The sequence below is a fragment of the Mesorhizobium sp. BR1-1-2 genome, assembly GCF_020165435.1.
Lineage (GTDB): Bacteria > Pseudomonadota > Alphaproteobacteria > Rhizobiales > Rhizobiaceae > Mesorhizobium.
This window is the reverse complement of record NZ_JAIUID010000001.1, coordinates 506681-563459: the sequence shown is the minus strand read 5'-3', so window position 1 is coordinate 563459 and position 56779 is coordinate 506681. Positions and strand designations below refer to the sequence as shown.

At 64.5% G+C, this 56779-nt stretch carries 54 protein-coding genes and 1 pseudogene (2 of these 55 cut by a window edge); 15 read left to right on the top strand and 40 right to left on the bottom strand.

Going from position 1 to position 56779, the window contains the following annotated elements:
- From LB551_RS02765 to LB551_RS02730, 8 genes are all read right to left on the bottom strand, one after another.
- Positions 1-2061, bottom strand: partial view of a YadA-like family protein gene (locus LB551_RS02765; protein ID WP_224658115.1) — the beginning only. 2619 nt of this gene lie to the left of the window's left edge; only the first 2061 of its 4680 coding nucleotides appear in the window; it begins with the start codon at positions 2059-2061; its stop codon lies beyond the left edge, outside the window.
- Positions 2062-2255: 194 nt separating this feature from the next.
- On the bottom strand, positions 2256-2774 hold the full coding sequence (locus tag LB551_RS02760) for an AraC family transcriptional regulator (protein ID WP_224658114.1): 519 nt from the start codon (positions 2772-2774) through the stop codon (positions 2256-2258).
- 193 nt (positions 2775-2967) lie between these two features.
- On the bottom strand, positions 2968-3891 hold the full coding sequence (locus LB551_RS02755; RefSeq protein WP_224658113.1) for a helix-turn-helix transcriptional regulator: 924 nt from the start codon (positions 3889-3891) through the stop codon (positions 2968-2970).
- 356 nt (positions 3892-4247) lie between these two features.
- Positions 4248-4448, bottom strand: coding sequence for a hypothetical protein (locus LB551_RS02750; RefSeq protein ID WP_140500096.1), 201 nt, complete (start codon positions 4446-4448; stop codon positions 4248-4250).
- A gap of 188 nt (positions 4449-4636) precedes the next feature.
- Positions 4637-5728 carry a BsuBI/PstI family type II restriction endonuclease gene (locus LB551_RS02745; protein ID WP_224658112.1) on the bottom strand — a complete coding sequence of 364 codons (1092 nt, stop codon included), beginning with the start codon at positions 5726-5728 and terminating at the stop codon, positions 4637-4639.
- Positions 5725-7497 carry a class I SAM-dependent DNA methyltransferase gene (locus LB551_RS02740; protein WP_224658111.1) on the bottom strand — a complete coding sequence of 591 codons (1773 nt, stop codon included), beginning with the start codon at positions 7495-7497 and terminating at the stop codon, positions 5725-5727. The genes LB551_RS02745 and LB551_RS02740 overlap by 4 nt, the downstream gene beginning before the upstream one ends.
- 136 nt (positions 7498-7633) lie before the next feature.
- Positions 7634-9157, bottom strand: a complete 1524-nt coding sequence (locus tag LB551_RS02735; protein ID WP_224658110.1) for an ATP-binding protein — start codon at positions 9155-9157, stop codon at positions 7634-7636.
- Between the two features lie 254 nt (positions 9158-9411).
- On the bottom strand, positions 9412-10053 hold the full coding sequence (locus tag LB551_RS02730; RefSeq protein WP_224658191.1) for a glutathione S-transferase family protein: 642 nt from the start codon (positions 10051-10053) through the stop codon (positions 9412-9414).
- Positions 10054-10273: 220 nt separating this feature from the next.
- On the opposite strand from LB551_RS02730, the gene LB551_RS02725 reads away from it, so the two are divergent.
- Positions 10274-10579 carry a hypothetical protein gene (locus tag LB551_RS02725; protein WP_140500102.1) on the top strand — a complete coding sequence of 102 codons (306 nt, stop codon included), beginning with the start codon at positions 10274-10276 and terminating at the stop codon, positions 10577-10579.
- Positions 10580-10827: 248 nt separating this feature from the next.
- Positions 10828-11195 (top strand): annotated as a pseudogene (locus LB551_RS02720) (endonuclease domain-containing protein).
- A 199-nt stretch (positions 11196-11394) separates the two neighbouring features.
- Here the strand turns inward: LB551_RS02720 and LB551_RS02715 are convergent.
- The 3 genes from LB551_RS02715 to LB551_RS02705 all read right to left on the bottom strand — a co-directional run bounded on the left by LB551_RS02715 (position 11395) and on the right by LB551_RS02705 (position 14274).
- Positions 11395-12225 carry an aldo/keto reductase gene (locus LB551_RS02715; protein ID WP_224658109.1) on the bottom strand — a complete coding sequence of 277 codons (831 nt, stop codon included), beginning with the start codon at positions 12223-12225 and terminating at the stop codon, positions 11395-11397.
- Between the two features lie 159 nt (positions 12226-12384).
- On the bottom strand, positions 12385-13017 hold the full coding sequence (locus LB551_RS02710) for a PQQ-binding-like beta-propeller repeat protein (RefSeq protein ID WP_224658108.1): 633 nt from the start codon (positions 13015-13017) through the stop codon (positions 12385-12387).
- Between the two features lie 36 nt (positions 13018-13053).
- A complete protein-coding gene (locus LB551_RS02705) occupies positions 13054-14274 on the bottom strand; it encodes a helix-turn-helix domain-containing protein (protein WP_224658107.1) in 1221 nt (406 codons plus the stop codon).
- 107 nt (positions 14275-14381) lie between these two features.
- Here LB551_RS02705 and LB551_RS02700 point away from each other — a divergent pair, with 107 nt between their 5' ends.
- From LB551_RS02700 to LB551_RS29885, 3 genes are all read left to right on the top strand, one after another.
- Complete coding sequence (locus LB551_RS02700; RefSeq protein ID WP_224658106.1) at positions 14382-15134, top strand: DUF899 domain-containing protein; 753 nt, start codon at positions 14382-14384, stop codon at positions 15132-15134.
- A 120-nt stretch (positions 15135-15254) separates the two neighbouring features.
- Entirely contained in the window at positions 15255-15575 is a 321-nt protein-coding gene (locus LB551_RS02695; protein ID WP_224658105.1) for a hypothetical protein, read from the top strand.
- A gap of 32 nt (positions 15576-15607) precedes the next feature.
- A complete protein-coding gene (locus LB551_RS29885) occupies positions 15608-15736 on the top strand; it encodes a hypothetical protein (protein WP_263495665.1) in 129 nt (42 codons plus the stop codon).
- An 85-nt stretch (positions 15737-15821) separates the two neighbouring features.
- Here LB551_RS29885 and LB551_RS02690 read toward each other — a convergent pair whose 3' ends face one another.
- Both LB551_RS02690 and LB551_RS02685 read right to left on the bottom strand, forming a co-directional pair.
- The gene (locus LB551_RS02690) at positions 15822-16820 is read right to left on the bottom strand and encodes a bestrophin family protein (protein ID WP_224658104.1); all 999 of its coding nucleotides are present in this window, start codon (positions 16818-16820) and stop codon (positions 15822-15824) included.
- Between the two features lie 57 nt (positions 16821-16877).
- Entirely contained in the window at positions 16878-17492 is a 615-nt protein-coding gene (locus tag LB551_RS02685; protein WP_140552265.1) for a TetR/AcrR family transcriptional regulator, read from the bottom strand.
- Positions 17493-17797: 305 nt separating this feature from the next.
- On the opposite strand from LB551_RS02685, the gene LB551_RS02680 reads away from it, so the two are divergent.
- From LB551_RS02680 to LB551_RS02670, 3 genes are read left to right on the top strand one after another with little or no spacing between them, the layout of a single operon-like run.
- Positions 17798-18277, top strand: a complete 480-nt coding sequence (locus LB551_RS02680; RefSeq protein WP_140552266.1) for a (2Fe-2S)-binding protein — start codon at positions 17798-17800, stop codon at positions 18275-18277.
- Positions 18274-19257, top strand: coding sequence for an FAD binding domain-containing protein (locus LB551_RS02675; RefSeq protein ID WP_224658103.1), 984 nt, complete (start codon positions 18274-18276; stop codon positions 19255-19257). Before LB551_RS02680 ends, LB551_RS02675 begins: the two co-directional genes overlap by 4 nt.
- Positions 19254-21551: a xanthine dehydrogenase family protein molybdopterin-binding subunit gene (locus LB551_RS02670; protein ID WP_224658102.1), complete on the top strand. Its 2298-nt coding sequence runs from the start codon at positions 19254-19256 to the stop codon at positions 21549-21551. The genes LB551_RS02675 and LB551_RS02670 overlap by 4 nt, the downstream gene beginning before the upstream one ends.
- A gap of 421 nt (positions 21552-21972) precedes the next feature.
- On the opposite strand, the gene LB551_RS02665 is transcribed toward LB551_RS02670, so the two are convergent.
- Together LB551_RS02665 and LB551_RS02660 are read right to left on the bottom strand one after the other, a co-directional pair.
- Complete coding sequence (locus tag LB551_RS02665; RefSeq protein ID WP_224658101.1) at positions 21973-22818, bottom strand: membrane-anchored protein; 846 nt, start codon at positions 22816-22818, stop codon at positions 21973-21975.
- 388 nt (positions 22819-23206) lie between these two features.
- A complete protein-coding gene (locus LB551_RS02660; protein ID WP_224624337.1) occupies positions 23207-24256 on the bottom strand; it encodes a helix-turn-helix transcriptional regulator in 1050 nt (349 codons plus the stop codon).
- A gap of 472 nt (positions 24257-24728) precedes the next feature.
- Here LB551_RS02660 and LB551_RS02655 point away from each other — a divergent pair, with 472 nt between their 5' ends.
- Positions 24729-25502 (top strand): helix-turn-helix transcriptional regulator, encoded by a 774-nt coding sequence (locus LB551_RS02655; protein WP_411970924.1) that lies wholly within the window; start codon positions 24729-24731, stop codon positions 25500-25502.
- A 221-nt stretch (positions 25503-25723) separates the two neighbouring features.
- Positions 25724-30286: an autotransporter outer membrane beta-barrel domain-containing protein gene (locus tag LB551_RS02650; protein ID WP_224658099.1), complete on the top strand. Its 4563-nt coding sequence runs from the start codon at positions 25724-25726 to the stop codon at positions 30284-30286.
- Between the two features lie 52 nt (positions 30287-30338).
- Here the strand turns inward: LB551_RS02650 and LB551_RS02645 are convergent, their stop codons facing one another.
- The 4 genes from LB551_RS02645 to LB551_RS02630 form a co-directional block, all read right to left on the bottom strand.
- On the bottom strand, positions 30339-31220 hold the full coding sequence (locus tag LB551_RS02645; protein WP_224658098.1) for an EamA family transporter: 882 nt from the start codon (positions 31218-31220) through the stop codon (positions 30339-30341).
- Positions 31221-31350: 130 nt separating this feature from the next.
- Positions 31351-32589 (bottom strand): arsenite efflux MFS transporter ArsK, encoded by a 1239-nt coding sequence (arsK, locus tag LB551_RS02640; protein WP_224658097.1) that lies wholly within the window; start codon positions 32587-32589, stop codon positions 31351-31353.
- 10 nt (positions 32590-32599) lie between these two features.
- Positions 32600-32983 carry an arsenate reductase (glutaredoxin) gene (gene arsC, locus LB551_RS02635; protein WP_224658096.1) on the bottom strand — a complete coding sequence of 128 codons (384 nt, stop codon included), beginning with the start codon at positions 32981-32983 and terminating at the stop codon, positions 32600-32602.
- An 82-nt stretch (positions 32984-33065) separates the two neighbouring features.
- Positions 33066-33419, bottom strand: a complete 354-nt coding sequence (locus tag LB551_RS02630; RefSeq protein WP_224658095.1) for an ArsR/SmtB family transcription factor — start codon at positions 33417-33419, stop codon at positions 33066-33068.
- A 42-nt stretch (positions 33420-33461) separates the two neighbouring features.
- Here LB551_RS02630 and LB551_RS02625 point away from each other — a divergent pair, with 42 nt between their 5' ends.
- A complete protein-coding gene (locus tag LB551_RS02625) occupies positions 33462-33998 on the top strand; it encodes a DUF6428 family protein (protein WP_224624332.1) in 537 nt (178 codons plus the stop codon).
- A gap of 369 nt (positions 33999-34367) precedes the next feature.
- Here the strand turns inward: LB551_RS02625 and LB551_RS02620 are convergent, their stop codons facing one another.
- The 4 genes from LB551_RS02620 to minC all read right to left on the bottom strand — a co-directional run bounded on the left by LB551_RS02620 (position 34368) and on the right by minC (position 38281).
- The gene (locus tag LB551_RS02620) at positions 34368-35834 is read right to left on the bottom strand and encodes a hypothetical protein (protein ID WP_224658094.1); all 1467 of its coding nucleotides are present in this window, start codon (positions 35832-35834) and stop codon (positions 34368-34370) included.
- A 340-nt stretch (positions 35835-36174) separates the two neighbouring features.
- Positions 36175-36447, bottom strand: coding sequence for a cell division topological specificity factor MinE (minE, locus tag LB551_RS02615; RefSeq protein WP_140500137.1), 273 nt, complete (start codon positions 36445-36447; stop codon positions 36175-36177).
- Positions 36444-37259 (bottom strand): septum site-determining protein MinD, encoded by an 816-nt coding sequence (gene minD, locus LB551_RS02610; protein ID WP_140500139.1) that lies wholly within the window; start codon positions 37257-37259, stop codon positions 36444-36446. The genes minE and minD overlap by 4 nt, the downstream gene beginning before the upstream one ends.
- Before the next feature lie 176 nt (positions 37260-37435).
- Complete coding sequence (gene minC, locus LB551_RS02605; RefSeq protein WP_224658093.1) at positions 37436-38281, bottom strand: septum site-determining protein MinC; 846 nt, start codon at positions 38279-38281, stop codon at positions 37436-37438.
- Between the two features lie 339 nt (positions 38282-38620).
- Here minC and LB551_RS02600 point away from each other — a divergent pair, with 339 nt between their 5' ends.
- Together LB551_RS02600 and LB551_RS02595 are read left to right on the top strand one after the other, a co-directional pair.
- Entirely contained in the window at positions 38621-39610 is a 990-nt protein-coding gene (locus tag LB551_RS02600; RefSeq protein WP_140552280.1) for a TAXI family TRAP transporter solute-binding subunit, read from the top strand.
- An 86-nt stretch (positions 39611-39696) separates the two neighbouring features.
- Positions 39697-41754: a TRAP transporter permease gene (locus LB551_RS02595; protein WP_224658092.1), complete on the top strand. Its 2058-nt coding sequence runs from the start codon at positions 39697-39699 to the stop codon at positions 41752-41754.
- Positions 41755-41935: 181 nt separating this feature from the next.
- On the opposite strand, the gene LB551_RS02590 is transcribed toward LB551_RS02595, so the two are convergent.
- From LB551_RS02590 to LB551_RS02525, 14 genes are all read right to left on the bottom strand, one after another.
- Positions 41936-42283: a hypothetical protein gene (locus LB551_RS02590; protein WP_224658091.1), complete on the bottom strand. Its 348-nt coding sequence runs from the start codon at positions 42281-42283 to the stop codon at positions 41936-41938.
- 453 nt (positions 42284-42736) lie between these two features.
- Positions 42737-43894 carry a sulfite oxidase gene (locus LB551_RS02585; protein WP_224658090.1) on the bottom strand — a complete coding sequence of 386 codons (1158 nt, stop codon included), beginning with the start codon at positions 43892-43894 and terminating at the stop codon, positions 42737-42739.
- A 360-nt stretch (positions 43895-44254) separates the two neighbouring features.
- Positions 44255-44404 carry a hypothetical protein gene (locus tag LB551_RS02580; RefSeq protein WP_023677295.1) on the bottom strand — a complete coding sequence of 50 codons (150 nt, stop codon included), beginning with the start codon at positions 44402-44404 and terminating at the stop codon, positions 44255-44257.
- Complete coding sequence (locus tag LB551_RS02575) at positions 44401-44730, bottom strand: DUF2934 domain-containing protein (protein WP_224658089.1); 330 nt, start codon at positions 44728-44730, stop codon at positions 44401-44403. The genes LB551_RS02580 and LB551_RS02575 overlap by 4 nt, the downstream gene beginning before the upstream one ends.
- Before the next feature lie 189 nt (positions 44731-44919).
- Entirely contained in the window at positions 44920-45171 is a 252-nt protein-coding gene (locus LB551_RS02570; protein ID WP_224658088.1) for a DUF680 domain-containing protein, read from the bottom strand.
- Positions 45172-45448: 277 nt separating this feature from the next.
- Positions 45449-46045, bottom strand: a complete 597-nt coding sequence (locus LB551_RS02565; RefSeq protein WP_224624322.1) for a BA14K family protein — start codon at positions 46043-46045, stop codon at positions 45449-45451.
- A 111-nt stretch (positions 46046-46156) separates the two neighbouring features.
- Positions 46157-46678 carry a DoxX family protein gene (locus tag LB551_RS02560; RefSeq protein WP_224658087.1) on the bottom strand — a complete coding sequence of 174 codons (522 nt, stop codon included), beginning with the start codon at positions 46676-46678 and terminating at the stop codon, positions 46157-46159.
- Between the two features lie 216 nt (positions 46679-46894).
- Positions 46895-47344 (bottom strand): tetratricopeptide repeat protein, encoded by a 450-nt coding sequence (locus tag LB551_RS02555; RefSeq protein ID WP_224658190.1) that lies wholly within the window; start codon positions 47342-47344, stop codon positions 46895-46897.
- Between the two features lie 79 nt (positions 47345-47423).
- Positions 47424-48395: an MBL fold metallo-hydrolase gene (locus LB551_RS02550; protein ID WP_140552288.1), complete on the bottom strand. Its 972-nt coding sequence runs from the start codon at positions 48393-48395 to the stop codon at positions 47424-47426.
- 105 nt (positions 48396-48500) lie between these two features.
- The gene (locus LB551_RS02545) at positions 48501-48746 is read right to left on the bottom strand and encodes a DUF680 domain-containing protein (protein ID WP_140552289.1); all 246 of its coding nucleotides are present in this window, start codon (positions 48744-48746) and stop codon (positions 48501-48503) included.
- A 287-nt stretch (positions 48747-49033) separates the two neighbouring features.
- Positions 49034-49339, bottom strand: coding sequence for a hypothetical protein (locus tag LB551_RS02540; RefSeq protein WP_140556412.1), 306 nt, complete (start codon positions 49337-49339; stop codon positions 49034-49036).
- A 202-nt stretch (positions 49340-49541) separates the two neighbouring features.
- On the bottom strand, positions 49542-50504 hold the full coding sequence (locus LB551_RS02535; protein WP_224658086.1) for a helix-turn-helix transcriptional regulator: 963 nt from the start codon (positions 50502-50504) through the stop codon (positions 49542-49544).
- A 243-nt stretch (positions 50505-50747) separates the two neighbouring features.
- The gene (locus tag LB551_RS02530) at positions 50748-51815 is read right to left on the bottom strand and encodes a helix-turn-helix domain-containing protein (protein WP_224658085.1); all 1068 of its coding nucleotides are present in this window, start codon (positions 51813-51815) and stop codon (positions 50748-50750) included.
- A 97-nt stretch (positions 51816-51912) separates the two neighbouring features.
- A complete protein-coding gene (locus tag LB551_RS02525) occupies positions 51913-53040 on the bottom strand; it encodes a KamA family radical SAM protein (protein ID WP_224658084.1) in 1128 nt (375 codons plus the stop codon).
- 172 nt (positions 53041-53212) lie between these two features.
- On the opposite strand from LB551_RS02525, the gene LB551_RS02520 reads away from it, so the two are divergent.
- Positions 53213-53743 (top strand): imm11 family protein, encoded by a 531-nt coding sequence (locus tag LB551_RS02520; protein WP_224658083.1) that lies wholly within the window; start codon positions 53213-53215, stop codon positions 53741-53743.
- A gap of 24 nt (positions 53744-53767) precedes the next feature.
- On the opposite strand, the gene LB551_RS02515 is transcribed toward LB551_RS02520, so the two are convergent.
- Both LB551_RS02515 and LB551_RS02510 read right to left on the bottom strand, forming a co-directional pair.
- The gene (locus LB551_RS02515; RefSeq protein ID WP_140552295.1) at positions 53768-54499 is read right to left on the bottom strand and encodes an SDR family oxidoreductase; all 732 of its coding nucleotides are present in this window, start codon (positions 54497-54499) and stop codon (positions 53768-53770) included.
- A gap of 32 nt (positions 54500-54531) precedes the next feature.
- A complete protein-coding gene (locus LB551_RS02510) occupies positions 54532-55017 on the bottom strand; it encodes a VOC family protein (RefSeq protein WP_224658082.1) in 486 nt (161 codons plus the stop codon).
- Between the two features lie 111 nt (positions 55018-55128).
- On the opposite strand from LB551_RS02510, the gene gcvA reads away from it, so the two are divergent.
- Complete coding sequence (gene gcvA, locus LB551_RS02505) at positions 55129-56040, top strand: transcriptional regulator GcvA (RefSeq protein WP_224658081.1); 912 nt, start codon at positions 55129-55131, stop codon at positions 56038-56040.
- 8 nt (positions 56041-56048) lie between these two features.
- Here gcvA and LB551_RS02500 read toward each other — a convergent pair whose 3' ends face one another.
- A protein-coding gene (locus LB551_RS02500; RefSeq protein WP_224658080.1) for an ABC-F family ATP-binding cassette domain-containing protein crosses the window boundary here: on the bottom strand, positions 56049-56779 show its 3' portion. The gene runs 892 nt beyond the window's last position; 731 of the gene's 1623 nt are visible here — the last part of the coding sequence; its start codon lies off the right edge, out of view; it ends in the stop codon at positions 56049-56051.

The window sequence follows — 56779 nt, the reverse complement described above, 5'->3', positions numbered from 1 at the left end:
GAAGACGTAGGTCGTGCCGTTGACCACCCCGCTCGCCGTGCCGACGGCCGTCGTGGTCACCGAGCCCGAGCCGAGCGCCACGTCGCCGGAGCTCGCCGCCGCCGTCGCGCCATTGCCCAGCGCGACATTGCCGGCGAGGCCGGCAGCACCTGCCGTCGAGCCGTTGCCGAGCGCCACCGAGCCCTGCCCGATCGCCTTGTTGCTGTTGCCGATGGCGACGGCGCCGTTGGCCATATTGGCCGCGGTGGCGGTCGCCGTGCCGTCGCTGTTTGCGATGTTGTTGGCGCCGCCCGTGAAGGCGCCGGTGCCGCTGGCATAGCTCGGATCGCCGATGGAAACCGCGCCGTCGCCATAGGCGGTGTTGCCGGACCCGATGGAGACGGCCTTGCCGCCGGTCGCCACCGCATTGGTGCCCATCGCGACCGCTCCGGCGGAATCGGCGGTGGCAGCCGGGCCGACAGCAATGGCGTTATCCGCTGACGCATTGGCCTGGAAACCCGCGGCGAACGAGTTGACGCCGGTGGCATTGGCATTTGCGCCAACTGCCGCAGCGCCGCTGGCAGTGGCGTTCGCGCCCCCACCGACAGCCGTCGAGGTCTCGCCGGAAGCCACGGAGAAGACGCCAACCGCCAGGCTGTTGGTTGCGCTAGCGCTTGCGCCGCCGCCGAGCGCCGTCGAACCACTGGTCCCCGACGCAACGGAGCCTACGCCGATGGCAACGGACTGGGCGGCCGAAGCCGCCGCCGTATCGCCTAGCGCCACGGACTGGTTTCCGCTCGCGGCGGCTTGGTATGCCCCGGCGAACGAATTGGTGCCGGTGGCCTGGGCCACCGTTCCGATCGCAATTGCGTTCTCGGCTCCTCCGTTCGCGTTGATGCCCAAAGAGACCGCCTGAATCCCGCTGGAGACCGCGCCACCGCCGATCGCTGTGCTGTTCACACCGCTGGCAGTGGTGGACTCGCCTAAAGCCAGGGTGTTTGCCTGGCTCGCGGCCGCGCCAGCGCCTAAGGCGACGGCATTGATGGCTGTGGCTTTTGCGAGAGACCCCATGGATACGCCGCCCGTCGCCGAGGAGGTCGCTCCGTTGCCTATCGCGACGGTCAGATTGCTCGAAGCAACGGCTGTGGCGCCCATCGCGATGGCGGCCGTTCCCGTTGCCTTGCTTGAGCGTCCGATCGCGGTGGCATCAACCTGAGACGCCGTCACATCCGTGCCGATGGCGATTGCGCTCTCTGCCAACGCTCCCGTTCCGGCGGCGGTGCGTGAGCCGAGATAGACGGCGTTTATCGCGGTTGCGGTCGACTGGAAGCCGACAGCAACGGCATTCTGCTGGCTGGCAACAGTGCTGGTGCCTTGGGCAACCGCATCCAATCCGGACGCCCCTGCAAACTGTCCAAGCGCAATGCTGCGCAGTCCGCCGGCTACGGATCCGTAGCCTCCGGCGAACCCATAATTGCCGCTGGACGTGGCGCCGACACCGACTGCGGTGGAGTTCCCTCCCAAGGCCTGGGCGTTGGTGCCCAGCGCACTGGACCCGGCCGCAGCGGCATTGGCGGCGACGCCGATCGCTACCGAATTGACGTTGCTCGAGGTCGCGCCGGAGCCGATCGCCACCGCACCGCCGGTGCCCGTGGCCTGCGCGTTGAGGCCGATGGCGACGCCGTATTGCGTCGTCGATTTGGCTTGGAAGCCGAGCGCGATGGCCCAGTTCAGGCTGGCGGTTGAGCCGTTTCCGATCGCTATGGCCTCTGGAGCGGTCGCGGACCCGCCACCGGCCTGATATTGCGCCTGGGCCGGCGTCGCGGCCATGCCGATCACCAAGGCGCCCAGCATCGCGGCCGCCGCCGGCATCGCGCCGACGCCCAGCGTCCCAAGCCCCAGGCGCTTGCGCCGCATGCCGAGCACGCTATGAGCCAGACGCAGCACCGCCATCAGGCGGCGCCGGGTCGAACGGGAGCGAGGATCGGCATTTGCGATCCAGTGAGTGGCGAAATGCGCCGCACGACGCTGAACAAAAGAGCCGCTCGAAATGTGGCCGCCCGAAATCTGATTGTCGGTCATGGTTCCCTCTCCGCTGGCCGGCACGAAATGTGACAATTCCGCTCGGCAGCAGAAAGACATGATTCCCGCTCGCGGTATTTCACGAAATTGCTGTGTTGCGAGAAAATATCCGAGCATATAGGCGGAGGTTAACGGCTCGTTACCTTAGCAACTGCTTTAAAACCAAGTAATCAAATAATGCCGAGGGCGCGACTTCATCTAACCTTGGCCTTAAACTTGGCCACCCGCGCCTGCATCGGCGTCATCTGCCGGTATTTCTTCATCATCGTAGTGAAATGGCTCTGGCTCGAAAAACCGCTGACATGGGCGATGTCGGCGATGGTCATGCGGCTGTCGGCAAGCAGTTTTTCCGCGAAGTCCAGTCGGAGATCGAGGACATACTGATGCGGCGGCATGCCGAACGTCTTCGAGAAGGCGCGCACGAAGTGATAGGAGGAAAACCCGCAAACCTCTGCCATTTCGGCAAGCGCCAGCTTGCGCGAGAAGTTCTCGTTCAGGAACTCCTGCACCTTGCGCGCGCTGCGGACGGAAAGCCCGCCCTTCACGTTGAGCAGCGGCTGCCGGGCCGAAGTGGCTCCGGAAACCGATCCGGGGGGACCATCATCGCCCGGCATTTTTCGGCCTCCCGATATTTCCCAGATGAACTTCAACCTGAGGCCTCCCTCCCCGTTCCCCTGAAAAACAATTCGTGATTGATCGAAGCGGGCCCGCATCGCCAGCCCCGCATGTGATCGATCCGGCCGGATGGCAAACAATGCACGAACTGAATGGCATTCCAATGACTCCAGCAAAGCTTGGGGCACAGGTGGTGACGGATGTATTTTGAAAAACTCCGGAAGCCTTGTAGGAAATTCCGGTCCTGGATGGTCGGCCAGCAGGTGTTGCTACTTTGCCATAGTCGGGCCTTCAGGTCTTGAGCGAAGCATTCCCGGCCTCGCCCGGCGTTCTTCCCCTGTATTTCTTCATGGTCGCGGCCAGATGACTCTGATCCGAGAATCCGGCGAGGTAGGCGATTTCGGCGATCGGAAACTCGCCGCCGGCCAGCAGCTTTTCCGCGAGGTCCAGGCGCAGGTTGATCAGATACCGATGCGGCGGCATGCCGAACGTCCTGGCGAACCTTGCGATAAAATGATTTGGTGACACCCCCGCGACCGATGCGAGCTCGGCGACCATGACTTTTCGCACGAAGTTCTGGTCGAGATACTCTCGCACGCGTCGGGCGCCAACGGCCGAGAGCCCGCCTTTGGACGACACGGCCTGCCTGTTGCGGCCCGTGTAGGTGCGCAGCAGATGAACCCCGAACACTGTCAGCAGCGAGTCCAGGTAAAGCTCGTTGGGCGGCAGCCTGCCGGTCAGTTCGGCAGTGATCATTTGCGCTATGTTGAGCGCCCTCAGGTCAACCGTGCCGAACGCGGGCGGCTCGAGCTCCACGCCCGGGAGGTCGAGTTCATGGGCCGCCAACTCGGACAGCGCTTCGGGAGAGATGGAAACGACGGCGTTCTCCCTGGTCTGCGACCAGGCCAGCCTGCTGTCGACGCCCGCTGGGTTGATGACGAGACAGCCGACCGGCGCATCGTACTGCGTGGTCCTGTCGCTGCCGAGCGAGGCTCTCAGTTTGCGTGCCGGCCTCAGCACGATCCCCGTCGAATGCTCCCTGGCCAGGAATTTCTGCGATCCAGGGCTGCGGACGGAATAGATGACGCTGCCGCGCGCAGTGGCTCTTCTGGGACCAGCACTTTCCGGAATGATATCCAGGACGTATCGAGCTGTCCGCTCTTGATCGACACCCCGGGAAGCGCCGCTTTCCCGAGCCCCGCCCGCATGTTTCATACGTGTCGCCTCAGCCGGCTCACCGCCGCTTGGTATCCCCTTCCCCTAACCCGGAATCAACGTAACGCACACACCTCGGATTGGAAAGAACTTCCACGCGCAAAGAAAATTCTTTATTCGAGATAAGAAAGAAGAATTGACCGTCGAAGGAAGTTCAGCAGCATTTCTACCGTCAATAGCGAAGAGCCTTGACGGTTCTTCGCTTACGGATTCGTCGGCCCGGGCGGAAGCCGGCAACGCATCGGTCACGAAGGAAGAGTTCACATGCACGGCTGTGTCGGCCCCGTGTTCCGACAGCGTTGTTCGGTATCAGTGGCACGCAACGGCGCGGCGTGGAGCCAGTCGTTCATGGCCGTCTATTGCGGGTCCCCGCGACCTTTCTCGTAAAGATCCCACGCGAGTTCCACAAAAGCCAGAAGCACATCATCCTTGTCCCAGCCGGCCGCGACCGCCGCCTCGACGATTTCGCCCACGAGAGGCAACAATTGGCGCTGGCAGGCGAGCGGGATGTCGGCCTCGGACTCATCCACTGGAGGTCCATCGAAGTTGAACTTCATCGTTTGGCGCTCCCCTCGCCATCAAACGAAATGCTACTCGTTCCCAACAAACGAAGTGCTATTCGCCAGACCTTATTCCTATACAATAAGTCCAACATTAAACATAGCAGGCTAGGCCGCCAAGGGCGCGCAAAACAGGATAATCCGTGGATCGACCGGCTGTCCTAGTGACGCTGGGGAAAGCGTTATTACATCACTGTCCAAGGCAAGCTGCCGAATGGACGCCCGTCGGCCGCGCCGTCATGAAGCACGAGGAGTTGGCCGGGTTCCGAGACGAACCAGGCGAAGGAGCCCCAGGCGAGCTGCGCGACGGTCTTCTTGAAGCCGGCTGACTGGCGGTCCTGGTAGGCGGTCAGGAACGCGATCTGCTTTCGGTCGAAACCGGCCGCGTCCGTGACGGCATGGAGGGCATCGCGCCGGCGATCCGTGATGGCGCCATCGGTCGCCACCACTTCCACGAATAGGATCAACGGCTCCTTGCGGCCGAGATCGGCGAGGATGATGTCGGGCAGGTTCCTGTCGGCCTCGATCTTGAGGCCGATCGCACTGGCGATGGCGTCGTCGCGAAGGACCACCTTGTTGCCGCTCTCGCTCAGCCACAACATGGCAGGCGCGGCGAGAAACCGTTTGGCGAACACCTCGATGACGGCTTGCGCGATGACCGAACTCGGTCCCGGCGCCAAAAGCCGCGTGTCGCCGTTGGGAAAGGTGACGCGGATGCCGGCGGTGTTGGCGACGGCGCCGGCGCGCATGATGGTCACGCGGGCCAGCGCGCCCTTGCTGAGATGCGTTTCCTGGAAATCCGCGATGGCCGTCTCCAGCGCCTCGCCTTCCAGCGCCGGATTGAACAGGGCGGCAAACGCCGCTCTCAACGCATAGCGGGGCTGGCCCGAAGTCGTCGGCAGATCCTCGCGACGCAGCACCGCGCCGATCGCCACCAGCCCGTCGCGCAGCGTCTCGTCGCGGATGGGCTCGCGCGTATTGTCCGCGTACCAGCGCGATCCCGCGACGGCGCCGTTCTTGCGCAGGACGGTTGCGGCATAGGCATCGCGATCCGCATCGTCCGCCAGCGCCGCCTGCTCGCGGGTCATGCGGTAGACATGGACGGGGCCCAGGAATCGTCCCGAACCCTCGACGGCGCCGATGTAAAGAGCGGCAAACACGGTGCTGGCGGCAAGTTCGCGGATGCAATAGATGCGGTTCGGCGTGCCCTCCGGAAAGATCAGCGGCAGGCGCCCGGCGACAAGATCGCGCGTCGCATAGGGCGGCCGTGCCGTCATGCAGGCTCACCGTAGAGGCGGCTGCATTCCGCCTCGATTTTTTCGCGCGTCGCACCGGCTGCGACGAGCTTCGCCAACGTGCTGGTGCTCTTGGGCGGCGGCAGCGGCAGCGCTTCCAGCTCGAAGGCGGAAACGGCGACGCTGCCGCTGATGCAGCGGAAAAGATCATCGACGACGCGGCTGTTCAAAAGCGCCGCCACGACCGCTGCCGGCACCTTCGCGCTGCCGGTCGCGCGGACCATGTTGAGATGGTTTTCGACGACGACGCCGCCATGCGAATCGATGAATTCCTGGTGAAGTTCGGCGGCGATCAGGCGCCGGGCCTGTTCCTTGGCGGTGGTGCGCTGGACGAGGATGCAGGGTTCCTCGACAAGCAGCCAGCCGTCGCCGGTCTCCAGCTTGAAGTAGGGAGCGTGGTTCTTCTTGCGCGCGCGATAGGCGAACCGGCCGTCGGAGGTCACGGCTTCGGCCCAGATCAACGGATGCACGCCCTTGCCGCCGGCGCGATCGCGCAATTGACCCTTGAAGCGGTTCCAGACCAGCGGGCCGGTCGAGACCCCATAGCCCCAGTCGGCAAGCCGATGCGTCATCGTCTCGGCCCGGGCGATGAGCCGGCTGTGCTCCGGCGTGCGCGGCGCAAGCCAGGGCATGGCGCGGTCGGATGGCAAGCCTATCGTGCCGTTGCGGGCAATCCCGGCCTCGGTCTCGGAGGCGACGGTCAGGTAGTGGATCTGCGCGCGCCGCGGCTCCGCGCCGTTGACGTAGACGGCAAGCAGCGTCTCCTGCAGCACATCCTCGAAAACGCCGCGCCGCGCATGCACGAAGTCGATCGCGACGGGCGGCGCCTCCTTGGCGAGAAGGCTGCGCAGCGCCGAGTAATACTGGCCGCCGAGAAAGCTTGTCGGCGTCAGGAAGGCGATGAGGCCGCCAGGCTTGGTCCAGCGCAGCGCGGCATCGGTGAAAACGCCGTAGAGATTGGCGTGCCCGTAGAGGCCGCGCGCATAGCGCTCGCGCAATTGCGACGGCAGCGAGACCCGCCCATAGGGCGGATTGCCGACGACGAGGTCGAAGACGGGTTCCGGATCGGCTTCAAGCGTGTCGCAGGCCATCACCATGGCGGGGGCGGCCCGCCCGGCCCTGGTCGCGATATCGGCGAGCGCGATCTCCAGGGCGCCTTGCGCCAGCCGCGCCGCGAGAGGGTCGATCTCGAAACCGGCAAGCCTGGTGCCGACATGGCTGAGCGCGAAGGTGGGCTCGCAATCGCCGAGCGCCGCGATCATGCGGTGCGCGGCATGAAACAGAAACGTCCCACCGCCGGCGGCGGGATCGAGAACCCGGGCGCTGCGCCAGTCGAGGCCCTCTTCCTCGGCCTGGTCGAGCAGGCGGTTGACCAGCGCCGGCGGCGTGTAGAAGGCACCGCGCTCACCCCGCTCCCTGGCCGGAAGCAGGACCGGATAGAGGCTGGTGACGAGATGCAGCGCTTCGAGGACCGGCAGCCGCGCGGCGGTCTCCCCGATGCTGTGGGCAAGTGCGGAGGCCGGCTCGTCCAGCGCCTCCGTATCGAAGGCGAGCGAGGGGCAGATCGCCGGGGAAATGCCGAGCGCCGCCGACAAGGCCTCCAGCGCGCGCCGGGTCAGCGAAACCGCATAGGTTTCGCGATCGCATTCGTCGATCGTCTCGCACCATGCGCGCGCCAGAACGCGAGCCTTCGACAGCTCCGCGCGCGCCGCTGCCAATGCATCGGCCGCCGAGCGCAAAACGGCAGCCAATTTCGACCCGCGAATCTGTGAAATTTTTCCCATCGCCCTCGACCGTACCGCGCAAGACTCACCGATGCGATAGAGTATCATATGTTCTCGTTATGTTCCAGTGGAAAACCGCAACCATGCCGCGCGCATGCATCGTTCACAGCGCCAGGCTGCCCTGCTCCGTCTCCTGCGCGTTGGGCTCGCCCGGCGCCGCATTGGGGTCGCCCGGCGCTGTCGCCCAGGCGAGTTCCACCAGCGTCACGGTGCGCCGGCCGGTGCCGTCGAGCTGGCACACGATCAGGCCCTGCTCCTCGATATAGGTGAGCAGGCGCCGGGCGCGGCGCATGGAGTGCGAGCCATAGGCGCGGGCGATCGCGGCGTCGCTCGGGCAGGGCCAGCCTTCCTTGGCCGCGCGGGCGATCATCATGAACACGCCCTGCATGTCCTCGGGCAGCAGCGAGGCACGCACGGAAACGTCGCGCCACGCATCGTCCTGCGCCATATCGGAGCCGACGCCGGCGCGGGCGCGTGTCAGCATGCGGCGGAACTCCTGCAGATCGGGCACGACCGACGCCAGCCCCTCGATGCGGCAGCGCACCACGAACTCCTGGTAGAGCACGCCGATGACGCGGAAGCCCGCATCGGGTTCGGCCAGGATGGCGCGCAGGATGCGGTCCATCCGCTCGCGCCGCTCGGCCAGGTGCTCGGCGCTGGGCGCCGGCTCCGCCGGTTCGGGGCGGATCTCCAGCGCCGCCGACTTCGCCGCCATCAACTGGTCGAGCAGGTCCGGCGACGTCACCCGCCGCTGCGGCCGCACGGTCTCCGGCGGAGGTGCGGCCAGGATGATCGCGCGGGCATCCTCCAACGCCGCTTCCGGCAACGGCATCAACCGCGGCGTGCCGTTGCGCGGGCTGGTATCCGTCGGGCCGATGCGCAGGCCGAGCGGACGGCGCGACAGCGCCGGGCCCAGCGCCATGAAATGCCCGCGCTCCAGGTCGCGAAAAGCCTCCGCCTGCCGTCGCTCCATGCCAAGCAGGTCGGCCGCGCGCGCCATGTCGATGTCGAGGAAGGTGCGGCCCATGAGGAAATTGGAAGCCTCCGCCGCGACGTTCTTGGCAAGCTTGGCCAGGCGCTGCGTGGCGATGATGCCGGCAAGCCCGCGCTTGCGCCCACGGCACATCAGATTGGTCATGGCGCCGAGCGAAAGCTTTCGCGCTTCGTCGGAAACCTCGCCGGCCACCGCCGGCGCGAAAAGCTGCGCCTCGTCCACCACCACCAGCATCGGATACCAATGGTCGCGCGCGACCTCGAACAGCCCGCCGAGGAAGGCGGCGGCGCGCCGCATCTGGTTCTCGGCGTCGAGTCCTTCGAGGTTGAGCACCGTGGAGACGCGGTGGATGCGCGCCCGCTCGCCGGCGCTCTGCAACCCGCGCTCGGTATGCTCCTCGGCATCGATCACCAGATGGCCGAAGCGTTCGCCGAGCGACACGAAGTCGCCTTCGGGGTCGATGATGGTCTGCTGCACCCAGGGCGCGCTCTGCTCCAGCAGCCGGCGCAACAAATGAGATTTGCCGGAGCCCGAATTGCCCTGCACCAAAAGCCGGGTCGCCAGCAGTTCCTCAAGGTCCAGCGCCGCCGGCGCGCCCGCGGTCGTCTGTCCCATCTCGATCGCAACGGTCATGTCAGACTCAGCCGCTCCTTCGCAGAGGGACTTATCAACCCGATTGCAACGCGTCGAGCGCCGATGGCCGGCAGTTGGGCGTTGCGCACAGTTGTGCGAATGCTGCCTGCCTGATGCGAACATCCGGCGGGCTGAACGATTGCATGACAAGCGCGCAATCGTTTCGGATGCACATGAAAACAACCAGTTGAAGAGGAATCGCGATTCAAACCCTGAAGCCTGGTCGACCGCTCCCGCGTCGTCTCACGCGGGCATCACAGTCCGGGGACCGGCGCCAATGCGGGCGCGTCCAGTCCCTGGAACGGATCGCGCCAGGCATCGATCTCTTCGAGCCGGCAATACCAGCGCTCGATCCCGGGATAATCGCCGAGCGGCAAGCGGGCGGCGTCGTTGAAGGGCAGGAACGTCGCCATGCGGAAATCGGCATAGGAAACCGAAGTCCCTGCCAGCCATGGCCGCCGGCCAAGTGCCGCCTCCAGGATCGGCGCGGTCCTGTGGAACTGCTCCAGTCCTTCCGCGACCTTTTCCGCGTCGATCGGACCGATGCCGTAGCGCTGCTTGGTGCCGCGCTCGAAATGAACGATGTCGCAGGCCCTGACGAACTCCTCCTTGCCCCAGCTCAGCCAACGGATCATCTCGGGTTCGTCATCGCCCGCGCGCCAGAAATCCGAACCCATGTCGCGCGAAAGCCGGCAGGCTATGGCGTCCGCTTCCCAGAGGCTCCCACCAGGCCAGGTCAGCAAGGGCAGGGAAAGATTGGGATTGAGCGGACGGAACCGCTCCGCCTGCCCCGGCGCCATGGGCGACGCGAATTCGAACGCGACCTTCGCCCCGAGGTGACGGGCCACCGCGACTCCCAGGCGCGGATTGGGGTTGCGGCTGAAGAACAGTTTCATCCCCGCGTCCGCCCCGTGCGGTTCCGGCCCGATCTTGTCACTCGCCATCGCCTCGCTCCTTTGTTGCGGCATGCACGCCAAGGACGGATAGAGCCGATCGAATCCGACAATGCGGTCGACCGCAACGACGGGTTTTGCGAAAAGTCCGGGTTGACCGCTTCCGGACGCGAGGCGACTATCCCTCTCGAAGCACGGCAATGTATCTCGAGGAGGATGAGCGATGGATGAGCCCGACCGCTGGCGCCACATGTCGAGCGCGCCCAAGGACGGCAGCCGGATCCTCGTCACGGTCCGCCCGTCCGAACAGGGACCGGCGGAAGTCGACCTCGCCTATTGGTCGGATGGCGACCAGTTCGGCGAAGAAGGCTGGCGCGCCTCGGACTCCTCGCCCGGCCGCATCGTCGAATATGCCGAGCCCGAGCTGAAATGCTGGATGCCCATGCCCTCGGCCAACCTCGCCCGCGCCTCCATGCCCTCGCCCTGGGAAGGCGACGACGCCCAGCAGCTGGATGGCTCCGGGATTTGAGGCACTGAAGCTGCTGATCTCCTGAGACGCCGGCGGGACAGCCCCCCTCTGCCCTGCCGGGCATCTCCCCACAAGGGGGAGATCGGCTGTCGCGAATGCTTTCGCCAATCTTCAACGTTGAAGAATGTGGCGCTGAAGTCAAAGCTGCCAATCTCCCCCCTCGTGGGGGAGATGTCCGGCAGGACAGAGGGGGGCGCCGTAGAGTAAAAACGTTGTCGTCATAACCTCAGCTCAAGCAACCTCACACCATGCCACACACACCCTTGCCGCCAAGACACCGCGCTAACGCGAAATCGATGCGCAGGATCATGACCGATGCCGAACTAAAGCTCTGGAATGAGCTTCGTGCGCATAGGCTGATGGGCCTGGGCTTTCGCAGGCAATTCCCCATCGCCGGCTACATCGTAGACTTCGCCCGGAGAAAAAGTTGATTGCAGAGGTCGATGGCTCGCAGCACGGCGACGCCGGTCGTGCAAATGCTGACGAGGCCAGAACCAAACGCTTGGAACAGGATGGCTGGATCGTCTTGCGTTTCTGGAATGACGATGTCATCCGCGACATAGACAATGTCTGCCAGCATATCGTTATCGCGGCAGGTCTGGGCGGGCCACCCTGAGACGCCGGCGGGACAGCGCCCCCTCTGCCCTGCCGGGCATCTCCCCCACAAGGGGGGAGATCGGTAGCTTTGGCTCCAGCGCCACATTTTTCAAAGTTGAAAATTGGCGAAAGCATTCACGACAGCCAATCTTCCCCCTCGTGGGGGAGATGCCCGGCAGGACAGAGGGGGGCGCCGTAGAGTAAAAACCTTGGTGACCTCAGAACAAGAACGCCGCCGTCGCAGGGTTTGGCCCGACGCGGCCGTCGGCTGAATCCATGCCGCGGATGGCTTTCAGGTCCTGCGCGTCCAGTTCGAAATCGAAGACGTCGAAATTGGCTGATATGCGGTCCTGGTGGACCGATTTCGGGATGACGATCAGCCCTTCCTGGAGATGCCAGCGGATCATCGTCTGCGCCGCGGACTTGCCGTGCTTTGCGGCGATGCCTGCTATGGTCGCGTCGCCGAGCAGCCTGCCGCTGCCGAGCGGGCTCCAGCTTTCGGTATGGATGTTGTGCCTGGCATGGAACTCCCTGATCTCGCGCTGCTGGAAGCGCGGATGCAGCTCGATCTGGTTGACGGCGGGCGTGACGCCGGTTTCGCCGATGATGCGCTCCAGGTGATCCCGGTTGAAATTCGACACGCCGACCGACTTGATCCGGCCAGCCTTCTGCAGCTCGACCAATGTCTGCCAGGCCTCGACATATTTGTCCTGGCTGGGCACCGGCCAGTGGATGAGGAACAGGTCGATCTGGTCGATGCCGAGCTTGTCCATCGTATCCTCGAAGGCGCGCAATGCGGCATCGCGCTGGTGCGCGCCGTTGCGCAGCTTCGAGGTGATGAACAGCTCGCCTCTCGGCACGCCCGCGCTCCGGATCGCCTCCCCCGCGCCCTTCTCGTTCTGGTAGCCTTCGGCGGTGTCGATCAGCCTGTAGCCGGCCTTGATCCCCCAGCCCACCACCTTGGCGGTGATAGCGGGATCGACCTGCCACACGCCAAGGCCGAGCCGGGGAATGGTCGAGCCGTCGTTCAACGAAATCTGTTCAGGCATGGTCTGGTCCTTTGTAAAGCTGGTCCAGCCTATCTAGGCCCGGCATCGGACGACGGCCAGCCGGCGGCGGACAAATTGCCGAATGTGTGATCGACACAGGCGATGCTCCTGTCGCTTGTCCGCAGGCGCCGGCACGTGAGTTCACCGGAAGATCAGCTTTCATTTCGGCCGGCGCACGGTCCTCACCATGCCGCCCGGGCCACCGCCGCAGAAGAAGCGGTCGCCGCCGTCGGATTCGAGCCCCGATACGCCTTTGCCGGGCGGCATGTCCAGCCGTTCCAGCACGTCTCCGGTCTCCGGGTCGACGCGCCGCACGTCGCTCTGGTCGCCTTCCCAGGTGCCGTGCCATAGCTCGCCATCGACCCAGGTCACGCCGGTGACGAAGCGGTTGGATTCGATGGTGCGCAGGACCGCCCCGGTCTCGGGATCGATCTGGTGGATCTTGCGCTGGCGGTTCTGCCCCACCCACAACGTGCCCTCGGCCCAGGTGAGGCCGGAATCGCCGCCGCCGCCGGGCGCCGGAATGGTGGACAGCACCGCGCCGGTGCCGGGATCGATCTTCTGGATCCGGTCCTTGGCGAGCTGGTAGAGATACTGGCCGTCATAAGCCGTCCCGGCATGCGCGGCGACATCGATCGAGCGCACCGCCTGCCCGCTCTCAGGGTCGAAGGCGGTGAGCCCCTTGCCCGAGGCAAACCAGACGTTCTGCCCGTCGAAGCTCACGCCATGCACGCTGTCCACGCCCGCAAAGGGGCCGTATTCGCGCAGGATCTCGGCCGCTGCATGTTTCATGTCCTTCATCCTCGCCTTTGATCGAATGATCCATTCCTAGCCGTTCGGCAACGGCGCCGGGAGTAACAAGGTGGTCGTGAAACCCGCCACCGGCGGCATCATCCAGCGGCGCGCCCGGCCATGGCCGAACCATTGCACCTTGCCGGTCTCGGCAAGCTGCTCCAGCGCGCGCTGTACGCTGCGCTGGCTGGATGCGAGCGCCAGCGCCAGCGCCGAGCTCGACCAGGCTTCGCCGTCGGCGAGGAAGGCGAGCACCGCCGCATGTCGCTCCTCGATCGGCCGCGCCAGCACCACCACCTCTGCGCCCCGCTTCGGCGCCAGCGAAAAACCGCGCTTGGTCGCCTGGATGTCAGCCAGACCGCGCAGCTCGGCGCGCAGCCGGCCGATCTCGACCCGCAGCCTGGCGCGATGCGATTCGTCGGCGTGCCTCCCGCCGAACGCCCTGGCGATGAGCGCCGCGCGCGGCATGTCCCCGGGCCAGGCCTCGGCCAATGCGCGCGCCAGCGCAAACAGCACCGGGCGCGTCGCCAGCGAGGCCAGCGCCTCCTGCCTGCGCACGACATGACGAAGAGCGTCGACCACCAACGCTTCCGATGCCTGCAAGGCCTCGACCTCCTCGAGCAGCAGCGGATGCTCCTGGCCGTTCGCGATCAACCGCGCCGCCGGCGTTGCCAGTGCCCGGAACGCGCTGTCGACCTCGGCCATCAGTCCCGGAATGCCGGACCGCCATGCGGCGTGCCGTGCCCGCTCGAGTGCCGCGCGCGCGGTCTTCGTCCTGAGGCGCCGCATGGCGATGCCGGCGACGACCAGCTCGTGCGCGGCCCGCGAGGCCGGCGGAAAGGGCGTCGCATCGAGCCCGGCCAGCACCTGCTCGGCTTCGTCGAGGCGGCCGATCAGCAACAGGAACCGCACTTCCAGGTGCCGCGCATGCGCGGCGTTCAGCCGGTCGCCTTGCCTTTCCAGCGTCACCCGCGCCGCATCGAGCGCCTTGGCCGGCCAGCCGAGGTCGCGCGAAACCAGCGCGATCTCGGCTTCGGCGACGACGCACCTGGCGCGCGCCACCGCTTCCCTGGGTCCGAAGGCGCGCCCCGCCCGCCGCAGCAGCGCCCTAGCCCGGTCGAGATCGCCAAGCTGCGCCATTGCGATGCCGCGCAGCGCCAGCGCCGGCGCGTCCTCGCGCAGCGCCACGCGGTCGAGCGCGCCGAGCGGATCACCCGCCGCCAGCAACAGCCCCGCGGCCGTGATCAGCGAATCCATCAAAATCCCGCCACGGCGAATCCCGCCACACTTGTAACTCTCACCATCCCGCTGTCCGGCGCTATGTCAGTCCCGTCACATCAAACCGGAACAGCGAGGCAAAAGCCATGACCAAGCAGATGCACACACCGCCGATCGTTTCCCAGCAAGCATGGGAGGCGGCGCGCCAGCAGTTGCTCGTAAAGGAGAAGGCGACGCTCCGCGCCAAGGACGCGCTGGCCGCCGAGCGCCGCCGCATGCCGTGGATGGCCGTCGAGAAGGATTACACCTTCGAAGGACCCAACGGAAAGGCGAGCCTGCTTGACCTGTTCGAGGGCCGCCGCCAGTTGATCGTCTACCGCGCCTTCTTCGAGCCGGGTGTGTATGGCTGGCCCGATCACGCCTGCCGCGGCTGCTCGCTGGGCGCCGACCAGGTCTCCAACCTCGCCCATCTCAACGCCCGCGACACCACGCTGGCCTATGCCTCGCGCGCGCCGCAGGCTGACATTGCGCGGCTGAAGAAGCGGATGGGCTGGGCAATGCCCTGGTACACAATCACCGACAGCTTCGACAAAGATTTCGGCGTCGACGAATGGCACGGCCACAACGTCTTCATCCGCGACGGGGACCGCATCTTCCGCACCTATCTGATCAACAACCGCGGCGACGAGGCGATGGGCACCGTCTGGAGCTACCTCGACGCCACGCCGCTCGGCCGCCAGGAGGTCTGGGAGGACTCGCCCGAAGGCTATCCGCAGACCCCGACCTACAAATGGTGGAACTGGAGCGACAATTACGACGCCGACACCGCGCCGGACAAGAAATGGGACGAAGTGTCTGCTGCCGGCGAGGCGGCATTCCGCAACAAGGACGCCCAGTAGAGCCTGGCTAGAGCGCCGGCTCCGCGCAAGCGCGGCCGGACGCTCTTCGCAAGGCGGCAGCTTTCCGGGAAGGCCACAGCCTTCCAGGTCCTCGCCACTACGCGACCGAGGTAGCAAGACATGAGCGACATCCACACAGCCGACCACCCTATTCCCGATCAGGACGCGGCCCGCCTCGGCACCGCCGACTGGCTGGGCCTCGCCGCGGCGCCGACCTTTGCCCTGATGGCGCTGCTGGCCGGCATCTTCGGCGGCGATGCGGCGATGCTGTGCATGGGCACGTCCTCGCCGCTCACCGGCATGCCGGCCATGTACCTGCTGATGAGCGCCTTCCATCTGGCGCCCTGGCTGCGCATGATTTCCAACAGGCAGGCGGGCCGGGAGAAAGCAAAGCGCCTAGAGAAAACACCGCAAAAACAGAGCATTGCGCAAGCAGTTTGAATCGCCGATGCAACCCATCAAGGAGAAGGACCATGACACGGACGACCGAGACGCACTGTCCCGACACACGGGAGCCGATCGAGGCGGAGCCGACACGGCGGGGCGACGAGCCGTCGCAACCCGCCAAGGGCTGCCCCTGGTGCACGCCCGAAAAGACCTGACGCTTCGACAACGGAGCCGGCGCGCCGCCCAGGCGGAATGACGCCGGCCGTTCGCCCTGCTCATCGCCGCCAAGCGCGCTGGCTTTTACGTCGCGATGTCGTTGACAGGCAGCAATGGCGCGGGCAGGTCGACCTCGCCGAGCCCGGTCCGCATCTCGATCTCGATGTCGCGGCAGATCTGCGAGATCGGCACATCGTTGGCGTTGCCCTCGAAAGGGTTGGCGCTGCTCTCGCCGACCTGGTCGAGCGACATGTATGCCCAGCCCAGCAGCGTGCTGAACGGGATCGTCAGCCAGATCGCGATCGAGCCCAGCGCCCCGCCGAATTTGCCCATCTCGGCGAAGACCGGCACGACGCCGAACGGCAACAGCGTGCAGAAGATCATGACGAACATGGAACTGACGATGGCGTATTGGCGGGGATAGGGATTGTTCTTGATGCGGTCGCAGCGTGCCTGCTGGTCGTGGAAGTCGCGGATGAGTTTTGTCAGTTCGCCATAGATCTGCGGAGGAATCTTGGCGTCCTTGAACAAGCCATTGACCTGCACCGATTGCATTTCGAGCAAGGCGATCGCCGGGCGGGGCGATTTCAGGACGCCCCCGGTCTGCTCGGCCAGCAACGGCCGCAATTCGTCGGCAATCGAGCCCGTATCCTCCTGGACATGGTAACGCCGCCGGTATTCGATATTGGCGGCCCGCGCCATGGATTCCCATGGCATCGGCCGCCGCAGCGCGAAACGCAGCGCCGTCATCCAGGCGATGTGGCGATAGATGAGTTGCTTCGCCGTCAGGGCGTCGGTGAAGTCCCTGCAGAAATTGGACCACAACCGGCTGCTGGCCGTGATTTGCGCAAAGGCCTGCAGCGCTTCACCGCTGCGGGTAAACACCTGGGAATTCTTGAAGCCCGCAACCAGTGACACCGTGGTGCCGAGCACCAGCACGACAGACCATGGCACCGAGAACCCCGCAAGGCCGGGAAGGCGGTAGGCCGCGACAGCCAGTCCGCTCACCACCACCATGTAGATGACGCTGCGCCGCGACCAGAGCGCGAAATCCATCACCTTGTAGGAACGGCCCACATACATAAGATGCCCCCAAATCGCGGACGTGCCCGCTAGCCGCAGGCCAGTCTCCAGTCGCCCTCACCTAGCCTTGGCGGCGCCGAACCGCAATCCGTCCATCAGCAGCCGGACCAGCCGGCGCGAGCGATCGCGCCAATCCGGGGTGTCGGGCGCCGAATAGATGCCGCCCAGCGCATGCAGCACGTCGGACGCGTCGACATCGCCGCGGATGGTGCCGTCGGCCACCGCCGCCTCGACCAATTGCCGCAACGCCGCCGAGACCCGACCCGACGTGTCGGAATAGAGATTGGCATTCGCCGTCAACAGGATGCGCAGGCTGGTCGCAAGCCCTCGCTTGGTGGCGATATAGTCGACGAAGCGCCGCATCCATTCTTCCAGCGCGACGTCGGACGGATGCTTTGCCGCCAGTTCGCCGGCGGCCGCGCACAGCCCCTCCACCTCGCGGCGGTAGACCACCTCGACCAGATGCTCGCGTGTCGGGAAATGCCGGTAGAGCGTGCCGATGCCGACGCCCGCGCGGCGCGCGATCTCCTCCAGCGAGGCGTCGATCCCGCGCTCGGCGAAGACCGAGGCCGCCACCTCGACCAGCCGGTCGCGGTTGCGCTGCGCGTCGGCGCGCAGCGGCTTGGCCTCTGCGGTCTTCTGGTCGGGGATGGCGGACGGCTCTGCGGCCAATTTTTTCTCCACTGTCGAAATATGGGGCTTGAACCCCATCGGGTCAGCCCCCACGTAATAAACGGAGGCGCCTCCGCTTTAGTGGAGCACCTTTATCATATAATCAGGGGAACCGGTATGTCACGTGCTGAAAGCTTGCAAGCCAAAGCCGATATTCGCTGGAGAGTGGCCGTGACCGCAAAGCTGCCAATCTCACCTCTTGCGAGGAAGATCGCGCTCTCCGCTGCTCCGCCTCCGGCCTTGCCCTTCCCCGCCCCGACACCACTTCATTTCCCTCAGCGTCAAGCAACTGGAGCCAGACGCCCATGACGAACACCACAATCCCCGTCCATCTCGATATCAACGGCCAGCCGCATACGCTGGACCTCGAACCGCGCGTCACGCTGCTCGACGCCTTGCGCGACCGCCTCGGCCTGACAGGCACCAAGAAGGGCTGCGACCACGGCCAGTGCGGCGCCTGCACCGTGCATGTCGACGGCGAGCGCGTGCTGGCTTGCCTGACGCTGGCGGCACAGGCCGAAGGCCGCACCGTCACCACCATAGAGGGGCTTGCACGGGAGGGCGAACTGCATCCCGTGCAGGCTGCCTTCCTCGATCAGGACGCCTTCCAGTGCGGCTATTGCACATCGGGGCAGATCATGTCGGCGGTCGCCTGCATCCGCGAAGGCCATGCCGGCTCCGATGACGAGATCCGCGAATACATGGCCGGCAATCTCTGCCGCTGCGGCGCCTATCCGCACATCGTCGCCGCCGTGCGCCAGGCAGCGCTGGAGGCCGCGTCATGAGGGATTTTTCCTATCTTCGCGCCACATCGGTCGACGCCGCACGCCAGGCGGCCGCCCTGCCCGGCGCCATGCTGCTGGCCGGCGGCACGACACTGATCGACCTCGCCAAATGCGGCGTCGCCGAGCCCGATAGCCTGGTGGACATCACCCATCTCAAGGGGCTCGATACCATCGAGATCGACGAGCGCGGCGCCGTCATCGGCGCGCTCGCCAGGATGAGCCATGTCGCCGACCATGCCGGCATCAAGGGTGGCTTTCCCGCCGTCTCGGAGGCGTTGTGGCAGGCGGCTTCGGCGCAGCTCCGCAACATGGCAACCGTCGGCGGCAATCTGATGCAGCGCACACGCTGCCCCTATTTCCGCGATCCCTCGAATTTTGCCGCCTGCAACAAGCGCGAGCCCGGCAGCGGCTGTTCGGCGATCGGCGGCGTCACCAGGGGCCATGCGGTGCTCGGCACCAGCGAGGCCTGCATCGCCACGTATCCCGGCGACCTCGCCACCGCGCTGGTCGCCTTCGATGCGGTGGTCCATCTCGGCGAACGTCGCGTCTTGGTCGACGACTTTTTCCTGCTGCCCGGCACCACGCCTCAGAAGGAACACGCGATCCAACCGGGCGAGATGATCACCGCCATCGAAATCCCCGGATCCGCCGCCGCCCGCCGCTCGACCTACATGAAGGTCCGCGACCGGCAGTCTTACGAGTTCGCCGCCGCCAGTGCCGCCGTCGGCCTCGAACTTGAGGCCGACGGGCGCACCGTCCGCGACCTGCGCGTCGCGCTCGGCGGCGTTGCCACCAAGCCTTGGCGGGCGCGCGCCGTGGAAGAGGCGCTGAAAGGCAAGGTGCTGGAGCCTGAGGCTGTCCGCGCGGCCAGCCTGCTCGCCGTCGAGGGCGCCGTCGACCATGGCGCCAACTACTACAAGATCGAGCTCGCGCCGCGCGTGGTGGCCAGAGCGATCCTCAAACTGGGAGAAGCGGCATGACCGTTCACATCGCAAGACATGGCGACGCCTCCGACGGCGTGCTGGCACAAGCCGTCGGAGGCCGGCTGTCGCGCGTCGACGGCCCGGCCAAGATCACCGGCGCGGCCAAATATGCCGTCGAACAGCAGCTCGAAGACCTGGCCTATGCCGTACTGGTCGACAGCACGATCGCGTCCGGCAAGGTGCGCGCCATCGATACGGCGCAGGCTGAGGCGGCGCCCGGCGTGCTGCGAGTGCTGACGCCGGACACCATCATCGCCTTGAAAACCGCGTCGGACTGGTTCGGCACGCCCCCGCCCGACAAGCCCTATTGCCCGCTGGCGCGTGACATCACTTTTTCGGGCCAGCATGTCGCCGCCGTGGTCGCGGAAACCTTCGAGCAGGCGGTCGCGGCAGCGGCCCTGGTCAAGGTCGACTATGACGAGACGCCGGCCATCGTCGACCTCAACGATGCCAAAGCCGGCGACGGCATTCCGATCGAGGCCATGACCAAGGAATGGGGCGACGCGCAGGCTGCCTTTGCGTCCGCTCCCGTCCGGATCTGCGCCGCCTACAACACGCCGCGCGAATATCAGGCGCCGATGGAGCCGCACGGCCTGATCGCCCGCTGGGAGGGCGACCGGCTCACTGTCTGGGAGCCGAGCCAGTGGCTCGACGGAATGGCGCGCACCTATGCCGAATGGTTCGATGTGCCGTTCGAGAATGTGCGGCTGGTCTCGCCCTATATTGGCGGCGGCTTCGGCTCCAAGGCGCTGGCGCTCGGCCACGGCGCGGTTGCCGCGAGTGCCGCAAAAATGCTCGGCCGGCCGGTGCGCCTGGTGATGACGCGCCCGCAGACCTTCACCGGTTATGGCGGCCGCGCCGCGACGCGCCAGACGGTGGCGCTCGGCGCCGACGCGGAAGGAAAGATCCAGTCGATCGTGCATCGGGGCGTCAACGAGACGTCGATCGAAGGCATGTGGGTCGAGCCGTTGGCCTCGGTTACCTCGATCATGTACGCGACGCCGAACTTTTCGTCCCGGCAGAACGTCGTGCGGGTAAATTCCGTGGTGCCGGGCGCCATGCGCGCGCCGGGCGAAAACCCTTCGGCCTTCGGCATCGAAAGCGCCATCGACGAGCTCGCCTACGAAGTCGGCATCGACCCGTTGGAGATCCGGCTGCGGAACTATGCCGAGCAGGATCCGGAAGTGAAAAAAGCCTGGTCCACCAGACAGTTGCGCGAGGCTTTTGCCACAGGCGCCGAGCGCTTCGGCTGGGCCAGACGCACACCGGAGCCGCGTTCGATGCGCGACGGCAGCCAGCTGATCGGCTGGGGCGTGGCCGCCGGCACCTACCCGGTGCGGCGCGCCTATGGCGAGGCGATCGTGCGCATCCTGGCCGATGGCTCGATCGAGGTCGAAAGCTCCTCGATCGACATGGGCCAGGGCACCTACACCATCCTGGCGCAGACGGCGGCCGAGACGGTCGGCGTGCCGGCCGACGACGTCGTGGTGAAGCTGGGCGATTCCCGCTTTCCGCGCGCCGGCGTCGCAGGCGGCTCGCGCCTGGCCGGCGTCATGACCGGTGCCGTCTACAAGGCCGCCACCTCGGCGCTCGACCAGCTTGTCGGCCTGGCGATCAGCGACCCGCGCTCGCCCTTCCATGCGCTGCAGGCCAACACGCTGGTCGTCGCCAATGGCCGCATCGCCTCGCCGCGCGGCGACGGCCCCGATATGTCGATCGCCGAGCTCCTCAAAAGCGTCGGCCGCGACCGCATCGAGGCGACAGGCGATACCATGCCGGCCAACTCGAGCGCCGAGGACCGCTACAAGAACTACACCACCATCGCCATGGCGCTGCCGCACACGGAAGGCGACTATTCCCGTCACTCCTGGTGCGCGCATTTCATCGAGGTGCGCGTCGACGAGGATTTCGGCACGGTGCGCGTCTCGCGCGTCGTGTCGGCGCTGGATTCGGGACGGCTCTACAATCCGAAGCTGGCGGAAAGCCAATGGAAGGGCGGCATCATCATGGGGATCGGCCAGGCGTTGCTGGAAGAAGGCATCATCGACCGCCGCCACGGCCGCATCGTCAACAACAACCTCGCCGACTATCTGGTGCCGACCAATGCCGACATCCCGGACATCGAGGTGATTTCGGTCGGCATCCCCGACCCGCACTCCTCGGTACTCGGCGGCAAGGGCGTCGGCGAACTGCCCATCGTCGGTGTGGCGCCTGCGATCGCCAACGCGGTGTTCCACGCCACCGGCAAGCGCGTGCGCGACTTGCCGATCACGCTGGAGAAGTTGATCTGAGGTTTGGAGCTGCCAATCTCCTGCGCAGGGGATTGGCAGCTCGACCGTCTCGCCAATCTCCAGTATCAGCCCCCCCTACCGACATGACCCTCCCCCTCAAGGACGGTCACGCATGGTCGCTCGCCACGCTTTTGCGGCGCAGGCGAACCCGATGCACAACCCTCGTCGGCCACATTAACGGCACGGCAGTTGCCACACATGAACCATTCGTCTTGCCGCCAAACGCCTTGACAACGGCGAATGATTGATCGTGGCCACCATCGCTGCGATCCCAAGCAGGCGCTCAATGACTGCCGAAAGCGGCATACATCAAGTGAGCCAAATCAACATCTTGCGGGGCTTCTGGACAGTTTCGCTTTCCACCCAATCATCAGGCTTTTTGAAATAGCGTCCAACCGCCAATCGGACCGCGCCCGGCCAATTACCGCTCGGGCGTCTGCCGGCCCGTAGCCGAGATATCCGGCGTATAGGTCAGCCCGACATCCTTTCCGCCGCACATGGCGTTGCCCTGCCAGAGCGGCAGCCCGGTCGAAACCGCCACTTCAGGATCGGCCGTGAAGATTTTAGCACCACGGCTGTGAAGCTTCAGCAAGATCGAGCGGTCCATGTCGCTATGAAGCCTCCTCAAGCCGAGCTCGTTGTAGTCATGGCCGGTCGAGCTGGGATTGATGCCGGAGATGACGACAGCCGACGCGCCGCTGTTGAACGCGTAGAGTACGGCGGTGATGCCGTTCGAAAACTTTCCCGCATTGTCCAACTCGCTGTGGCGAGTGCCCATGACCGCTTCGTGCAGGGCCATGCGCTGGTACTTGTTAACCAGCCGGAGCTGGTCGTAGCGATAGTGGAATGCCGCAAGGCCATCGCGCAGGCGCTGCTCGTCCCACTGCCAGCGGAGCACATGCAGAATGCCGGTCTGTTCGCCATTGAGGAGGCGCCGTACGGCCACGGCATTCTGGTTCTTGCCTTCGACCTGGGCGAACTGAAGAAAGGTCGCATCAGGCTTGGCGATGCCCCATTTCTTCGCCACCGACTGTGAACCGTTGACGGTGAGAACCGAAAAGCTCTCGTCGAATCCCTTGGGCCGGTTCGATCCAGGGGCGGAACCGACGACGAGCACCGGGCCCACGAACTGCATTGGATGACACAGGGGCTGAGGGCGGGAAAATCTGTAGACGAGTGCTTCCTTGATCGTTCGTCTGATCGTGGAATAGCTCATCGACTCGCCAATCCCGTTGAAAATCCATGAAGCGTAGAAACCACGCTGCATCACCCTTTGCGTATGGCTTCCAATTCCCCGGAAGTCAAAAAGAAAGGCGTTCCGGCGGCCGAGAGAAATTGTAATCCGATCAGCCTGAAATCAGGAGCGGGCCAAGCGGCTTGTGCCGGGGAGATGGCGGCAAAGATCAAATTCCTGATCGATCTTGGGATGACGCAGCACGACATCGCTGCTCATTTTAAGATCAAAGACACGAGCCTCAACCCCGAGGACACCCACATCACCGATTCCCAAAAGTTGGCAAGCCTCATTGTCATCGTCATGCCCACCGTCACATGGGCCTACCGATGCGCCACCCACACGATGGGCATGAAGGCCATGCCCCGCAAAAGCCACGGCCGCCGCGAAAAATCCTGGTTCCGCATGAGCTTCGACGCGCTTAATGCGCTGCCAGGGGCGTGCCTATGTCCGAGACGAGCTTCACGAGATCGGCTTGGCGTCTCGTCCCGGTTTTGGCGAAGATTCGATTGAGGTGTGTCTTCAAGGTGTTTTCGCCGATGCCGAGCGACAAAGCGCTCTTCGACGCCGACAATCCGCTGCCGATCCGCAGCAGGACCCGCGCCTCCGCGGGCGTAAGGTCGAACAGCGTGGTCAGGACGGCCTCCGGCAGAGGAGAAGCCGACGTCGTGGTCGATATGAAGACAGCCGCGCATGCCGGCCGGAAAGCCGCGCGCGCGGTTCCTTCGGTCAGCGGCAGCACATAGGCGACGGCGGGTGGGCGGCCCGAGGCCGAGATCGGCAGTCCTATGCCGCGGGCGCCAAGCGAAGCATCCGCGCTCGCCGCACTGGCGATCGCTTCGAGCAGGGCTCGGGCCACCGCCGGATTCTGCGCCTGAAGCAGGCCATTCCTGGAAAGAATCGGACCTTGCGCCGACAACATCCGTTCGGCAGCGCCATTGGCATGGAGGATTGCTCCGTTGGCGCCGGCAAGCACGACAGGCACTGCGAGATTGTCGAGCGCCTGGCGGTAAAGGCTGGCGGTAACGCGAGCCTGGTCGAGCAGGTCTCCGATCAGGGAAGCACGGCGCAGATGCGGCGAGAGCAACGCCAGGAAATGTTGGTCTTCGGCGGATATGGTCCCCCTGTCGGCCCATGTGGTGCAACCCATGAGCCCGATCCGGTCCGATGTGTGGACGAATTTGGTGATGCAGGCTTCGCGCAATCCCTGTGGCTTGGCCCAATTCTGAAAAAATGCCGTCTGTCCGAGTTCGGCTTCGCTCATCAACGACAGCGTCGCGACGGGCGTGTCGACATCGCCGACGACCGCCGTCTTCAGACCTGGAATTGCGTCAAAGTCATAATCCTGGAGCACGCGCATTTGCACGGGATCCCAAGGCGATTGAGCGGCGAAGCGGCCATGATTGTCGGCGGTGCTGGCAAGCGCGATGGTTGTATAGGCCGCATCCATGGCGGTCGTGATCCGGGTCATGACGCCGGCCCAGCCTTCCGGGTTCAAAACGCAATCGTAAATATCGCCGATAATGGAACCAAGAACTTCGCTGCTCAGCCTCTCCACCACGCCTCCAGACACACTGCGATCTCGCCTCGGAGAATTTTGCGGCGTCATACTTTTGGATGACGCCACTCCTGGCTGATCTCGATTAAGATTCAACTCGATTGCTTGATGCCAGCCGCCACTGTTGCCGGTTATTCTGCCGATGGAAAGTATGGCGATCGGTATTTTTTAAGCGCGGATACTTTATCGAGGTTTTCCATTGTCGCGAAAGACGGTGTTTTCATCGGCTCGGTTGCCACCGCATCTTAACGAACGCGAGCGATTTTCCCTGTGGCAGGACATCCACGTCGCGGAAATATGGTCGGTGGAGTACGGCATATCGGAAAACCTGCCCTTCGAGGCCTCAATCGAAGCCACGGCTGTCGGTTCACTGGTTCTCGGACAGATGTCCGGAACGATCAAGCAGGCGACAAGGAAGGCGAGCAACATCGCCGAGGACGACAATGATGGCTATTTGCTGCTGATCAACAACGCCGACACCCTCTTGTCCGGCGCACAGGTCGGCCGCGAATATGCTGTCGGTCGGGGAGAAGCCGTCCTCGTCACGGCTTCGGAAGCGCTGAAAATGACCGGTGCCGACCGCAATATCTGGACCAATGTGGTCGTCCCCCGCGCGGTCCTCATGCGTGCCTTCCCGCAAATCGACGACAGGCTGGGGTTGAAGATCGGCGCCGACAACGAAGCCCTCGATCTTCTCAAGCGCTATTGCCAGCTTCTTGAAAGCGGCAGCCCGCTCGCCTCGGCCGATCTCATAGCCCATGCGACGGATACGATCGTGGACCTGATCGGCCTTGTGACCGGGGCGAAAGGTCGGGCTGCCGAATTGGCCGGCCTTCGCGGCCTGCGTGCCGCCAGGCTGGAGGCGATCCTGGCAAGCATCGCCGAGGATTTCGCCGACCCCGGAATTTCCGCTCAAGGTGTCGCGCAACAGCTCGGCCTGTCGGCGCGCTACGTCCACGATCTCCTTCAGGAAACGGGAGTGAGCTTCTCCGAGCGCGTTCTCGAGCTGCGGTTGCAGAGCGCCCACAGGATGCTCTCGCTGGGACACAGCGACATGCGGGTCAGCGATATCGCGATGACGAGCGGGTTCAGCGATGTATCGTATTTCAATCGCTGCTTCCGTCGCCGTTTCGGCTACACTCCGACGAGCGCCAGATAAGTTGCGGCATTTTCTGTGGCCGGCCGGCGGGAGTTCGATTCTCTCTTTGAGCGGCCGGTGGAGCGGCGCCTGCGCGATGATGGCGCAGAACTGCCACAGTGCGCGCAAAAGGCACGGCTTTTCACTCCAGTCCAATCCCAGTGCGGCCCTGCCCAAGACAAGCCCGGGCTCCAATGACATGTCAGCCTCAGGGTGAAACGACTGTCATGTCAGGGGTTTGGATGCCGCAGAATGGTTTTGGTGGCCGCAAGGCTAACGCGTGGAAATATCTGGCGCTGACGTCGACGGCGCTGGTCGGGCTCGGCCAGCCGATGGCAGCGACGGCGGCCGAGATCTGGACCGGTGCGGCCTCCACGGATTGGTTTACCGCCGGAAACTGGAACCCCGCCGCCGTTCCGACGTCGGGCGATGACGTTTATCTCGATGCGACGTTCCCGAATCCGGCCGTCGTCGATGCGGCGAATGCAGCGGCGCACACTCTGTTTGTCGGCACTATCGCAAGCTACACAGGCTCGCTGAGGATTACGAATGGCGGCATACTTGCCGGGACCGCCGGCTATCTCGGCTACGCTTCGGACGCAAGCGGCGAGGTAAGCGTGGTTGGAGCAGGCTCCGCCTGGAACAACAGTTCGGACCTTTTCCTTGCCTTGGGCACCAACAGCAGCGGCACTTTGACGATCTCGAACGGCGGCGTCGTGAGCGACACCGTGGGTCATGTGGGCTACGGCAAGGGCACCGGAACCGTGACCGTAAACGGGCCCGGTTCGACATGGACCAACAGTGGCGATCTCTATATTGCTGAGTTCGGCGACGGCACGCTGGACATCACCAATGGCGGCGCAGTCAACAATGCCATGGGCACCATAGGTTGGCATGCGGGCTCCAACGGTACGGTCACGCTCGACGGCGTGGGCTCGACCTGGACAAACGCTTCCCACCTGTTCATCGGCGATCAGGGCACCGGTACGCTGACGGTTTCGAGTGGCGGCAAAGTCAGCAACCTGAGCGGCATTTTGGGCAATCTGGCGGGCTCCACCGGCACGGCAACCATCGATGGTGCTGGCTCCACCTGGGCCAACGCCGCGCTCGCGGTCGGCAACGCGGGTTTCGGCACGCTGACGATAACGAATGGCGGCAAAGTCACCAGTTCAGTGGGATATGCGGGCTATGCCGCGGGCTCCACCGGCATGGTGGCGGTCGACGGTACCGGATCGTCCTGGACAAACACTTCCGACCTGTTCATCGGCGACCAAGGCCAGGGTGCGCTGACGGTCTTGGGCGGCGGCACGGTCAGCAGCGCGATCGGCACGATCGGCGCGCTGACGGGCTCTGTCGGCTTCGCGACGGTCACCGGTTCCGGCTCGACCTGGACCAACAGCTCGGATCTATTCGTTGGCGATAGCGGCAGCGGCACGCTCTTGGTTGGAAGCGGCGGCGTGGTCAGCAACGCCTCGGGGAATATCGGCGCGAAGGCAGGTTCGACCGGTTTCGCGTTCGTCGACGGCGCCGGCTCGACCTGGAACAACAGCTCCAACCTGGCTGTGGGCGATTTCGGCACCGGCACTCTGGCGATCTCCAGCGGCGGGGTCGTCAAGAACAGCGCGGCGGTCATTGGCGCGAAGGCAGGTTCGACCGGCAGCGTGTTCGTCGAAAATGCCGGCTCGACCTGGACCAACAGCTCCAACCTGACTGTGGGCGATTTCGGCACCGGCACTCTGGCAATCGCCAATGGCGGCGTCGTCAGCAATGCCTGGGCCTATGTTGGCAACTCTGCGGGCTCGACCGGCGCCGTGTCCGTCGATGGAACGGGCGCGGCCTGGAACAGCAGCGGAAACCTGTATCTCGGCGGGCTCGGCACGGGCACGCTGTCGATCTCGAGCGGCGGCGCAGTCAGCAGCGATGCGGGCTTTGTCGGCTACGGTGCCGCCTCGATCGGCACGGTAGCGGTCGACGGCGCAGGCTCGATTTGGACAAACAGTTCGGACCTGATCGTTGGCGATCAGGGCACAGGTATGCTGACGGTTTCGAACAAGGGCACGGTCAGCAATCAGAACGGCATTTTGGCCAACGTTGCGGGCTCCACCGGCACGGCGACGGTCGACGGTGCAGGCTCGAGCTGGGCCAGCGTAGCCCTTATCGTCGGCTTCGCCGGCACCGGCGAACTGAACATCCTCAACGGCGGCGCGGTCAGCAGTGACCTGGGCTTCGTCGGTCTCGATTCAGGTTCCGCCGGCACGGTGACGGTTGACGGCGCGGGATCGACCTGGACAAACAGTTCCAACCTGTTCGTCGGCGATCAGGGCACCGGCACGCTGAATATCTCGAACGGCGGCAAGGTCAGCGATACCACAGGCTATGTGGGCACATTGTCGGGCTCGATCGGCACGGTAACGGTCGATGGTGCGGGTTCGGCCTGGAACAACAGCTCGGACCTGTTCGTAGGCGGTTTCAGCACGGGTACTCTGACGATCTCGAACAGCGGCACGGTCAGCGATGGCTGGGGCTATATCGGCTTTGTTGCCGGTTCGACCGGCACGGCTGCGGTTGACGGCGCGGGATCGAAGTGGACGAACAGCGGGAATCTCTATGTCGGGGGCTATGGCACGGGCACGGTGACGGTTTCGAACGGCGGCGTGGTCAGCAATGGCTTGGGCTTGGTTGGCTACGCCGCAGGTTCGGTAGGCACGGTAGCGGTCGACGGTGCCGGCTCGATTTGGGCAAACAGTTCGGACCTGACCGTCGGCGAAGACGGCACCGGCACGCTGGCGATCTCAAACGGAGGTACCGTCACCAGCGCTGCTGGCTATCTGGGCTTTGACGCCGGGGCGGTGGGCACGGCAATAGTCAGCGGCACAGGCTCGACATGGGCCAGCAGCGGAGATCTCGGTGTCGGCGTTAGTGCAACAGGCACGCTGACGATTGCCAATGGCGGCGCGGTGTCGAGCGGCGGCGTGGTCAACATCGCCGCCATGGCGGGTTCCGTCGGCACGCTCAACATCGGTGCGGCGCGTGGATCGCCAGCGGTCGCCGCGGGCACGCTCAATGCGGCTAGCGTCCAGTTCGGACCGGGCGCGGGTGCGATCAACTTCAACCACACCGATACGAACTACACCTTCGCGTCGGCGATCGGTGGCGCAGGCACGATCAACCAGATCGCCGGCGCGACGAACCTTACCGCCGATTCGAGCGGCTTCACCGGCGCCACCAATGTGGATGGCGGACGGCTGGCCGTAAATGGTTCGCTGGCCAACTCGCTGGTGACGATCTTCGGCGGCATTTTGGGCGGCAACGGCACGGTGGGCGGTGTCATGGCGCGGTCGGGCGGCATCATCGCACCCGGCAATTCGATCGGCACGCTCAACGTCGCGGGCAATCTCGACCAGGCGGCGGGCTCGATCTACCAGGTCGAGCTGACCTCGACCGGCCAGGCCGATCTCATCCACGCGACGGGCACGGCGACCATCGCCGCCGGCGCGATCCTCGACGTGATCAAGACCGACGCAGCACCTTACGTGGCGGGCACGCATTACACCGTGCTGCAGGCAGATATGGGCGTCACCGGCACCTACACGATCAGCGGCCTAGGCCCGTTCACCGGCCTTTCCGCAAGTTACGACCCGACGCATGTCTATCTCGACGCGACGCAGGCAAAATCCTTCGCCGAGGTCGGCCTGACGCCAAACCAGATCGCCATCGGCGGTGGTGCCGAAAGTCTTGGCAGCGGCAATCCGCTGTTCGATGCCATATTTGCTTTGCCGAGCGAAGAAGCCGCCCAGGACGCCTTCGACCAGCTTTCCGGGGAAATCCATGCCTCGGCCAAGGGCATGCTGCTTGAAGACAGCCGCTTCGTCCGCGACGCGGCCAGCAATCGCATCGCTGCCGCCTTTGGCGATGGCGGGGCGGCGGCGCTGCCGGTGATGGCCTATGGCGAGGGTGGAGCGGAAATGGTGGCGGCCGATACCGACCGCTTCGCCGTCTGGGGCCAGGTGTTCGGTTCGTGGAGCAACACCGACAGCGACGGCAATGCCGCCGCCTTCGATCGCTCGACCGACGGTTTGCTGGCCGGCGCCGATACTTTGGTCGGCGGCTGGCGTGTCGGCCTCATCGGCGGTTACGGCCATTCCTCTTTCGATGCCGACGACCGCGATTCATCAGGCAAGGGTGACAGCTATCATCTCGGCCTCTATGGCGGCACCAACTGGGGTGCCATCGCCTTCCGCAGCGGCGCGGCCTATAGCTGGAGCAGTATCTCGACCAAGCGCTCGGTTGCTTTCAACGGCTTTGCCGATCAACTATCAGCCGACTACGATGCCGGCACCGCGCAAGTGTTCGGCGAACTCGCTTACAAGGCTGATGCCGGTCGCTTCCATTTCGAGCCCTTCGCCAACCTCGCCTATGTCAGCGTGCACACCGATGGCTTCACCGAAACGGGTGGTGCCGGGGCGTTGACCAGCGCCAGCACAAACACCGACGCCAGCTTCACCACGCTCGGCCTTCGCGGCGCGACCGACTTCGCGCTTGGCGGCATCGATGCCACCGCCCGCGGCATGCTCGGCTGGCGTCACGCCTTCGGCGATGTCACGCCGACCTCCGCCTTCGCCTTCGCCGGCGGCGATCAATTCACCATCGCCGGCGTGCCGATCGCCAGGGATACCGCGGTGATCGAGGCCGGGTTCGATATGCACCTCGCCGCCAACGCGACGCTTGGCCTGTCTTATACCGGCCAGTTCGGCAGTGGCACGGTCGACCAGGGCGCGAAGGTCGATCTGGGCGTGAAGTTCTAAACGACGGTGGCGAAACCGGCTTTGCAGCACGAACCTGTACGTTGACCAGCCCCTACTCCGGCGATGGCACGGGCGGCTTCGACGTCAGTGCGGTGCCGGCGGCCGCGACGATGACGGCGGCGATGCCGGCCAGTTGCGGCGCGGTCAGGCTCTCGTGCAGGAACAGGAAGCCGGCCAGCGCGCCGAGCCCTGGTTCCAGGCAGGTCAGCGTGCCATAGACGCGGGCCGGCATCCGGGTCAACGCCACCATCTCCAGAAAGAACGGCAGCGCGCTCGAGAACAGGCCTACGAGCAAGGCACTGACCAGGATCGACGGCGCGAGCAGGCCCGTTCCCGCCTGCGCCACGCCGAAAGGCAGCACCAGCACGGCGGCTATCGCCATGCCGTAGGCGGTGGTGCGGGTGCCGAGCTCCGCGCCCGCCTTCTGCGCCAGCACGATGTAGAGCGCCCAGAAACCGCCGGCCGCCAGGGCCAGCATCACCCCGGTCGGATCGAGCGGCTGGAGCGAACGGATGAAGGGTGACAACAGCACGATGCCGGCCACCGCCAGTGCGATCCAGGCAAAGTCGCCAGCGCGCCGCGAGGTCAGCGTCGCCACCAGCAGCGGTCCTGAAAACTCCAGCGCCACCGCGACGCCGAGCGGTATAGTGGCGAGCGCAGCGTAGAACAGGAGGTTTAGCGCGCACAGCGTTACCCCATAGGCGACCAGCCACGGCATGGTGGCGCGCGAAGGCCGCATTTGCCAGGGCCGCAGCACGGCGATCAGCATCAGCGCGCCGACGACCAGCCTCAGCGTCGTCGTGCCCTGCGCGCCGATCACCGGAAACAGCGTCTTGGCGAAGGTGGCGCCGATCTGGATCGACACCATGGCGCCCAGCAGCGCCATCACGGGCAAAGGCGCCGCTTCACGACTGGCAACCGGCGTCGATGTCACTTGATCCCGTCCTCCATGCGCCATCAGGCAAACGCTGCGTCATGGGAGATAGGGCGAACCGGCCCGCTCGTCGTGAGGCAGGGCCGGCATCTCGATGGGGCAAGAAAGGCCACGCACGAGCCGGCCGCTCTCAGACGCGGCCGTTGCGCGCGTTCGGCAGTCTCGTGATCGCTGTCAGGACCAACAGTGCGATGCCGCCCAGAAACGCCATTGCCCCCAGCGACCAGGCAATGCCGACATGGACGATGGCAAAGGCGAGCGCAAACGGCGCGACGGCCGAAACGAGCAGCCGGGCCGATGTGACGCGCCCCTGCAACCGGCCATAGTCCGCACTGCCGAACAATGTCAGCGGCAGGGCGCCGGTGACGATGCTGAAAAGCCCATTGCCCATGCCGAAGACGACGGCGAACACCATCGCGCCCGCGACGGACGGCGCCGTGCAGTCCAGCACGACGACGCCGCTCGTCATCAGGCCGGCCGAGATGATGGCGAGCGTCAACGGCGACAGGTTGATGCCGAAGACCATGTTGATGAAGCGGCTCAACACTTGCGACGGCCCGAACAGCGTTCCGACGATGGCGGCGGTCGCCCCCAGGCCCAGCCCGGAAAGCAGCGGCACCATATGCACCAGGACTGCGGCGCCAATCAGGTTCTGCAGCGAGAAGGCAATGACCATCAGCGCGAAGCCGAGCGGCCGCGCCGAAGCGGGAAGCGATCCCTGGACATGCCGTGGCGGCTCGGTCGCCATGCGCCTGCTCCTGGCCAGCCCGTGCGAGAGCCAGGCGTGCAGCGGCAGGCAGACAAGCAGGTTCAGCCCCGCGAAGACGAGATAGACACTTCGCCATGACATCTGCGCGTGCAGGGCCGAGGTGATCGGCCAGAACACGGTCGATGCGAAGCCGGCAATGAGAGTGAGATAGGTGATGCTACGTTGCGCCGCGCACGGTCTTATCTGCACAAGCAGCGCGAAAGCGGCGCCGTACTGGACCAGGTTCGATGCCACTTCCAGCACGATCAGTGCCGCCACGAAGGCCCCGGCCGCCGGCGCGTAGGCACAGGCGGCGAGCGCAGCCGCGGCAAGGATCGAGCCGGCGGTCATGATCTTGCCGGCGCCGAAGCGGTCGATCCAGTTTCCGAGCCAGGGCGCCGTCAGGCCGCCAACCAGCAGAGCCGCCGAGAGCGCGCCGAAGATCCATTCGGTCGGCCAGTCCAGATCCCTGGCCATATCGGCGGCGAGAATGCTGAAACTGTAGTACAGTGTGCCGTAGCCGATGATCTGGGTGACGCCGAGGGCGGCAATGGCGGCCAGCGGCGAGCGCTCCGGGACTTCGAGATCGGCAAGGCTTCGATCACTTGATGCCACGGTCATGGATCACCACCTAGCCGTCTTCCTTGGTGAAGCGGGCCACCGGATGGTCGAGCAGATCGAGCACGAGTTCGGACGGACGGCACAGCCGCGTCCCCTTGGGCGTCTCGACGATCGGCCGGTTGATCAGGATCGGATGCCTCAGCATGGCGTCTATCAGCTGTTCATCGGTCCATTTGGCATCACCCAGGCCGAGCTCGGCATAGGGCGTACCCTTTTCGCGCAGCAGGGCGCGCGCGGGAATTCCCATGGCGGCGATCAGCTGGCGCAAGCGGTCCCGGCTGGGCGGATGTTCCAGATACTCGATGATGTCAGGCTTCTCGCCGCTCGCCTGGATCATGGCTAGCGTGTTGCGCGAGGTGCCGCAGTCGGGATTGTGGTAGATCGTGACGGTCATGGCTTGGTCTCGACGGCAAGAAGTTGGATTTCGGACCGCCACTTCGGCAGCGGGATGATCGCCCAGGCTGTCGGCGCGACGATCACTGAACCGATCCCTTCACATCGGTGGGGCAGCAGCCTGCGGCCAACGCCGAAGCGCGGATCTCCAGCCGGCCGGCGCAGCAATCCTCCATCAGGAAACGGATGAGGCCGCTCAATGCGTCATATTGCGCGCTGTAGACCATGGAGCGCGAATCGCGCCGCACGCTGATCAGCCCTGCCCGCTCAAGCTCCTTCAGGTGGAAGCTCACATTCGAGGCCGAGACCTCGACTTTTTCGGCGATGGCGCCGGCGGCAATCCCGTCCGGACCGGCAATCACCAGATGCCGCAGGATGCGCAGGCGCGTTTCTTGCGAAAGGGCCGCAAAGGCGGAAAGGGCTTGACGTTCATTCATATTTCAACAATCCTAAAAATGTTGAAACAAGGATTATCCCACATGCTCGTTTCTGACAATCGGGAATTTGAACCCGCTGACGTCGTTGATCCCGGCGACATCACCATCGCTGGCTTGCTGGAGTTTCTGGCGGGCTACGAGGACCGGCGGCTGGTGTTCTTCTACGACGGCCGGCCGGTGCGGCCTGGCTATCACGTCACCGAAGTGAAGGCAGGCCAGTTCGCTGCGCTGGACTGCGGTGCAAACCCGGAATCCTGGGCCGAGATCTTCGTGCAACTCTGGGACGTCGAGGAGGACCGCACCCATATGCCGGCCGGGAAATTCTCGGCGATCATCCGCAAGGTGACGGAGCATGTCGGCCTCGACCATTCCGCCAAGCTCACTTTCGAAGTCAGCGACGGCGTGCGCCCGATGCAGCTCTACCGCGCCGCGCTCCCCCGGCTCGCCGGTGATGCGGTGCATGTCGAGCTTTCGCCGCGGCCGGCAAGCTGCAAGCCACGTGACCGCTGGCTGGAGGAAGAGAGGAAAGCCAAGGCCTGTTGCGGACCTTCGGCCGGACCGCAACCTTGCTGCGGCTAAAGCAATTCCAGGAAAAACGTGCACGGTTTTCCCGGGAAAAGCGCGTAGCGCTTTCCCTTGGGAATTGCGTCAAATCAAAGAGTTAGAGCGGTTCGCCGTTTCCGTGAAACGGTGAACCGCTTCAACCTTTCGCAGCCAAGCACATCGCTTGGCGCCATCCTGACGGCCAAGACGGCCTTCCGCTCTTTCAGTTCAGCGATTTGCCCCCCAGCGCGGCGCCGGGTGGCGCTGCTCGAGTTCCTCCGCTGCGGTGGCGTTCGAGGCCGAGTGATCGCGTTGAGGCTTTTGGCCGGCAGCCCGCATCGTGAAAGGCAGCGAGCGCGGAACGCCGCCAGCAGCGGAACCTGAGGCCATGCCGGGGGAAATGAGCTACGGCGTGGCGCGGAGATTCCTGCGGATGCGCCGCCTGCCCGTTCCACGGGCCTTCTCCGCCACCACGGCGGCGATGTCGACCACGTCGGCCTCGCGCGATCTGCCGTTGGTGGCCTTGTGGAGCCGCTCGTAAGGCAGCAATTCCTTGATCCGCGCATTGAGCGACAGGATTTCAGCTTTGAGGTCCTCGCATTCCTGCCTCTGGACATCCAGCTGTATCTGTTCCGATGCTTGTTGCAGCGCAAGCTGCGAAAGATTGGCGTTCGCTTTCGAAAGGCTCGTCTTGTCGTTTTCGTTCTCGTCGGTGAGCGAGGACAACTTCTGATCGGCGATTTTCTTTTCAGCCAGGGTGTCGTTCAAGTCTGTCTTGAGCTTGGCGATCTCGGCTGCGGCCTCGCTGTTCTCGTGCGAGGCCCGCTCCAGCCGTGATTGCAGGTCCTGGATCTCGGAACGCAATCCGCGCATTTCCGTCTGGCTGCGCGCGAGTTCAGCTTGCCTGTCGCCTTCCATCATGCTGGCCGCTTCGGTCATTTCCGATAGCTTTGCCTGGGCAGTCTCGAGTGATTTCTGGAGCCTTATCTCCTCCTTTTCGCTCTTGCCGAGCGCGGCCAGCAGTTCGGTAAGCCGCGCTGCTTCGCTGGCATGGATCGTCGAGAGCTCGTCGAGCCTGTGGCGCGTCTGGGTTTCCCGCTTCAGCGCCTTGTCGAGCTCGATCGACAGGCTGACATGTTTTTCCCGCAGCATCTTGCTCTCGCGCAGGCGCCTGTTGGCCTCGACCGCCCTGGCCGTCAGCCGCTTGGCGATGTCGCCGAACTCCGCGTCGCGTTTTGCGCTCGCATTGGCTGTCTCGGCAAGTTCCAGCCTGGCCGCTGCGAGCGCTGCGCGAAGCGCCTCCCTGTCCTGCACCAGGCTTGTCTCGCGCTGTTGCAGCAATTCGCAGGCGCTTTCACGCTCGCGCAGCTTTCTTCCCGTGTCGTGCAGCTTTTCCGACAGCGTTCTTTGTTCCGCGATCAGGTCGCCGTTTGCGAGCTCCAACTCGTTGGCGCGAAGAATGTCGGTGTGGAGGATGTTGAGGAATTCGCGCGTCAAATGGTGCGAGGTCGCGATCTCCGACAGTTTGCCGTTGATCTCATCGAGATAATCCCTGGCGTCATGGAACATCCCTTCGAAGGCACTCAATGCCGCCATCCGGGTCTGGGTATGGGGCGTCAGTCGTGGCGCGGTTTCGGAGGCGTCGGCGTTGCCCGCGCCGTCCGGATTATCCGCACCATCCGCCTCTGCCGCATTGGCTTCGGGTGCCGAGGCCTCGGCTCCTGGCGCGGAATCCGGGACATAGCCGCTGTCTGGCGGCGCGTCATATTCGGTATCGAGGCTGGCATCCAGAGCGTCCGCAAGATCGGCCTGCAGCTCCTGGAGTGCATCATCTACGTCTTCGGCACGCTTGATCAGACCCTTGAAATTCATAACGAATGCCCTTTACGCATACCCCATTCAGTACTTAATAATTGGCTAATATGTATGCTTACATCCACTGATTGCGCAGGGGAAGCCCCCCATTAGGGGGAGCGTAAAGTTGAACATTTGGGGTTGGGATGCGGCGGGCGACCAGTGCCGAGGCCGTCTTTTTGCAGAATTGACGCACCCAATCTCTGGGTGAAATCTGAATGCGGAAAATCCTGGGCTCCTACTTCCCCTCGTGGAAGGTAGGACCGAGGGCGCTGGCGCTGGAGGATGCTCGTCCTGGAGCGCCGCGCCAACTCCGCCCGCTGCTTGCAGCGACCCTCCCCACAAGGGGGGGTAAAAGTCAGCCCGCCATGGCCAGCGGCACGGCGCTTTTGTTGGGGATCTGGATGTCGATTTCCAGCGTCGACATGGTCTCGCCGCGGTCCATCGAGATTTGCAGATAGTCCTGGTCGATCTGCACGTGCTTGGCGATGACGGCCATGATCTCCTCGCGCAGCACCGAGACGAGGTCGGGCTGGCCACGGCTGCGGCGTTCGTAGGCGAGCAGCACCTGCAGCCGCTCACGCGCCACGGGCGCGCTGGAGCGCCGCTTGAAGAGGTCGAGAATGTTCATGCCGCCCTCCTTCCGAGCAGCCTGTCGAGGAAGCCCTTGCGCTCGAAGGGAACCACGACCGGCAGGTCTTCGCCTTCCAGCCGCCGCGCCGCTTCGATATAGGCCTTGGCGGCGGCGTTCAGCGGATCGCTCAGCGTCACCGGCGAACCGAGATTGGAGGCCCTGAGCACATCCTGGCTCTCCGGGATGATGCCGAGCAGCGGCACCGACAGGATTTCCAGCACGTCGTCGATTGACAGCATCTCGCCGCGAGCCGCGCGGCCGGCATCGTAACGCGTCACCAGCACGTGCTTGGCGATTTGCTCGCCCTGCTCGGCGCGCATGGTGCGGGCGTCGAGCAGGCCGATAATGCGGTCGGAATCGCGCACCGACGACACTTCCGGATTGGTGACGATGACTGCCTCGTCGGCGAAGCGCATGGCGAGCTGCGCGCCGCGTTCGATGCCGGCCGGACTGTCGCAGAACACATAGTCGAACACCGAGCGTAGCTTCTCGATCACCTCGCCGACGCCTTCTTCGGTCAGCGCGTCCTTGTCGCGCGTCTGCGAGGCCGGCAGCAGGAACAGCGTGTCGACGCGCTTGTCGCGGATCAGCGCCTGCGACAGCTTGGCCGTGCCCTGGATGACATTGACGAGGTCGAACACCACGCGCCGCTCGGCGCCCATGATCAGGTCGAGATTGCGCAGACCGACGTCGAAATCGACCAGCGCCACTTTCTTGCCGGTCCTGGCGACCGCGGCCCCCAATGCGGCCGTCGAGGTCGTCTTGCCGACACCTCCCTTGCCTGAGGTGACCACCACTACCTTGCCCATGAAAAAAGCCTCCGTCGCCTGATGTTGTCGTTTGTTATTGCTCCGTGCGTCGCACGGCTATTGTTGGAACCTGCCATCATCCCACGCGAAACCGGTCCCAACCTTGCGGGGCTAGGCGGCGTCCTGTCCGCGGTGGGACAAGATGAGAACTGGTTCGGCGTTTTCATCCCGGCGCCCTAGTTCAGCGGCACGACGCGCAGCACGCCGTCTTCGAGGAAGGCCTGCACCGGCTTGCCGCGCGAGGCGCCTTCCATGTCCTCCGCCGTGGTGTACCAGCCGTCGATGGCGAGCAGTTCGGCCTCGTTCCTGCGGCAGAAGATGCGCGCCGAAATATTGCCTTCCGAGCCCGCAATGGCGCGGCCGCGCAGCGTGCCGTAGACATGGATCGAGCCCGCCGCGATGATCTCGGAACCGGAAGCGACCGATCCAAGCACGATGACATCCCCATGCGGATGAGAGATCGATTGACCCGAACGGAGGGGCGACTTGACCATGAGCGTTCCGGCCGGCACCGGCTCCGCCGCACCGGCTTCCTGTTCTGTCTTGACCGGCTTGGCCGCCTTGACCTTTCCAGCCTCGGCCTTGCCCTCGTCGGGCTTGCCCGTTTCCTTGCCGCGTTCCGAAGACTCCGCTTCCGTTTTGCGGGCCTCTTCCGCCACGCCTGCCTTGCCGTTGCGGCCGGGCTGCGCCAGCAGGCCATCTGAAGTGGCCTCCTTGGCGCCGGTCAGCAGCGGCGGCAGCTCGGGCCCGAGCGAGGCCCCTTCGAGCTCGATGGCATAGACCCGGATGCCACGCGCGCCGAGCGAGGCGACCAGCGCCGCGATCTCGTCGGACCCGGGCTTCAGCGCATTGAGATCCAGCACCACCGGCCGACCGGAGAAATAACCCGGCGAATTGCCGATCCAATGATCCAGCCCCTCCAGCCAAGCACCGATGGGCGCCTCCGGCGTCAGCGTGAAAGCGACGAACGAACGGGCGCGAAAGCGGATGGATTTGGTCTCCAGGGGAGCGGCAAAGGTCACGGCTGGCGAATCCTTACTCAATGGTTAAAGGGTGCCGGCCGAATGGTTAACAAATGGTTAATAAAGACGGCTGGCACCTTGGAAGCCGCCAGAAATTGGAGGGTCGGCTAACCGCCGGTTGCGGATGCCGGCTGACAACACGCGGAATGTGCTGATAGCGCCGCATCAGCAAGCGGATTACCGCCGTTCAATCGACAAGCTAGATCTCAAAATGCACCAAGGCCGGCAACAGCGGGGGCCACCGCCAGCGACGACCTATCCCCTCCCGAAAGGCACGCGCGCAGGTTGACAATCCTTGGGTTGATGCAACATCCTGCCGACCTTTGACCGGGAGGTAGTATGACTGTTTCGATCAATCGTCGCGTCTTTTCCGTCTGCGCGGGTACTTTGGCGCTGGCCGCGGCAGGGTTTTCGCCGGCGCGCGCGCAGCAGGCTTTTTTCCGTATCGGCACCGGCGGCACGTCCGGCACCTACTATCCGGTGGGCGGGCTGATCGCCAACGCGATCTCGGCGACGGGGCCGGCCGGCGTCGAGGGCCTGGTTGCCAGCGCCACGTCCTCCAACGGTTCGGTGGCCAACATCAGCGCCATCCAGTCGGGCGCTTCCGAATCGGGCTTCACGCAATCCGACGTCGCCTACTGGGCGCATTCGGGCACCGGCCTCTACGAGGGCAAGCCCAAGGTAGAGGATCTGCGCCTCATTGCGACGCTCTATCCCGAAACCATCCATCTGGTCGCGCGCGCTGACGCCGGCATCAAGACGGTGGCGGATCTGAAGGGCAAGCGCGTCTCCCTCGACGAGCCGGGTTCCGGCACCATCGTTGATGCGCGCCTGGTGCTCGGCGCCTACGGCCTAACCGAGAAGGACGTAAAGCCCGAATATCTCAAGCCCGGCCCGGCAGGCGAGCGCCTGCAGGACGGCGCCATGGACGCCTATTTCTTCGTCGGCGGCTATCCGACCGGTGCCATCGTCGAGCTTGCCAGCACCAACAACATCACGCTGGTGCCGATCACCGGCCCCGAGGCCGACAAGCTCCTGTCCGAACAGAAGTTCTTCTCGACCGACATCGTGCCGGCGGGCACCTACAAGAATGTCGGCGAGACCAAGACCATTTCGGTCGCCGCGCAATGGGTGACCAGCGCCAAGCAGAGTGATGACCTCATCTACAAGATCGTCAAGTCGCTCTACAGCGACGAGACCCAGAAGGCGCTGCAGGCTGGTCATGCCAAGGGCAAGCTGATCACGCTCCAGAACGCGGTCACCAGCGCCGGCATTCCGTTCCATCCGGGCGCGGAGAAATTCTACAAGGAAGTTGGCGCCCTGAAATAAGCGGCCACCCGACAGACTGGCGATAACGAGGCGGAAGGCGTGCTTTCCGCCTCCTTCGTCTGGGGATTCAGGATACGGAACCGGCTATGAGCGACGACGACAAGATCAGGCTTTCCGGCATGGAGTTCGACGAGGAAAAGGCTCGCGAACTGGAGGAGAAATTCGACTCCGAGATCCGGTTCCGGCCGCTGACCCGGGCCGCCGGCTGGCTGGTCGGCTTCCTTCTGGTGGCCTTGTCGCTGTTTCACTATTACACGGCTGGCTTCGGCTTGCTGCAGGAGATGCTGCACCGGGGCATCCACCTGTCGATGGTGCTGTCGCTGATCTTCCTCGTCTTCCCTCTGGTGAAGAAGGGCTACGACCAGCCCGCCCAATCCAGCCTTCTGCGGCCGCTCGGCATACCGGTTTTCGACTGGTTGCTGGCGCTTGCCGCGGTGGTTGCGGTCCTGCACGTGCCGATGATCCCGCTCGACGATCTTGCCTTCCGCGTCGGCAACCCCACGACGACGGACGTCGTGCTCGGCCTGATTCTCATTCTGCTCCTGCTGGAGGCGACGCGCCGGTCCGTCGGCATCCCGCTGCCCATCATCGCCATCCTCTTCATGGCTTATGCGCTGTTCGGCCCCTATATGCCGAGCATCCTGGTGCATCCCGGCGCGTCCGTCTCCCAGCTCGTCGACCACCTTTACCTGACGACGCAAGGCATCTACGGCATCGCGCTCGGCGTCGTCGCCACCTACGTTTTCCACTTCGTCCTGTTTGGCGTCTTCGCCACCCGCATCGGTCTCGGCCAGCTCTTTCTCGATTGCGCGGCATGGGTCGCCGGCCGCTACGCCGGCGGTCCGGCCAAGGTATCGATCTTCGGCTCGGCCCTATTTGGCATGATTTCCGGCTCGTCGGTCGCCAACACCGTCACCGTCGGCTCGCTGACCATCCCGGCGATGATCCGGCTCGGCTACAAGAAGCATTTCGCCGCCGCGGTGGAGGCGGCCTCCTCCACCGGCGGGCAGGTGACGCCGCCGATCATGGGAGCCGCCGCCTTCCTGATGATCGAGTTCCTCGAACTGCCCTACACGACCATCATTCTGGCAGCGATAGTGCCGGCCTTCATGCACTTCTTCGGCGTGTTCATGCAGGTGCATTTCGAGGCCAAGCGCACCGGCTTGCGCGGACTGCGGCCGGACGAGATGCCGGACGTGGTCGAGGCATTGAAACGGGACTGGCCGACCATCATCCCACTCGTCGTCCTGATCGGCGTGCTTCTTGCGGGTTATACGCCCTACATGGCTGCCTTCTGGGGCATTACCCTGTGCATCCTGGTCGGCCTGTTTAACCCGCGCCGGCGCATGTCTGTCGCCGACATCGTGGTGTGCCTGCGCGACGGCGCCAAGTATGCGCTCGCCGTTGGCGCCGCCGCCGCCACGGTCGGCATCGTCGTCGGCGTCGTCACTCTGACCGGCGTCGGCTTCAAGCTGTCCTACATCGTAACATCGACGGCAGGCCATCTGTCGCTGCTGTTCGGCACCTTTGTCCCCGAGGCGATCTTCTCGACGCACGGGCTGACCCTTTTGTTCACGCTGATCATGACCGGCGTGGTCTGCATCCTGATGGGTTGCGGCATCCCGACGACAGCGAACTACATCATCATGGTGACGATTGCCGCACCGGCACTGGTGATGCTCGGCACCGAGCCGATCGTCGCCCACTTCTTCGTCTTCTATTATGGCCTGCTGGCTGACATCACGCCGCCGGTTGCGCTGGCTGCCTACGCTGCGGCCGGCATGGCGGGAGCTGATCCATTCAAGACCGGCAACACTGCCTTTCGGCTCGGGCTCGGCAAGGCGCTGGTGCCCTTTGTCTTTGTCTTCTCGCCGTCGCTTCTGCTGGTGACGAAAGATTTCACCTGGCCGAACTTCCTCCTGGCCTTCTTTGGCTGCGCGCTCGGCATCACCTGCCTGGGCGCCGCCCTCTCGCGCTACCTGCTGGTGCGCACCCGGCCATGGGAAAACGTGTTGCTGGTGTTGGCCGCCCTGCTTCTGGTGGCGCCCGAACTCTATTCGTCCCTACTCGGCCTGGTGCTTATCATTCCCGTCATCTCGCGCCATTGGAGTGCGCGCAACGTCGAAGAGGCGCGACCAGCTTGATCAGCGCCGCCCCAACGATCCCTCCCCGAGGGGGCCGGGAACGTTTGGGGGACTTCAGGAAGTCAGCTTGCTTTCAGCCTGAACCTGACGCGAACCGCCAGGATCGGTTCCGCGGGGGAAATGTTCCCCGAGAGCTGACAGACGGCTTTCAACATCAGAAGACGGTAGCCGAAGTTTCAAGTCATTGAGGGCCTGTGACGAAAGGCATGATGTCCACGCCGTCTCCCGGGAAGACGGTGAAATGCGGGTGGTTCTCGAACAGGCGGGCGGCGGCATCGATTGTATCGGCCTCGACGACGATGTAGCCGCAGAAAGGGTTTATGGCGTCCGCGATGCCATCCTTGGTAACGCGCGTCGTCCTGCCGACCATGCCGCCGCGATCGGGGAAAGATGCGGCATTTCTCTCTTCCCAGTCCGTCCACTGCTGTAGGCCGACGCTATCAATCGCATCTTGCTCGGGCTTGGGCAGGCTGCGAAAGCGGGCAAGGTCTTCGGGCTTCATGGTGTAGACGGCAAGAAAGCGGGGCATGTGACGGTCTTCGTGCTGACGGAAACGCATGCCAGCCTAGACTCCCGGTTGGCCGAAGTCACTAAGCACTACCACCCTCAGGCACGGCGAATTGCCCATGACCGGGCACTTTCGGATCATCTCACTCTCCTTTCGAAAGGGGCCACGGTCGGGCCCTTCAGTCGCGATGCTCCGGCACTCCTTTCAGCTGGTCCATTGGGTCACGGCATGGCGCCGTCCTCGTCGTGCATGAAGTCGAGCTCGGTGACGGCCACCGGGCTCGGCGAAGGGCGAGGAACGCCAGCCGTTCAAGTTTTCTCCGCATCCGCGCAGGTCGCTAAACACCGCTCTTGGCGCTGCGATAGAGTCGTCATCGCATCGTCTCTGGCCAGCTTCAGGCCGGCGGTGGGCGACCCCATGCCAAAGACATGGGGTCACATCGCTCTCAGACAGTTTGATACGACTGCCCGCCAGTCAGTGAATGTTGATACGTCGCGTCACCTGACCGTTGCTTTCCCAATAGGTATGCTTCTTGGCGATGATGGGATCGTCCATTGCAGGTTGGACCTGCCCTCCCGTATCAACCGCGCGCGAGGTGACGGTGTGCTCTCCGGCGGAAGGCTTGGGCCAGTCGACGGACCATAGTTTCCAGGCAAAGTCCGCCTTGTCGGTTTCGTCGATGGCCGCCGGCATCCATGGCCCGTCATCGATCTTCACCTCCACCCGGTCGACCGGTGCGCCCCAGGCGGCCCCGACGATCCGGTAGTCATCGCCGATATGAGTGACCCGGGCCGGTGCCGATTTCAGCCGCGCCCGCCCGACCGAAGTTTCTACCCATACTGTCTCGCCGTTATGGTCTTCCTCGCGCAGCGTGACATAATCGCGTCCCATGAACCGGTTCTCGAAGCGCTGATCGTTCACGTCTATGCGCTTGATCCATTTGACGTTCGCGATCCCGTACCATCCCGGCGCAATCAGCCGCAGCGGGAAGCCGTTGTCAGGAGGCAAGGGGGACCCATTCATCTCGTAGCAAAGGATGTTTTTGGGATCCATAGCGTCGGCAAGCGACATGCTGCGCGCAAAATTCTGCGTGAACTTGACGTCGTCGGCCCGCTTGATTTCCCCTTTATCGGTGCCCCAGAAGACGACTTCGATTCCAGTGTCGAGGACTCCGGCCTCCTTGAGGATCGGCGCGAGCGGCGTGCCCGCCCAGCGCGCATTGCCAATGCCGCCATTGAAAAACGGCAGACCGGTATTGCCCGAACATTCGACCGTGAAGGTGACTTCCTGGCGCGGTCGAGCCTTGATGTCGGCGAGCGTCAGGGTTGTCGGCTTTTTGACGGAGCCGCCGATTTCGAGTTTCCAGGTGCTCTCGTCGATCACCGGCCGGTCGAAATGCGCGATTGAAAAGAACTTGTCGTTGGGCGTCACCCAGGAATCGAGATCCTCCCACACCAGCTGATTTTTGATGACTTGCGGAACCGGGTTCGGCGGCAGCTGATCGAGCCATTTGATGACTTCCTCGCCGGCCCGGCTTGGAAAGGCAGAGGCAATCCGCGATTGAAAGGACGCCAACGCTACGAGGGCTGCCCCGCCTTGAACGATGAATTCACGTCTGGGAAGGTAATGCATGACGACTTCTCCTCCAGTGAAAAGCTCAGTTCTCCTTCAGTGATAGATGCAATAGCGACCGGGATCGCGCAAAGCAGAGGCCGGCCGCGGCGGGCAATTATGAGAGCGTGTGAACCAACCCGAGTTAGAAGCGCGCCGTAGCGACGTCTCCGCTCTCAATCGCCGGCTTGTCAGGTCCGAGCCGGCGATCTTCAACTATATGCCCTATCTGTCCTCGTGGCGAGGGCAAGAGCCGCATCTTCGCATCACGATTGGGATCTGCATCGTGTTCCAAAATCCAATGCAGCCTACAATTGGTGGGTTGGATTTTGTGAGCGGCAGGGACAACGCCGAGAATAAAGGACCAACGAGTCGATTTCCTCAATGCCGTTTAAAATACTGCACCTCCCGCTCGTGCTTCTCCGCTGCCTCACGCGTATCGAAAGTCCCCAGGTTCCGTCGCTTGCCCGTCTTCTCATCCTTCTTGCGCGAATAAAGCCGGTATTTTCCGTCCTTGAGTTTGCGGATCATTTGGCCTCTCCCTGACCGGGATTTCGCCGCCGCTTGCCCTTCAGCCCGAGTGCTGCCTGTTCGATCGCGGCGCGGTCGTTGCCCAGCCTGTCGATCAGGTCCTGTGCCTGCTTGCCTGATATGCCGGTGCGCATGGCCAGCTCCTCGACCGTGAGCACGTCGGTGCTGGCGATCTCGCGCGGCGGCGCATTGCCTGCCGCCATCGACAGCTCCCTGTCGATCTCGGCCTCGGCCCGATGCCAGTGCTGCTCGGGGTCGCCGCCGCCTTCGCGCTCCCAGATCCGGTAGGCGCGCTCCTGGATTTTTCCATGCCGTTCGTCGCCCATTCTCAAATCCTCCATTGCCTAGCCTCTGAACGCCGCGCGCGTCCGAACGATCCAAAGAATTTGCGTGATCCCGAGCTTGGGCGGTGGAGGTTGGGATGGTGCCGGGCAGAGCCCGGTCACCGTGCGAAATGATCCAGGCGGCGGGTCTGCCCGCCGTCTGGATGCCGGCCGTGGCGGCCGGTTTTGTTGTCAGCGTCCCCAGATGCCCTGGCCATAGCCCGGTGCAGGCATGTCGGAGGTCGAATTCCCCGCCATCGCGCTGTCGGTGATGCTGTTCGTCACGCTCGGGACAGCCGTCTTGGCACCGCCCGACATCATCGCGTGGGTGGTCGGATAGCTGTTTGCGGCAGGGATGAAGTCGGAGCCGAAGTGGTCGCTGCCGGCAAAAGCCATGCCGGAGGCGAACAACAACGAGGCAACGGTCAATACGATCTTCTTCATTTCGGTTTCCATCTTTTGAAGTTGACATTTGGCCCCAACGCGCCGCCCGCCCGCGTTCATGGGACCGTGTTTGTTGTTTCAGGCGAAACCGGCCAACCGCGATCCCACTGGATCTTGCAGTGACAGGTCGTTCAGCGCACGACCGTCTCGGTCCGTTGTTGCGCTGTTGGCGGCTTGATAAGGGCGTGGTGTTTGTGCGGGCGTGGTAGGCGGCGTGGTAGAAACCGCTGCCGGAGTGGAATTTTGCGTGGAATGCAGCCGGAAAGCGCAGCGCCCGCTATTGGCATTGCCGCCTCGGTCCGCCGGAATAGGGCTGGTAGCTGTTGTCTTCCGGGCGGTAGGAGCGGTAGCGGCTGAAGCAGGAGGCGACATGGTCGTCATCCCCGGCGGCCGCATAGGCGCCCCGCCCGGTGCCGTTTTCCTCGACGTAGCTGGCCTCGGCGGCGGACGGCGCGGCACGGTCGGCGTCGAGATAGGGCGAGATGCAGGGGCGCTGCTGCCCGCTATAGGACATGTAGCTGTTGTCCTGCGGCCGGTAGGAGCGGTAGCGGCTCGCGCACCAAGCGATATGCGGCTGCGGCAGTTCGGCCGTGGCGGGCGCGATGGCGCCGGTGGCGGTGGGGTCGGTCTCCCCGACCTGGCGCTTGGGCTCGATATTAGCGGGCGCGAGCTGCTCGGCCGGCAGGCGCTCGAGATTCTGCGCCGCTTTGTCCACCGGCCGCGCCGTTTTGGTCCAAAGCTCCGCCATGCTGACGGTGGCCGGTGCCTGGCCCGGCGGGCTCGCGGTAATTAGCCAGACGGCGAAGGCCAGGCCGCTACCGAACACCGCAAGGGTCAAAACGAAACCGCAGGCAAGTCCCAACAATGCTTTCACGCCGCGCTCCTTGAGCCCCTGCTAAAGCAATGCGGGGGGTCAAGGCTGGTTCCAGCAAAGCGCGGGAAATAGGCGCGGCGCTCCGCTGGGGGCGTGCGAGGGCGGCGCCGTTCAAACCGGCGGCTTCACGTCCACTGGCAATTGGTTCTCCGCTGGGGGCAGCGCCGCCGGCATGTCCTCGCCGCGCAGGCGCTGCCGCAGATGGAGCGCCAACAGCCGGTCCAGCGAGACCCTGCCGGCGCCGGCAACGGCCAGCACCAACATGCCGCCCGATATCGCCAGGTCCTTTTCGAAATGCAGCAGTTCGTTCTGGCTGCCGAAATTGGTGTGGAACAGCATGGCCGTTGCCAAACAGAACAGGCCGAGCGCGATGGCGCCAAGCCGCGTCAGCAGGCCTGACGCGATGGAGAGCCCTGCCCCCAGTTGCAACGCGACGGTGGCGACAAACAGCGGCAGGTTGACACCAAGCGCTGCCATCGCTCTGGCGGCGGCGTCGAAATGGGCGGCCAGCGTTGCGCCCTCATGCAAGAAGATGAGGGACAGAAGCAGGCGGCCGGCAAGCAGGCCCACGTCCCCGACATGGTATTTAGCGGCAAGATCCTGCAGCTTCGCGGAGCGTTCGGTCAATGTCATGGTCAGCCTCCGATCTTTTTGGCACGGGCAGGCGCCAAGCGCCTGATGTTGAAAAGGCCGGAGCCGGCGCGAGGGAGAGGATGCCGGCTCCGGCAAAGCGCGCCAGCCACGAGCGCCCAACGGTGATGGACGAAGGGGCGAGCTCGGTTGCCAATGCCCCCACTCCGTTTCGGCTTCGCCGAGCCAGCTCTCCCATCCCGTGAGAGAGGAAAGGTCCTACTTCGTCACCTTGGTGTCGATGGCCTGCCGCAGGTCGGAAAGCTCGTCGCACCCGGCCGGGCACAGCTTCCGCAGGGAGGCCAGTTGCTCCTTGGCCTTGTCCATCTCGCCGGTCTCGACATAAAGCTCGCCCAGATATTCGCGGGCGGCCCTGTGGTCGGGCTTCAGCTCCAGCGCCTTGGTGTAGTAGGTGAGCGCGGTCTCGTAATCACCGGTCTTGCGCAGGGTGAAGCCGAGCAGGTTGTAGACGTCCGCCTGCTGCGTGTCCTGCGCCAGATCGCGCAGCTCGGCCAATGCGCCGGAATAGTCCTTGGCATCGATCTTGGCCTTGATGGCGGTGAGATCCGGCGCGTCGGCGCCTTCGATGTCGTCGACCGCATAGGCTGGCATGATTGTCGCGACGGGAAGCACGGTCAGCACGGCAATGGCGCCGAGCAGGCCGAACATTGCATGTCTGCCCGACAGGGCATTTCTGCTCAAAAGGGATCGTTTCATTGTCTTTCTCGCTTGCGTTGGAAGCTCGTGCTCAGATCTGGACCGGAGTAAATCCGTATGCCTTGCCGTCCTTGACGAAGGTGCCGGTGCCCGGGAACGGGAAGTGCGACCCGGAAATGCGGATATTGTCCGATATCACCCGGTCGATGATCTTGTGGCGCGTGGCGATTGCCGTCGGTCCGTCCTGGTCGTAAGCGCCCTGCCACTCCGGATGCGGCGCCAGCAGCGCCGGCACATACATGGTGTCGGCCGAGATCATGATCTGCTCCTTGCCGGAGTTGGCCAGGTAGACAGAATGGCCTGGTGTGTGGCCGGGCGCGGCGATGATCTGGATTCCAGGCGTGACCTCGGCGCCGTCCTCGACCAGCTTCCAGTTCTTCCATTTCGGAAAGTTCTCGGCGATGCGCTTGCCCGCCGGCTTGCGGCCCTCGGGCAGCTTGGCCAGCCGGCTTGGGTCGGTCCACCACTTGTATTCGGTGGCATTGACGATGAGCTCGGCATTGGGGAACACCGGCGCGCTGGTGCCCTTTTCCATCAGGCCCCAGACATGGTCGGGGTGGAAATGCGAGATCATGACGGTGTCGATCGCCTTGTAGTCGATGCCGGCCGCGGCCATGTTGGCCGGCAGATGCGTGGCATTGGCCTGCCACTGGCCGACGCCCGAGCCGGCATCCATCATGATCAGCTTGCCGCCCATCTTGAGCACGACGACAGTGAGCGGGATGGGCATGAAGTCGGTGGTCAGCCCCGCTTTGGCGAGTGCTGCCTTGGTGTCCTCGACCGAGACATCCTTGATGAAGGCCGGGTCGTGCGGCTTGCGCCAGATGCCGTCATAGATGGCGGTGATCTCGATATCGCCGACCTTGTATCTGTAGAAGCCGACGGTGGGCTCCACCGGAGCTTGCGCGAAGGCCGGACCGATGAATTCAAGCTTGCCGGCAAGGCCGAAGGCGGCAGCAGCGGCGGCGGTGCCAAGCACTGTGCGGCGTGTCATGGTGAACATGGTGATCTCCTGTTCGAGGTGGTGGCTAAAGCCGCGAATGGCCAAAGTCCTGGAAGGAACGACGGAGAGAGGCCGGTACCCAGGGGCCGACTCCGCTCCATGACTTCAGCGACCCCAGAGGCTGTCGTTGTTGTGCCTGGTGATGATGTCCTGCACCGACCCCTGGCTCGGCCCCGTCTTTATCCTGGTGTCGACGCCATTGGGGCGTGCCGTGTAGGGGATAGAGCCGGTGGCATTGGTGTCGACCGGAGCGACCGGCTGATTGGCGTTGTTGGCGCCATGATCGCTGCCGGCGAAGGCAGCGCTCGAGGCAAGCATCATGGCAGCCACGCTGAGTGCGAGCTTGGTCATTTTGGCTAGGTCCTTGTTTCGTTTCCTCGGCGCGGGCCGTCAGATTTGGCCCCGCTACAGTGAAGACCCTGCAGCCCCGCGCTTTATTCCCGGGCGCGATGAGATTTTTTTGAGGGAGAAAATCAGGGGCTCGGCGGCCACAGGACTGGTGTTCCTCGCCCACGAATATCAGCGAGAGGAACCAGGCTGGGAATGCCGCTGCCTTCCGGCACGCCAACCGCGTGCACGCACGAAAGGCGCCGGCGCAGCGCGCCGGCGCCTCCAATGATACGCCGAGCCCGTGCTGGTTACGGACAGGTCTTCTTGCCGCAGACCGCGATGCAGATCGCCGGATTCGAACAGGTGTAGGTTTTTCTGGAGCTGGTCCCGGACGAAGACCCGCTGCTGGAAGCGGCGATCTGCCCGGCCGCCCCCTTGGACAGGTCCAGTGCCTTCATGTCGGGATCGCGCGCGGCGATCTTGCCGCATGTTTCGCTGCCGCAGACCGCCCTGCAGATTGCCGGGTTCATGCATTTGTAGGCCGCGAAGACCTCGGTCGGAAGAATTGCGCAGAAAACCGTAATGCCCAGTATCAATCTTTTCGCCGCACGCATTTTTATCTCCAGGGCCAGCTTTCCGATGTCACGGAGGCCTGGCCGCCCACCCCCGCTCCCGCGCATGCCGTTGCACCCGCGTCCGCCGGCGCGACCATGCCCGCGCCGGGACAAAGGCGTGTCGCACTGGCGGCACAGGCAAGTGGCACCGACGGAACAGGTGACCGGCTTGCCATGCGTGAGCGGCGCGGCCGCATGCGTCTCATGGCGCGCGGCCGGCGCGCACCTCCGATGGGGTCATGCGATAGCGGGACCGGAATTGCCGGTAGAAGGTCGAGGGTTCGACCAGCCCCGCCTCGAAAGCGAGGTCGGCGATCGGCCTTGCCGAAAAAAGCGGGCTGGCGAGCTGTCGGTGGACCCGCTCCAGCCGTCTTTGCATGACATAGTCGGAAAAGCCGTGCCCCTCTTCGGCGAAAAGGCGCCTGATGTAGCGCGGGCTGAGCCCCAGCCCCCGGCCCGCCGTCTCTGCTGAGAGCCGCGCTCGGTGCAGGTTCTCTTCGATGTAACGCTTGATGGCATGCATACGGGCCGCGCGAACGCCGCGACCGGCGACCACCTCGTCGACCTCGCGGTTGGCGCCGACTGCCGCGGCGAAGAGATCGGCAATGTGCTGGGCGGCCAGCGGTGCCAGACCGGGGCTGATCGCCCCACGCGCCACCGCCTCGATATAGGCCAGCAGAAGCCGCGCTTCAGGCGTGCCGGGGTTGATGGCATCCGGCCTGAGATCGCCGACATGGCGAAGGAGAGGAGTGAGCATCGATCGGGCAAATCGGGCGCAGATCGTCCAGTCGCCGTTCGGCGCCCTCGCTCGCCAGCTCCGGTCCATCGGCATGATGCAGGGCGCACCGGGCGAGGTCTCAACCGCCTCGTGCCCTGCCGTATCGAAACGCCACCCACCCGCGATCCAGGACACCACCACGTCGTCATTGGCGTCCTGCTGGAGCGCGGCCGTGCGTTCCCAGGCCATGGGCGCGACCTGCCCGTGGGCCACGCTCACCCCTGGCAGGATGGTGGTGGAGGCGCTCAGCCGCAACTCGCCGCGTTCAAGGGGCGCAAGGTCCAGCCGCATGCAGATGCGGCCATAAAACTCGCGCACGGCGGCTTCGCGGTCGCGGTCCGAAAACTCGTCTGTCGACAGGACGATGACATTGTCCTCGGTCGCCACCGGCGTTCGATCCCCCGTTTAGAACCTCACAGCGAACCGCTTTTTCGTGCGGGCAACGGCGGCATTTCAAGACTTATGTGGAAGCTCCGCGCAAATGTGGCACGAGGCGCAAGGAATGTGGCCGCTGCTGCAAAATCGACCGGTAAAATTGCGCCGGAGAGCACGGCAAGGCTCTTCACATACCTGCTGATCGAACACCGCTTTCCCATTGATTCATTTTGCCTTTCGGCTGGCACGCCGCCTCTATCGCAGTTCGCGGATCCAGTGCCACATGGTGCGGTTCTCGCCATGGCCGAGGGACTGGCTGCGCCCTTGGGCGGCATGTGCCCGCATCTCCCGCGGGGTCATGTCGAAGGAGCGGCGGAAGGCGCGCACGAAGCTCTTGCGGTGACCGAAACCATAGCGACCGGCGATCTCGGCAATGCTTTCGTGCCGGCGGCCGGGATCGGCGAGCTCGGCGCGGCAGCGGCGCAGCCTCTCCTCCTGGATATATCTGGAAAGACCGCCATGAGGCTCGAAGAGGTAATACAGCTTGCGCATGGAGATGCCGAACATGGCAGCGATGGCCTCGGCGGTGAGGTGCCGGCTGCGGATATGCGCGTCGATGTGGCGACGGATCTCGCCGGTAAGCGCCAGGTGGACCGAAGCGGCGTTCTCCTCCGCCACAGCCGAATTCACGGCCGCGGCGGCGAGTTCCAGCGTCGGCCCGATCACCGCTTCGGCGTCCTGACGGCTCATTGCGGGCGCGGCCCCGTAGAGGCCCACAAGATGCCCGCGCAACAGCGCCGCCAACGGTGCGTTGCCGGAAATGATGCGCATATTGTGCTCGTCCGGCGCCTTCAAGAATGGCGCCAGCAGGCGGCGCGGCATGGTCAGGTTGAGGCTGTCGAAATCGGAGGTGCCCGTCGACTGGGCCTGTGCCAGGTCGGCCACGATCAGGTCCCCGGATGAGGCCTTTTCATCCGATGCGCCATCGCGCCGTCCATGGCTTCCGCGCAGGCAGACCTGCACAGTGATGTGATCGAGGCCGTCGCGGCCGATCCGGGCGCGCGAGCGGTCGAAGCTTTGCGCCATGCACCCATACGAGGTGAGGACGATCTCGCCGAAATGAAAGGCATCGGCGTGGAAATGAAACCGGTCATCGCCGGCGTTGCGCAGGCGAACGTCGTAGAGCAGGCCGATATTCTCCTGCCACAACGCAACGGCTTGCCGGGGTGCAAGGCCCACCGTGTCCAGCACGCAGCGCTGAACCCCGGTGTCGACGAATTGCCTTTGCGGCACAACGCTTTGACTGCTGTCTGCTGCTGCCACCCGCCATGCCCCCGCAATCCGCGAACCGCTCACAATATGCATTTATGCCGGGGCGCGACAACGCCTGATTGCACGGCCGCCCGCCGGAAATGTCGGCTCAGAGCTGGCTCACCACTTCGGTGTATTCCCTGACCTCTCCATCCTGCCCACGAATGCGCCAGTTGCCGCCGTCGCAGTCTTCCACGTAATCCGGCCCGATCGGCACCTTGCCGCCACCGTCGGGCAGGTCGAGCACGTAGACCGGATTGCAGATGCCGGACAGGCGCGCGCGCAGCGCGGCCACCAGCGCCTGGCCTTCGGCGATCGTGGTGCGGCGGTGCGCCATGCCGCGCGCAAGGTCGCCATGGTGGAGGTAATAGGGCTTTACCCCCAGGCGGTACATCAGCTCGCGGCAGAGTTCTTCCTGCACCTCGACAGTGTCGTTGACGCCCTTGAGCAGGACGCTCTGGTTGAGCAGCACGAAACCGGCCTGCCGCAGGCCGCGGCAGGCCGCCTCGGTCGCATCGGTGATCTCGCGCGGATGGTTGAAATGGGTGACGACCGTGATCATCAGCCGGCCTTGCAAGGCAGAGATCAGCCCTGGCGTGATGCGTGAAGGCAGCGAGACCGGCACGCGGGTGTGGATGCGCATCAGCCGCACATGCGCGATCGCCTCGATGCGGGCGCGGATTTCGCTGAGCGCCTTGTCAGGCAGCGAGAGCGGATCGCCGCCAGTCAGGATCACCTCGCGGATCTTGGGGTGGGAAGCGATATAGGCGAGCGCCGGCTCCAGGGCTTCGCGCGTATAGCCGCGTCCGATCGAGGTCAGGGACTCCTTGCGGAAGCAGAAGCGGCAATAGACCGCGCATTGATAGGTTGGAAACAGCAGCACCCGGTCGGCATGGCGATGCGTCAGCCTGGGCACCGGGCTGAAGGCGTGGTCGCCGATCGGGTCGTCGAGCTCGCCTTCGCCGGTCACCAGCTCGTCGGGAGACGGGATGACCTGCGCCCGGATAGGATCGGCGGGGTCTTCCCAGTCGATCAGGTCGAGATAGGATTTGGGGATACGCACCTTGTGGCGGGAGGCTGCTTCCTGGGCCGCCGCGCGTTCGCCCGGCGACAGCGGCAGCACGGCCAGATCGCGCACATGGCGCACGCCGGCGCGGATGTCGTCCTGCCAGGTGACGTCGGCATCGGAAGCGGACTCAGCTTCGGCCGTCGTCGCATCGTGGAGCTGTGTGGTCATGGGGTTCTCGAGGTCTTTGGCGGACCTATCGGCCGGATGGCCTGCCGGGTCAACCGCCTTGCGCCCGCCTTCCCCGTGTAGCAAGGAGGGTCTGTGCTCTCGAAAATGCCGCGGAGAAGACCCCGATGGAATCGCAGAAGCGGAAGCGGGACTGAACTTGGGAACGCCGGCCATGACGACCATTTACGAATTCGCGGTTGTCGAGGGCCAGGAATGGGTGCTTCCTCTCGACGACGCCTACTACGAGGTCTTCTCCTCCCTTGACGGAACACCCCTCGAGAACTGGGATCCACCGGTCATGCGCCGCGTGTCGGAGGGCGACCCCCACTATTCGGACTTCCCCTGGCTTGGCGAGCATGCCCCGCTTTTGCGCAAGCCTGCCGTCGATGCGCTGAAGGCATATCTGCTGCCCTATGGACAGCTGATCCCGTTGCGCGGGGAAGAGGTCTGGCTGTTCAACGTGACCACCGTGATCGATGCGCTGGACGAGGAGCGGTCCGGAATCGTCTATTTTGATGACGGCGCCATTCTCGCGATCGAGCGATACGAATTCGACGCGGACAAGATCGGCACCGCCGAAATTTTCAAGCTGCCGATGCGCGCGTCCCCGGTGTTCGTCAATGACACATTCGTCAATCGCGTGCGCGACGCCGGACTGCGGACGGTATCGTTCAAACCCAGGTGGCGCCGCATCGATGGGTGACGTTTGACGGCCCTGCGATGCCAACTAGATCAGGTTCTGTCCGCCATCGATGCGGATCGTCTCGCCGGTCGTGAATTCGCTTTCCATGAGGTAGAGATAGGCAGGGGCGACGTCGGCGGGCGTAGCGACCTTCCTCGCGGGCAGGCGCTCGGCCATGCCGGCGAAAAAACCGGATTTCGCCTCACCGACGAGTTCGTCCCACATCGGCGTGTCGACCCATCCCGGCGACACGATGTTGACGCGCGTCGGGGCCAACTCCAGCGCCAGCGCCCGGGCGAAATAGCTGAAGGAACCGGCGATCGCGGACACCACCGAGCCGCCGGGAACCGGCGGGCGGTCCTTGTTGATGCCTGACGTGAAGGTCATGGACCCTCCGGCTTTCAGCGTGCGCACGCCATGTTTGGCGAGCATCACGGCGCCGATCAGCTTGTTGTCGACGAAGCGCCGCACGAAGTCCATGTCGGTCTGGCCGATCGGGTCGTTGGGCGGCGGCGTGCCGGCCGTCGAGACGAGGTGGTCGAAGGCACCGGTTTCGTCGAATATCCGTGCAATGTCCGCCTCATCAGTCATATCAGCGGAAAGGCCTCGCACGCGACCGCCCGGGCCGAGCGTCCGTTCCGCGGCCTTGAGCTTTTCGCCCGAGCGGCCGACGATCACCAGCTCCGCGCCGCGCTCCAGTGCGGCTGCCGCTACGCCGAGCCCTATGCCGGAACTGCCTCCGACGACAATAATTCTCTTGCCCTTGAGCGATGCCATGGGAACCTCCGTCTTCAGGATGGACTGCTGGATTACGCCTTGCCGGCGTGGGCCGCCTCGAGATCGGCGACGATGATCTTGCTCATCTTGTACATCGCCTGCCGCGCCCGGCCGGCCTTGTCGCGGTCCGGGTCGTTCATCAGGCGCAGGGCCGCTTCGGGGATCACCTGCCAGTAGACGCCGAATTTGTCCCTCAGCCAGCCGCAAGGCTTTTCCGCGCCGCCGCCCGCCGTCAGCGCGTTCCAGTAATAATCTGTCTCGGCCTGGTCCCTGGTCTCGATGTAGAGCGAGATCCGCTCGTTGAAGGGCGGCATCGAGCCGGCATTGAGCGCGGTGAAGCGCTGGCCCTCGAGCTCGAAGTCGAAGATCGCGTGTGGCACCGTTTTGTTCGTGCCGCCGACAAAGTCGGTGAACTCGATCGCCTCAAGCGCCCGGCCATTCTTGAATACAGACAGATAGAAGTCGCGCGCCTCTTCAGCGTTGAGATTGAACCAGAGGAAGGGGTGAACGGTCGCCATGCTGCACTCGTGAGGTTTGATCACAAATCCTGCGAGCATTCTGTCCAGCATGCGCTGGACAGACAATCCAAACTTTGGCAAGGATCTGTGATCATATCTCACAGATTGGCCATGATCCGCAGACTTCCCCCACTCAACGCGCTGCCGGCCTTCGAGGCCGCCGCGCGGCATTTGAATTTCTCCAGGGCAGCCGCCGAGCTCAACGTCACGCACGGCGCCGTCAGCCGGGCGATCAAGCACCTTGAGGAACAGCTCGGCGTGCTTCTGTTCGAGCGCGCGACGCGCTCGGTGCGCCTCACCGCCGTCGGCGAACCCTATGCGAGGGCGGTCCACGAGATGCTCGACCAGCTTGCGGCCGCCACCCAATCGGCGACGGCCGCCCATTCGGCCTCGACGTTGAACGTCTCCACCTCCGACGGCTTCGCGGGAAAATGGCTGGTGCCGCGGCTCTATCGCTTTCATCGCGCGCATGGCGACATCGACGTCAGGATTTCGACGACCGGCAGGTTGACCAATTTCCTTGGCGACGGCATCGACGTCGCCATCCGCTATGGCGCGGGAAACTATCCCGGGCTTACATCGGAATTCCTCACCGGCGAGGAGGTGTTTCCGGTGTGCAGCCCGAGGCTCATGCAGGGCGCCTGGCCCCTGGAGAAGCCCGACGATCTCAGGCACCACACGCTGATCCATGATGGTTTCCCGATCGGCTGGGCGGCCTGGCTGTCCAGCGCGGGAGTGGAAGGCGTGGATCCGCGGAGCGGGATTACCTTCGATTCCGCCACTTTCGCGGTCGAGTCGGCCGTGCAAGGCGAAGGCGTGGTGCTTGGCCGGACCATGCTCGTCGCGGCCGACCTCGCCACCGGAAGGCTTGTCCGCCCTTTCGGCCACGCGCTGAAATCGGTTTCCAGCTTCTACCTGGTCTACCCTCCGGACGCGGTCCGCCGGCGCAAGGTGAAGGCTTTTCGCGATTGGCTCTTTTCGGAAATGACGGCGCAGGGTGCCACGGCCGTTTCCGGAGAGTAGCCTCTGCGCTAGCTTCTCAGTCCCGGTGCCTCCTGCCCGGTGCGCTCGACATATTCGGTGTAGCCGCCACCATAGGTGTGGATGCCTTCCGGCGTCAGTTCCAGCACGCGATTGGACAGCGCCGCCAGGAAATGGCGGTCATGCGAGACGAACAGCATGGTGCCCTCATACTGCGACAGCGCCTCGATCAGCATCTGCTTGGTGGCGATGTCGAGATGGTTGGTCGGCTCATCCAGCACCAGGAGGTTGGGCGGATCGAACAGCATCAGCGCCATCACCAGCCGCGCCTTTTCGCCGCCCGAAAGCACCCGGCACTTCTTCTCGATCTCGTCACCGGAAAAACCGAAGCAGCCGGCGAGTGCCCGAAGCGGAGCCTGGCCGGCCTGCGGAAAATTGTCCTCCAGCGTCTGGAACACGGTGCGCTCGCCTTCGAGCAGTTCCATGGCATGCTGGGCGAAATAGCCCATCTTGACGCTCGGACCGCGCGCCACCGAGCCCTGGTCGGGATCGGACGTGCCGGCCACCAATTTCAACAGCGTCGACTTGCCGGCGCCATTGACGCCCATGACGCACCAGCGCTCGCGGCGGCGAACCTGGAAGTCGAGCCCTTCATAGATCGAACGGCTGCCATAGGCCTTGTGGACGTTCTTCAACGTCACGACGTCCTCGCCGCAGCGCGGCGCCGGCTGGAACTCGAAATTCACCGTCTGGCGGCGCTTGGGCGGCTCGACGCGATCGA

Bases quoted from the DNA above. Each gene is read 5' to 3' on its own strand.
- LB551_RS02710 (WP_224658108.1), bottom strand. From the start codon at position 13,017: ATGAAACATGCAGCGGCCGAGATCCTGCGCGAATACGGCCCCTTTGCG.
- LB551_RS02695 (WP_224658105.1), top strand. From the start codon at position 15,255: ATGAGCGACATCCACACAGCCGACCACCCTATTCCCGATCAGGACGCG.
- LB551_RS02675 (WP_224658103.1), top strand. From the start codon at position 18,274: ATGAGGGATTTTTCCTATCTTCGCGCCACATCGGTCGACGCCGCACGC.
- LB551_RS02735 (WP_224658110.1), bottom strand. From the start codon at position 9,157: ATGACCGTTGCGATCGAGATGGGACAGACGACCGCGGGCGCGCCGGCG.
- LB551_RS02515 (WP_140552295.1), bottom strand. From the start codon at position 54,499: ATGGCATCGCTCAAGGGCAAGAGAATTATTGTCGTCGGAGGCAGTTCC.
- LB551_RS02715 (WP_224658109.1), bottom strand. From the start codon at position 12,225: ATGCCTGAACAGATTTCGTTGAACGACGGCTCGACCATTCCCCGGCTC.
- LB551_RS02595 (WP_224658092.1), top strand. From the start codon at position 39,697: ATGAGCGACGACGACAAGATCAGGCTTTCCGGCATGGAGTTCGACGAG.
- LB551_RS02580 (WP_023677295.1), bottom strand. From the start codon at position 44,404: ATGATCCGCAAACTCAAGGACGGAAAATACCGGCTTTATTCGCGCAAG.
- LB551_RS02665 (WP_224658101.1), bottom strand. From the start codon at position 22,818: ATGCAGCGTGGTTTCTACGCTTCATGGATTTTCAACGGGATTGGCGAG.
- LB551_RS02760 (WP_224658114.1), bottom strand. From the start codon at position 2,774: ATGCGGGCCCGCTTCGATCAATCACGAATTGTTTTTCAGGGGAACGGG.
- LB551_RS02680 (WP_140552266.1), top strand. From the start codon at position 17,798: ATGACGAACACCACAATCCCCGTCCATCTCGATATCAACGGCCAGCCG.
- LB551_RS02725 (WP_140500102.1), top strand. From the start codon at position 10,274: ATGGATGAGCCCGACCGCTGGCGCCACATGTCGAGCGCGCCCAAGGAC.
- LB551_RS02655 (WP_411970924.1), top strand. From the start codon at position 24,729: ATGTCCGGAACGATCAAGCAGGCGACAAGGAAGGCGAGCAACATCGCC.
- arsK (WP_224658097.1), bottom strand. From the start codon at position 32,589: ATGACCGTGGCATCAAGTGATCGAAGCCTTGCCGATCTCGAAGTCCCG.
- LB551_RS02570 (WP_224658088.1), bottom strand. From the start codon at position 45,171: ATGAAGAAGATCGTATTGACCGTTGCCTCGTTGTTGTTCGCCTCCGGC.
- LB551_RS02630 (WP_224658095.1), bottom strand. From the start codon at position 33,419: ATGAATGAACGTCAAGCCCTTTCCGCCTTTGCGGCCCTTTCGCAAGAA.
- LB551_RS29885 (WP_263495665.1), top strand. From the start codon at position 15,608: ATGACACGGACGACCGAGACGCACTGTCCCGACACACGGGAGCCGATC.
- LB551_RS02755 (WP_224658113.1), bottom strand. From the start codon at position 3,891: ATGAAACATGCGGGCGGGGCTCGGGAAAGCGGCGCTTCCCGGGGTGTC.
- LB551_RS02600 (WP_140552280.1), top strand. From the start codon at position 38,621: ATGACTGTTTCGATCAATCGTCGCGTCTTTTCCGTCTGCGCGGGTACT.
- gcvA (WP_224658081.1), top strand. From the start codon at position 55,129: ATGATCCGCAGACTTCCCCCACTCAACGCGCTGCCGGCCTTCGAGGCC.
- minD (WP_140500139.1), bottom strand. From the start codon at position 37,259: ATGGGCAAGGTAGTGGTGGTCACCTCAGGCAAGGGAGGTGTCGGCAAG.
- LB551_RS02575 (WP_224658089.1), bottom strand. From the start codon at position 44,730: ATGGGCGACGAACGGCATGGAAAAATCCAGGAGCGCGCCTACCGGATC.
- LB551_RS02625 (WP_224624332.1), top strand. From the start codon at position 33,462: ATGCTCGTTTCTGACAATCGGGAATTTGAACCCGCTGACGTCGTTGAT.
- LB551_RS02650 (WP_224658099.1), top strand. From the start codon at position 25,724: ATGCCGCAGAATGGTTTTGGTGGCCGCAAGGCTAACGCGTGGAAATAT.
- LB551_RS02620 (WP_224658094.1), bottom strand. From the start codon at position 35,834: ATGAATTTCAAGGGTCTGATCAAGCGTGCCGAAGACGTAGATGATGCA.
- LB551_RS02705 (WP_224658107.1), bottom strand. From the start codon at position 14,274: ATGGATTCGCTGATCACGGCCGCGGGGCTGTTGCTGGCGGCGGGTGAT.
- LB551_RS02555 (WP_224658190.1), bottom strand. From the start codon at position 47,344: ATGTTCGGCCTGCTCGGCGCCATTGCCGTGCTGACCGTGCTTCCCGTC.
- LB551_RS02750 (WP_140500096.1), bottom strand. From the start codon at position 4,448: ATGAAGTTCAACTTCGATGGACCTCCAGTGGATGAGTCCGAGGCCGAC.
- LB551_RS02520 (WP_224658083.1), top strand. From the start codon at position 53,213: ATGACGACCATTTACGAATTCGCGGTTGTCGAGGGCCAGGAATGGGTG.
- LB551_RS02730 (WP_224658191.1), bottom strand. From the start codon at position 10,053: ATGAAACTGTTCTTCAGCCGCAACCCCAATCCGCGCCTGGGAGTCGCG.
- LB551_RS02550 (WP_140552288.1), bottom strand. From the start codon at position 48,395: ATGTTCACCATGACACGCCGCACAGTGCTTGGCACCGCCGCCGCTGCT.
- LB551_RS02690 (WP_224658104.1), bottom strand. From the start codon at position 16,820: ATGTATGTGGGCCGTTCCTACAAGGTGATGGATTTCGCGCTCTGGTCG.
- LB551_RS02545 (WP_140552289.1), bottom strand. From the start codon at position 48,746: ATGACCAAGCTCGCACTCAGCGTGGCTGCCATGATGCTTGCCTCGAGC.
- LB551_RS02745 (WP_224658112.1), bottom strand. From the start codon at position 5,728: ATGACGGCACGGCCGCCCTATGCGACGCGCGATCTTGTCGCCGGGCGC.
- LB551_RS02560 (WP_224658087.1), bottom strand. From the start codon at position 46,678: ATGACATTGACCGAACGCTCCGCGAAGCTGCAGGATCTTGCCGCTAAA.
- LB551_RS02700 (WP_224658106.1), top strand. From the start codon at position 14,382: ATGACCAAGCAGATGCACACACCGCCGATCGTTTCCCAGCAAGCATGG.
- LB551_RS02510 (WP_224658082.1), bottom strand. From the start codon at position 55,017: ATGGCGACCGTTCACCCCTTCCTCTGGTTCAATCTCAACGCTGAAGAG.
- minE (WP_140500137.1), bottom strand. From the start codon at position 36,447: ATGAACATTCTCGACCTCTTCAAGCGGCGCTCCAGCGCGCCCGTGGCG.
- LB551_RS02585 (WP_224658090.1), bottom strand. From the start codon at position 43,894: ATGCATTACCTTCCCAGACGTGAATTCATCGTTCAAGGCGGGGCAGCC.
- LB551_RS02590 (WP_224658091.1), bottom strand. From the start codon at position 42,283: ATGCCCCGCTTTCTTGCCGTCTACACCATGAAGCCCGAAGACCTTGCC.
- LB551_RS02670 (WP_224658102.1), top strand. From the start codon at position 19,254: ATGACCGTTCACATCGCAAGACATGGCGACGCCTCCGACGGCGTGCTG.
- arsC (WP_224658096.1), bottom strand. From the start codon at position 32,983: ATGACCGTCACGATCTACCACAATCCCGACTGCGGCACCTCGCGCAAC.
- LB551_RS02540 (WP_140556412.1), bottom strand. From the start codon at position 49,339: ATGCGTGCGGCGAAAAGATTGATACTGGGCATTACGGTTTTCTGCGCA.
- LB551_RS02660 (WP_224624337.1), bottom strand. From the start codon at position 24,256: ATGACCCGGATCACGACCGCCATGGATGCGGCCTATACAACCATCGCG.
- LB551_RS02525 (WP_224658084.1), bottom strand. From the start codon at position 53,040: ATGACCACACAGCTCCACGATGCGACGACGGCCGAAGCTGAGTCCGCT.